The following is a 57,671-nucleotide window of genomic DNA, read 5'->3' on the forward strand; positions in this document are numbered from 1 at the left end:
AGTATCGTTTGATCATCTGCCTGGATGATTTCCCGATACTCTCTTTTTTATGTTCTCTTCTGCCTCACCCGCAGATACCCGCACAGGCAATCACAAAGATCTCTGCGCAGGATACTGCGGGGTTTTTCGTTTCAACTATCTTGCGCTCATTACTTCATGATCAGCTCTTTCAGATAGTCGGTGTTTTTCATCGGATCAGCAAACTTGCCGCCGGTTACCGGTACAAGCACTTTCTTCTCGGGTACCAGTACGCCGCCCAGGATCTCTCCCTCGGATGCGTAGCGGTAAGCAGGTACACTGCTCTCCATCTCATGGATGACCTCATCCATGGTGTCGTAAGGCATCGGCATCTCTAACAGTCTGCCAAGCTCTACAGCCACCTGCATATTGTTCATGAGCACTTCCGGTGTTGCTGCCTGTTCGGTTGCCTGGAAGCGACGCTCAGTATTGGTATAGCTGCCCTCTGCGTGGATCGGCGCTGTGCCGGGGAATACCACGTCTGCCTTCTGGGCTGCCGGTGTCATATGGGTGTCACATACAGCCAGGAACTCCAGATCGGATAACAGGGCCGGATCCGGATTCTCGCCGAATACCAGCAGGGCTTTCACGCCTGCCAGGCTCTCTGCGCCTGCTGTGATGCCCAGATCGTTGATACCCTGGGTGTTGTTCTTCGGCTTCACAAGCAGGATGCCGTCTCTCGGGCTTCCCACATGACCGGATACCACTGCCAGATCAGCCAGCAAAGTTGCACAGTCCTCGGATACCACGTTCTGCTGAAGGACAATCATGGACTTCTTCGCATCGGTATACAGCTTTGCGATCTCTGCTGCTTCCTCGCCAACCTTCACGTCAGCCAGAGAGGCGTTGAATGCATCAAAGCCTTCCACAGAAGCACCCTTGCCGCTCTCAGCCGCAGCCTTTGCCACCTGCTGTAAGAAGTCAAGAGAATCTTCTGTATAAATCTTCTTGTAAGCGAACTGCATATGATCCTGTTCCATGCCGGTCGGGTTGATAAGAACAACCTTCGCACCGTTCTTTGCAGCCTGCATCAGTTTCACACGGATCACAGCATTTGCTTTCATCTCATAGCCCACTGCCAGGATCACATCGGTGGACAGCAGCTCGTCGATGGTGTTGGGAGAAGAAGTCAGTCCCAGTACCGGCTCCAGACCGCAGGCACGGTTGTCAAAGCTCAGCACTTTCGCGCCCAAACCTTCTGCCAGCTTCTTCACCACATAAGCTTCCTCGTTGGTGTAGCGGTCAGAAATGGCCACAGCCACAGCATCTCTTCCATAGCGGTTGCCGATGGACTCTGCCTTCTTGGCAGCTACCACAAAAGCACTGTGGTAATCAGTCTCTTCCAGATCGCCGTTCCGGTTGCGGATCATCGGATTGACAAGTGCGCCATCCTTCTTCAGGGCGCTGGCAAATCCAAACTTACCGCCCATACACAGCACGCCCTTGTTCACAGCACCCTCTTTATCCGGGTTTGCTTTCAGGACAGCACTGCCGCAGCTCTCGGTTGTCAGGCTACAGCCTACGGAACAGTAACCGCAGATCATGGTCTTCTTCTCCGTCGGCAGCGGAACCGGTTTATTCATGACGCTGCGCTCTTCCAGTGCACCTACCGGGCAGACGCTGACACACTGTCCGCAGGAGATACAGCCGGCCTCATTCAGGGATTTCCCCATAGCCGGAAGCACAACGGTGTCAAAACCACGTTTTACAAATCCCAGTGCACCAACGCCCATAACCTCTTCGCAGGCACGCACGCACAGGCCGCACAGGATACATTTATTCGTGTCACGGATGATGAACGGATGATCGTTCTTGCACTCGTTCTCGTTCATCTCCCCAGCCAGACGCTCCGGTTTCACATGGTACTCGTTTGCCATGCGCACCAGTTTACACTCATAGTAATCATGGCAGCCGCATTCCAGGCAGCGGGAAGCCTCGGCAATGGCCTGCTCCTCGGTGTAGCCCTTCACGATCTCACGGAAGTTATCTTTTCTCTCCTCCGGGGACAGCTCCTCCATCTTCGGACGGCACTGATATTCCCGGTCCTCAAAGGTCTCAGCGGTTACCTTTCTGGTGGCAACGGTATACTCCGGCTCGTAAGCGATGGTCTCGCCGTTCAAATATGCATCAACGATATCGCTTCCCTTTCTGGCATCTGCAATGGCCTCAATGGCGATGGAAATCTTGTCGTTTCCGCAGTCACCGCCGGCAAATACGCCAGGGATGGATGTCATGAATGTATTCTTATCGTAAACGATACCTTTCTTTCTGGTCAGCTCCAGGCCCTCGATGCCGGTCGGATTGACAGCCTGTCCGATGGCCAGGATGACCATATCCACATCCAGCTCTTCGGTCTTGCCTTCCACCGGAACAGGGGCACGTCTGCCGGAAGCATCGGGCTCGCCCAGCTCCATTACCTGCAGGATCATCTTGTCCACTGCGCCGTCTGCGTTCTTGCAGATCTTCAACGGGTTGGTCAGGTTTTTGAAGATCACGCCCTCTTCCTGGGCCTCTTCGATCTCTACCCGGTCAGCAGGCATCTCGTCCACGGTACGGCGGTATACGTTGTATACCTTCTCTGCACCGAGGCGGACTGCGGTACGACAGGCATCCATAGCGGTATTACCGCCGCCCACGATGGCAACTCTCGCGCCGACCTTCTGCTGCTCGTTTCTTGCTGCTTTTCTCAGGAAATCAATACCGCCGACAACGCCGATGGCATCCTCGCCTTCACAGCCCACGCCGGTGGACTTCCAGGCACCGATTCCGAGACAGACAGCATCATATTTTTCACGGATGCTCTCAAAGGAAATATCCGTTCCTACTTTTACATTGGTCAGAAGGGTCACACCCATCTGGCAGATCCGGTCGATCTCCTCGTCCAGCACCTGCTTGGGCAGACGATATTCCGGAATACCGTAACGGAGCATACCACCGGCCTTGGGCATGGACTCGTAAATGGTTACCTCGTGGCCTTCCTGACGAAGGAAGTATGCCATGGACAGTCCGTAAGGGCCTGCGCCGATGATGGCAACCTTCTTGCCTGTGCTCTCTGCGATCTCCGGGATAAACGGATCGTCAGATGCTGCGTCCTGCTCTGCGGCAAACCGTTTCAGCCATGCGATGGATACCGGCTCATCCTTTAAACCTCTGCGGCAGGCAGCCTCACACGGATGCGGACATACCCGACCGATGGAGCCCGGAAGCGGGATCTTCTCGCGGATCAGCTCAATGGCCTCGCGGTAATGACCGGTAGCGATCAGTCCCACATAGCCCTGGCAGTCTGTCTGTGCCGGACACTCCTTGGCGCACGGCGGGCGGCAGTCACCCACATGGTTGGACAGAAGCAGCTCCAGGTTTGTCTTTCTGGACTCCCGTACCCGGTCTGTCTTCGTATGTACCACCATACCCGGTGCAACCTCTGTGGCACATGCCTTCAGAAGCTTCGGATTGCCCTCCACCTCCACGACACAGATGCCGCAGGCACCGTATACTTCCATCCGCTCGTCATAACAGAGGGACGGAATGTAAATATCATTCTCTCTGGCAGCCTCCAGAATGGTCTGTCCCGGAAGTGCCGTGATTTCTTTTCCGTCTATATTAATTCTGTACTGTTTTACCATCTCGCACCTCCTACTGTACTTCTACTGCATGGAACCGGCATACCTCTGCGCACTTGCCGCACTTGATGCAGACATTCGGGTCGATGGTATGCTGACTCTTCAATTCTCCGCTGATCGCGTTCACCGGACACTTCTTGGAACAAAGCGTACATCCGATACACTTGTCGGAAATGTGGTAGGAAATCAGCGCTTTACAGGATTTTGCCGTACAGCGGTGGTTGTAAATATGATCCTCATACTCGTTACGGAAATATTTCAGCGTGGTCAGTACCGGATTCGGGGCAGTCTGTCCCAGACCGCACATTGCGCCGTCCCGCACCTTGTTTGCCAGCTCTTCCAGCAGCTCGATATCGCCGTCTCTGCCCTCGCCGTTGGTGATGCGCTCCAGGATCTCCAGCATACGCTTCGTTCCGATGCGGCAGTAATTACATTTTCCGCAGGACTCTTTTCTTGTGAAATCCAGGAAGTACCGGGCCATATCCACCATACAGGTGTCCTCATCCATAACGATCATACCGCCGGAACCCACGATGGCACCGGTCTTGTTGATGGACTCGTAATCTACCGGGGTGTCAGCCAGATCAGCCGGGATACATCCACCGGACGGGCCGCCCATCTGCACTGCCTTGAACTTCTTGTCATTCTTGATACCGCCGCCGGTTCCGTAAATTACGTCCTTGATCGGCAGACCCATGGGTACCTCAACAAGGCCGCCCTTCTTGATCTTACCTGCCAGGGCGAATACCTTCGTTCCCTTACTCTTCTCTGTGCCCATGGCTGCAAAGGCTGCGCCGCCGTTGTTGATGATCCACGGCACATTGGCAAAGGACTCTACGTTGTTGATGTCTGTGGGCTTCTTCCAGTATCCCTTCTGTGCCGGGAACGGGGGTTTCAGACGCGGCATGCCGCGCTCGCCCTCCAGGGAAGCGATCAGTGCGGTCTCCTCACCACAGACGAAAGCGCCTGCACCGGCTTTGATCCGGATATCAAAGGAGAAATTCGTGCCAAACAGGTTCTTGCCAAGATAGCCTCTCTCTCTTGCCTGAGAAAGAGCGATCTCCAGACGGTCGATAGCCAGCGGGTACTCTGCACGCACGTAGATGACACCCTCGGTAGCGCCCATGGAATAGCCGCCGATGATCATGCCCTCCAGTACAGAGTGGGGGTCTCCCTCCAGAACGCTTCGATCCATGAATGCGCCCGGATCGCCCTCATCCGCATTACAGACGATATATTTCTCTTTTCCCTGGCTCTGTCTTGCCGCGTTCCATTTGAACCAGGTGGGGAATCCCGCACCGCCGCGGCCTCTTAAGCCGGAAATCTTCATTTCCTCAATGACATCTTCCTGGGACATGGTGGTCAGCACCTTCTCGGCTGCCTTGTATCCATCTTTTTCCAGGTATTCCTCGATAAACTCGGGGTTGATCAGTCCGCAGTTGCGAAGCACGACTCTCTTCTGCTTTGCCAGGATCTGTGCATCCTCCTCCGGGATCAGATGCTCCTCTGCCCGGCCGCCGCCGATGATGTGCTTTTCTACAATCTCCGGAACAACCTCCGGCTGTACCTTCACATAACGGGCTTCCAGTGCCCCGTCATCTCCATATACATCCACGATCGGCTCCAGATAGCAGGTGCCGATACATCCTGTCTTTGTGAGAGTTACCTGATCCAGGCCCTTCTCCTCCAGCAGGGCACGGAATGCATTCTCTGTCTTCTTTGCTCCGGACGCAATACCGCAGCTTCCTTCTCCGACTACGATCTTCATCCCTGCACCTCCTTTGCTGCTTTTTCACGGATCTCATCCAGGATCTTGACAACAGAATCCTTGGTCAGATTGCCGTAAGTCTCTTCGCCCTCTGTGCTCTTCACCATCATGACAGGTGCCAGGGAGCAGCAGCCAAGACAGGCTACGTTATTCAGTGTGAAAATGCCGTCCTCTGTGGTCTCTCCATCTGTGATGCCCAGATGTTCACAGACAGCTTCCTCGATCCGGTCTGCGCCGTTGACATGACAGGCGGTTCCCTTACAGAGCATGATCAGGTATTTGCCGATGGGTTTCAGACGGAACTGCGCATAAAAAGTTGCAACTCCGTAAATCTTGGCCGGCAGGATGCCTGTCCGTCTTGAAATGTACAGGATCGCCTCCTCCGAAAGGTAACCGTAGATCTGCTGCGCCTGCTGCAGAATTGTAATCAGACTACCCGGCACAGTTGCGTACTTTTCCAGCACGGGTGCCAGTTCGGTAAAGTCCGCATCCGGACAGACTGCTGTGTTTGTCTCTTTCTCTACCATCCGATTTTCCTCCTATATGGTTTGTTATTGCATTTTATTATTATACTATTTTACAGACAGCTTTTCCATATCATTCTTTGTGCTTTTTTACATACAATGCGGGAAATCGGGAAGATTTTCCTTGCAAAATGACAAGACCCCTACACTTCCGCCAGCGCCTGCCGCTCCACCTCCCGGATATCCTCCTCATTTAATTTCGGAAAAAACTCCGGGATCTCCTCCAGGGAAAGCTTGTGTTTGCGGAGCATACGGGCTGCAACCGCCAGTTCTTCCTTCCGGCCTTCTTCTTTTCCCTCTTCTCTTGCATCCTCCAGCAGTTCTTTCCAGGCTCTGCACATTTCCAGTTCTTCCATTCCGCTTCTCTCCTTCCATCGTTCCAGATCCAGCTTCAGGCCCGCCATCACGTTGATCAGATTGGCAGTGTCCACCGGCATCCGGCTGTATTCTTTATTTTCCAGCAGCTGAAACATTTCCTTTTTCTTATTCACCAGGCTCATCACCCGCAGCACACTGCGCATTTCGCTGTGGAATTTCTCAAAATCCGTAATTTCTGCAGGAATGAGCAGATTCATCCGATAATCGTTGACATACTGTAAAACCTGTGGGTCTGTCTCCAACAGCATCTCATGCAGGCTTCTCGGCGCATCCCATTCCTGCCTGCCCCAGTACAACGTCAGTGTCACTACCGGTACCAGCCGGTCTTCCTTTCGAAATCCGGACAGGAATTCCGCGCCTTTTACATCCTTTTGCTTCCGGTGTTTTCCGGCAATGGTCTGCACCTGTGCCGCATATTCGATGGCATCATACAGATAACTGCGCACCGCCATGGCGTAATGCACATCCGACTGATTTTCAATACCCAGCAGCACATACTGGCAGTGGCCGTCCGTCATCAGCACCGCCTGCTTTAAAATATCCCGGAAACGCTGCATCGGCATCTCCGTCAGATCTTTTCCATACGGAAGAACGATCTGCGCGGTGTCCTGTTCCCGTAATTGCGCCGGATCAATCCTTTGCTTCCCGTCAAACAGATAGTAATTGAAAATATCTGCAAAACGATCCGCTCTTTTTACATAGTTTTTCGTCAGTGTGTCCCTGTCTCCCAAACATTTCTCCCCTTTCTTCGACGTTTTACCGCCGGGAAGAAATACTTCTGTCTTTATTATACGCATAAAGCGATGTCTTCTCAACCGTAATCGTCCACTCTTTTTCTGCTGTTGTCTGTGTCTGTTTTCTGAAAATGCAGGTTCTGAAAAGAATCTGCGTCGATGCGGAACGCATCTGAAAATAAATAGAAAAGATAAAGGTACCATAACACGTGCACCCATAATTGTCAAACTTTGCTCACATTTTCCTCACAGCTTCCCTTTATGATGGTCTCAACAAAAGAAATAACAACCATCTCTCATATAACGAAAGGAATTACGCTTATGAAAAACAAAAAACTTTTTTCCATTCTTTGTCTCACATTAACTGCTTCTATGGTACTGTATGGCTGCTCCGGAACCAGCTCTTCCAGTTCCACCACAGAGAATTCCACCCAGGAAGCGGAGGCACAGGCCAATACTGTGACCGCACAGATCACAAAGATTGACGGTTCCACCGTGACTGCCACAGTCGGTACCTTAACCACTGCCCAGGCGCCCGATGGCAATGATGCTTCCAATAGCGAAGCTCCTTCCGATGAAGCTCCCGCAAAACCGGATGACAGCAACAGTTCTTCTGACAGCAATGGGGCTCCTGGCGGCCAGGCTCCTTCCGGTGAAGCTCCCGCGAAACCGGATGACGGCAACAGTTCCTCTGACAGCAATGAGGCTCCCGGCGGCCAGGCTCCCTCCGGTGAGGCTCCCGCGAAGCCTAATGGTGACAACGGTTCCTCTGGCAGCAATGGGGCTCCCGGCGGCCAGGCTCCTTCCGGCGAGGCTACTGCAAAGCCCGATGGTGACAATGCAAACGGCGACTCTTCCGACAACAGCGGCGCTCCCGATGGGCAGGCACCTTCCGATGGCAACGGCGGCCCTGGCGGGCAGGCACCTTCTGACGGCAACGACGGCCCTGGCGGGCAGATGCCCGGCGGCTCTTCCTTTGAAGCCAGCGATGAAACAGTGACCTTTACGGTGACAGACGACACGGCCATCACCGTAGAATTCCAGCAGGGTTCTCAGGAAGGCACTCTGGATGATCTGGCTGAGAATCAGGTCATCGAGGTGGAACTGGACGACAACAACCAGGCCGTTTCCATCACCGTGAAAAACCTGCAGGCAGGCGGTGGATTCGGCGGCAGCGGTGAGGTGACCAACGGCACCGCCGCTGCTTCCCTGGAGGACAATGCTTCTGTCTCCGGTGAAACGTACACCTCCTCCGGTGATGATGAGAACGCCCTGCGGGCAGACGGAGTGACGGCCTCTCTCAACAACGTGACTATTGAAAAGACCGGCGGCAATTCCTCTAACACGGAGGACGGCGATTTCTACGGACAGAATGCCGGTTTTCTGGCACTGAACGGTGCGAACGTGACGATCACAGGGGCCACAGTAAATACCTCCGCCATCAACGGCAACGGGGTATTCAGCTATGGAGAGGGCACCACAGTGACCATCTCTGATTCCACCATCCACACCACAGAACGCAACTCCGGCGGTATCCAGACCACCGGCGGCGGCACGACCATTGCCAGCAATCTGACTGTGGACACGGAGGGCGATTCCTCCGCGGCTATCCGCAGTGACCGGGGCGGCGGCACCGTCAATGTGGACGGCGGCACGTATACCACCAGCGGCGTGGGCAGCCCGGCTGTTTACAGTACCGCAGATATCACCGTAAAAAATGCCACTCTTACCGCCAACAACTCCGAGGGTCTGGTTATTGAAGGCAAGAACTCCATCGCTCTGGAGAACTGCGACGTTACCGGCAACATGACCACCTCCAACGGCGGCAGTGACGAAGATAACCTGCATGCTGTGATGATTTATCAGAGCATGTCCGGTGATGCAGCCATAGGTGAGGCCAGCTTCTCTTCTGACGGCGGCAGCATCACCTCTCTGTCCGGTGACCTGTTCTACGTGACCAACACCAGCTGCACCATTTCCCTGAAAGACACCAAACTGGTTACCGCCAACGACCAGCTGCTGACCATTGCCGGCAATAACAGCAGCCGAGGCTGGGGCACCAGCGGCTCCAACGGCGGAGATGTTGTGCTCACCACATCCAGCCAGACCATGGACGGCAACATCACCGTGGATGACATTTCCACACTGGACATGACCTTATCCGACGGCAGTGCATTCACAGGCACCATCAACAGCACCGGGGACGCCGGAGAAGTCAACGTAACGCTGGATAGTTCTTCCACCTGGACACTCACCGGCGACAGCTATATCACTTCCTTTGACGGCGACCTGTCCCAGATCAATGCCAACGGATACCAGTTATATGTAAACGGAAGTGCAGTTTTATGACTTTATGCCCCGCCCCGATATGAGCATAAAAGCGAAGCGTAAGCTTCGCGATATGCGAATATTGGGGTTGATTGTGGGAGTACGAAGTACGGAACAATCAACAGGTATCGTTTCTATCGTCAGGCAGAGCAGACGGATTTTCCTCCGTTTTGTCTGGCGTTTTTGATTGAAAAGTCCTCATCGAGCCGGGACTGATTCCGATTGTCTCTCCTTCTCTTTTATGCTATTCTTTTGTATATCATATGAAAAAACAACACCGGTAAATCATGGATAAAAGGAGGGCTCCCATGCATTTTTCTGATCTAAAAGAGGTAAAACGTTCCCGTCTCGTCGCCGCAGCGCTGGCTTTTCTGCTCTGCCTGTTTTGCATCGTGCGGCTGTACGCCATGACATTTCCCTATGCCAACACGGCCAAAGGCCTCCAGCAGGCCGTAGAGGATTATGTGCCTTCCCCTGATGACACCGATGCCACACAGGGCATCGCTCCGGACAGCCCTCTGCGCGTCATTGGATCTGCCGTCCAGGGTCAGTTTTTGTATGTGGCTTACGCCGCAGACAATGCCGATCATGTACACGGCATCCTCACCATGAAGCGGGGCATCAACGGAAAATACCGTCCCATGGATGCCTCGGAATCGCCCTTCCCGTACACGGCAGGTATATGGACGGGAAATCTGTGGACAAGTGGAAATGCGGACAACAAACATTTCTTTCTTGTCGGCGATAACTGTCAGGAGATCGCCTCTGTCCGCCTTGTTTTTCGGGTATGGACAAAGGAAAATGAAGAAGCGAAAACAGCAGAAAAAACATTTGCTATCACGGAGCCGGATTTTCTTTGGATTTTTGAAGGAAAAAGCTTTGCAGAAGAGCTGGGACTGTCTACCAGCGAGACAAATGGAATTTTCACCGACGCGGTGGTTTTGTTGGATAAAAATGGAAATGATGTGACAGACCAGTATCGGGATGACAATGTCAACGACAGCTGGGGGACAAGCAAAAGCACTGCGGAAAGTTTTCTCATTTATGTGTATATAGGAATTGTCGCTGTGGTGGGAATTGTTGTTGTGAAATATTTTTTAAGAAAAGAAGAAAATGCATAATAATAACCCGTTCAGCCATGCCAAAGCTCGAACCCCGGGTGCTCTGCGCACCCTCCCCGCTGCTGACGCAGCTTAAGGTTCTCGCTCATGGCCGGGCGCCATATACGCCAGGACAGATTCCGCTGCTTACAAGCAAGCTTGACGCAGCGTTCTCCGTCCCAGCGTGCATGGCTGAACGGGTTTAGAACTTCCCGCTCCTGCCGGAGCCGCCCCCGCCACTGTGGCTGGTGCCGCCTCCGCCGCTGGGCGGGTCTTTTTCAATTTTTCTGCGGGTCTGGGTTCTGTGGGTGAACTGATCCCGCTGGCCGGTGAGATGCAGTCCCTCGGGTGTCACATAGGCCCGGGCGCTGGTTCCGGGAGCCACAGATTTCATCATAAAGCACATGATGACGCACACGATGAGGGCAATGACGCAGCCGATGCCAAAGGCCAGGCCAAGGCTGCCCAGCAGACTGGGGCCGGGCTCGCTGACCGGCATGCCGTCCACGGCCTGCTGCATGTAGGATGCGCAGTTTTCGATATAATCCGTGAATCCGTTGTACCAGTCATTATCGGCAAAGTCGTCCAGAAATACCTGTTCCAACTGCTCCTGGCCATAGGAATTGAAAGCCTCATTGGCAAAGGGGCCATAAACGAACATGGCGTAATCCCGGTCTGCCATGCTCAACAGCAACAGGATACCATCCCGGTCGCTGCCTTCTCCCAGATTACAGCCGTGATAAACGGCCACTGCCGTGTCAAAGACGCCGGAATCGTCATAATTTTGATAGTCATCGACGGTCACAGCATAGACACCGCAGTTGTACTGCTCTGACACTTCCTGTGCCTTCTGCTCCAGCGTCTGGAGCTGTTCATCGCTGAGCAGGCCCGCCACGTCTGTCACATAGTTTAACAGGGCTCCGGCTTTTTGTATGCCGTTGTCTTCACAGGCCTGCTGCACAGCATCGCTCACGGCGGATACTGCCTGCTCCAGGGTTGCCTGATCGCTGGCCAGATCGCCGTCCCAGGCCCCTTCCGTCAGATAAGGCGCCACCTGCTCCGACACAGACGCTGCAATCGTCTCCATCAGCTGCTGATCTTCTCCGGCTCCATAGACAATCCAGTTTCCCTCCGGAAGCGTATAACTGTCCCCATCCGTGCCAAGCAGCAGCGTCAGGGAAATACCATCCAGCGTATCGGGATAACCGTACCCGTATTCCTCATAAATGCGCGCCGCCATTTCTTCCATGGTCTCCTTGCCGTCCGCGTAGTCCAGCACATCCACCCGAAGATCCACTCCGTAAGCACCCCCTACGGAGGGAAGGGTTACCTCACCCAACTCCTGCAGGACTTCGGTATTCATCACACCTGTTTCGTCATAAAACGAACCATAGTCTGTTCCGCCCTCCGGCACCTCTGCAGCAAAGGCAGGCATCTGACAAGCAGCAAACATCAGAAGAGCCGCCATGGCTCCTGCCATTTTCTTTTTCATATGCCCACCCCCCTCTATACAAGCATGAACAGCGTTGTGAGAACCGCCGTCACCACAGCAATGATCGCTGCTGCCGTTCCAAAACATTTTCCCCAGCTGATGGGAAGATCGCCTACCAGCCGGCCCGTCTGCCCGTTCATGGCAAACAGGAAATCTTTTCCGTCCCATTTCGTGTTGAGCATCCACACCGGAAGCAGCGCATAGTGCACTTTTCCCCGTTTCAGATGGATATTTTTCGTGATGGGCACACAGGACGTATAGCCGTGCACCGTATCCCGCAGGGAATTCTCCAGCGTCTCCCGGCAGCGGCGATCCGCACGCTCCTGGCTGTCCTCCACGGACACATCGTATTTATCCGCCAGAAATCCGGGCAGATAAGCTGTAGAAAACGGTTTCAGCTCCGAATAGTCAAAGGGTTCGATGGAATCCATATGATCATCGGGCATTTTGGACGCCGCATCCACCGGAATCCGCTCAAAGGAAAGAGAACCGGCACGATACACATGGAAATGATCGGTTTCTGTCACTTCATAATCGCCGCTTCGGTACACCCGGGTACGGGTCGCCTCGTATGTAATGTTTCCCTCCGCTTTGCCGTCAAACAGCCAGAACGGCACGTAAACGCCTTTGATCTCCTCAATATGGTTTTTCGATTTGAAAGCCTTCGGCAGGAAAGGTTTCCCGTTGTAATGGGCTTTCAGCGCCTTGATTGCATCCTCCTTGCTCAGTTTGAAGGGGATCACATAGTCGGGCTTTAACATACCGGAAAACTGCCCCGGCACGATGCTGGGATTGCCGCAGTACGGACAGGAGGTTGCCGCCGTGGTGGCGTCACAGATCAGCTCTGCGCCACAGGAGGGACAGGTGTAGGACTTCATGCCCTCGGCGTCCGCGCCCCAGCCCTGCTCCATACCGGAGGTGTCCCAGTCGCCATTGTCGGACATTTCTTCCGCCTGTTGATTCTCCGATGCAGCCTGATCTCCTGCTTGCTGACCAGCCCGTGCTGGCTGACCCTCTGCCTTCTCTCCATCCGCCATAGTCTGCTCATTTTCCGCTACACTCTCCGCATTCTCCCTGGACAGACCGACACCTACTCTCAGCTCTGACTGCTGTTTCTTCTTTTCTTCCTCTGCAGCCTTCGCCGCAGCTTCTTCTTTTTCTTTATATAGTGCTTCTATCTCCGCGACCTCGTAAGTCGATTCGCAGTAATCACATTTCAATTTTCCGATGCTTCCATCGTAATGCAGCGGCCCTGTGCAGGCCGGGCACTGGTAATTGGTCACCTGTTCTGCCATAGCTGCTTTTTACTCCTTCCCTTTGGAAAATTTATCCGATGATATCCCCATCGTCGAACGGATCTCCGCACTCCGGGCAGAATTTCGGCGGATGTGCCGGATCCTCCGGCTCCCAGCCGCATTTGTCACACCGGTACTGGGGCACGCCTGCCGGCTTGGGTTTGCCGCACTCGGAGCAGAATTTTCCCTTATTGATAGCACCACAGCTGCACACCCAGCCTGCATCTACAGGTACCGGGCGCGGCTGGCCGCAAGAAGGACAGAATTTTCCAACATTTCCGGTCTGACCGCAGGAACAGTTCCATGTATCCGCAGCTGCGCCGGATGCCTGGCCGCCATTGCCCTGCATTCCGGCACTGCCTCCCGCGGGCATCTGTCCGGCGCCTGCCATGGAGCCGGGCTGCCCTGCATTGGCAAACTGGCCGCCTGCCATCTGGGCCTGCCGGTTCTCCTGGGCCATCTGATACAGTGCCTGGGCGTTCATGCCGCCCGTCTGTCCGGCCATTCCCATTCCCATAAATGCCATAGCCGGACCTGCGCTGGTGTTGGAAGCAGCCGCTTTCATGGCCTCCGCCTGGGCTCTGGCCAGCACACCTGCCGCCCGGGCCGGATCGGTGTAAGCCACCTCCCGCTGCATTTCCTTGATGATCTGCTCATCCTCTTCGTTTGCCTTTACCGAAGATACGCCGAAAGCGACGATCTCCAGTCCCCGGACATCCCGCCATTTGGCCGACAGCTCCTCATTCAGCGCATTGGCGATCTCTGTCGTATGTCCCGGAAGAGAAGAATAGCGGATGCCCATCTCACTAATCCGGGCAAAGGCAGGCTGCAGCGCCGTCAGCAGCTCGGTTTTCAGCTGGCCGTCCAGCTGGCCGCGCTCATACGCCTCCGCCACATTGCCGCATACATTCGTATAAAACAGCAGCGGGTTCACGATGCGATAGCTGTATTCTCCGAAGCAGCGGATGGAAATATCCATGTCAATGCCCGCTCTCATGTCCAGCACCCGGAAAGGCACCGGAGACGGCGTTCCGTATTTGTTGCCGGTGATCTCTTTCGTATTGAAATAGTACACGCGCTGATCTTTGGGGGCCTCGCCGCCGAAGGTAAACCGCTTGCCGATATTTTCAAATACTTTTACAAAATTGTCTGCCAGGCCGTCTCCCACAAAAAGAGACGGCTCGCTGGAAATGTCATATGTATACTCGCCGGGCTCCGCGCACACATCTACCACCTTGCCCTGCTCCACGATCATCATGCACTGGCCTTCCGCCACAGCAATCACGGAACCGTTGGAGATAATGTTGTCGCTTCCCTTGTTTGCGGAACGTCCCCGCACTTTTTTCTGACCTTTCACCGCCAGCACCTCCGCAGGCAGCGCCTCACAGTAAAAGTATTCCTTCCACTGATCCGCCAGTACTCCTTTTGCAGCATTTTTCGCAGCTCTTATCAGTCCCATACGCTTCCATCCTCCTGTTTTTCCGGCGGGCAGCCTTGTTTGCCCGCCATTATCACATTTTATTCCTGCACTTTACATATCACGATCATTTTCTCTGGCATTCCGCCCTGGCAAATGCTTTTCCTGTGCATGACGCGCACCATTGCCTGGAAATTTACCGCTTCATCTTGGGCTGCCAGATCAGCGACGCGATATACCCAAACACCAGCGCCGCACAGATGCCGCCCGCGCTGGCCGTCAGACCACCGGTAAAGATGCCCAGCATCCCGTCCTTCTGTACTCCTTCCATCACGCCTTTCCAGAGCGTATTGCCAAAGCCCAACAGCGGCACCGTTGCCCCGGCTCCGGCAAATCTGGCAAAAGGTTCATAGATGCCAATGGCGCCCAGCACCACGCCGGTGCACACCAGCAGTACCATGATCCGCCCCGGCATCATTTTCGTCTTCTCCATCAGAATCTGCACCACCGCACAGATCAGGCCGCCAACCCAGAATGCAGTTACATAATCCATCGCTATCCCATCCTTTCCTGCTGCTGACAACAGGATTCCCCGGAATAACACTTATTATGTATATGTATTGTAAATATCACACTGCCTCACGCCTCGTTCTCCGGGTATTCCGGGATCGTATTGTAGGAAATAGGCATCCCCTGCTCCGGCATGGTCATGTACGTGATCCGGTAGTCCGGCGTCATGGTCATATAGCCATTGCCGATCTGGCTGGGATCCAGCCGCCGCTCTTCCCACGGTTCCCCATGGCCGTGTCCGGATGCACTCTCCGGTTTTCCGGTCACCGCGCAGATGGGCGGCTCCGATGCCGCCTGACGGACGGCTTCCCTTGCGGCATTGCGTTCCCCTTTTCCGGCAGTTGCCCGGGGTGTCGGCCGTTCTTTTCCCGGATAGTGGATCACATAGTTGCTGTCGTCAATGACCGCTCCCTGAAAATATCCCAACTCCTGAAAATCCCGGATCTCATGGATAACCTGGTACATGGTGCAGTTCATCTGCCTTGCAATCTCCCGGATATCCGTACACTGCTGCCGCTCCAGCAGTCTCCGGTACGTCTCCAGATCTGCCGCGCTGGCGTCCGTGCCTTTGATCTGCTGGTTCACCCGTTTTAAAATCTCCGGTTCCGGCGCCGGTTCTTTGCGCGAAGCGGTATGTCTCGTCAGCCCTTCCGCCTCCGGCATCCGCTTCGATGCCCATTCTCTGGCATTTCCAAAGGGAAAGCCGCCAAACCCGTGCTTTCTTGGCTCATTGGGGCGGGCAGAAGCATCTTTCTTCTTCCCTGTTTTATTCCGGTTCGCCACACTGATGATAATTTTTATGACAATTAACAGTATAATCAGATCAAACATCCGGCATTCCTCCTGTCACTGTTTTCTAACTTCTATCCTATCATAAATGGAGAGGAATGTCATTTTAAGATTTCCTGAATATCGAAAAGAGGCATCCACAGGGAACTCCCGGGGTGCCTCTTCTCATTATCATATGCAGTTGTATAATAACAGTTCAGGCGCGCCCATTCGCAGAACCGCGCATAACTGCGCTCTCCGCCGCTGCGCAGCTCATTTCTGCTCATCTGCGGGCGCTCACCTCATCCGATGATACAGCTGGCCTTCCGTGCAAGCACGGCACCCAGCCATATGCATCGTATGGCTGAACTGTTGTTAGATGTCATAGACCTCTCTCTTGACATAGCTGGTATGCAGGATATGATGTGCCTTCTCGCTGCCTGGCATGCCAAGGTACTCATCGTACAGCTTCTTGATGGCCGGGTTGTCATGGGACTTCCGGTAGGTCATGGAAGCGTCCAGATTATACAGGGCTTTCGCACGGGCTGCTTTCACATCCACTCTTCTGCGCACATCCGGAGACTGGATGGGCTGTCCTCCGCCATCTACGCAGCCGCCGGGGCATCCCATGATCTCGATGAACTGATAATCTGCCTCACCGTTTTTCACACGGTCCAGAAGGGTCTGGGCATTGCCAAGGCCGGAGGCAACTGCCACGCGGATCTTCATGCCTGCCACGTCGTACTCGGCTTCCTTGATGCCTGCAGTTCCGCGAACCGCTTGGAAATCCACATGCTCCAGTGTCTCGCCGGTCAGTGTCTCCACTGCGGTACGGAGAGCTGCCTCCATCACGCCGCCGGTAGCACCGAAGATGACGCCTGCGCCGGTGGACTCACCCAACGGATGATCGAAGGTACCGTCCTCCAGGTCAGGGAAGCTTAAGCAGGATTTCCTGATCATTCTTGCCAGCTCTCTTGTGGTCAGGGAAATATCCACATCCGGGTAACCGGAAGCGTTCTCGTTGTCACGGCCGATCTCGAACTTCTTGGCGGTACACGGCATGATGCTGACGCTCACAATGTTCTTCGGATCGATACCCATCTTTTCTGCATAGTAGGTCTTTAATACTGCACCAAACATCTGCTGCGGGGACTTGCAGGTGGACAGGTTCGGGATCATGTCGGGATAATAATACTCACAGTATTTTACCCAGCCCGGGGAACAGGAGGTGATCAGCGGCAGGGTTCCGCCGTTTTTCACACGGTCAAGGAACTCGTTGGCCTCCTCCATGATCGTCAGGTCTGCGGCAAAATCGGTGTCGAATACTTTGTCAAAGCCCAGTCTGCGAAGGGCGGTTACCATCTTGCCCTCTACCTGGGTGCCGATCGGGTAGCCGAACTCCTCGCCCAGTGCTGCACGCACAGACGGTGCGGTCTGTACGACCACGAATTTCTCCGGGTCTGCCAGAGCCGCAAATACCTCTGCAGTGCTGTCCTTCTCACGAAGGGCACCGGTAGGACATACGGCGATACACTGTCCGCAGGATACGCAGCTTGTCTCAGCCAGTCCCATCTCGAAGGTGGAACCGATGGCTGTCGCAAAGCCGCGGTTGTTGACACCGATAACACCGATATGCTGTACCTTTTCACAGACAGCGGTACAACGGCGGCAAAGCACACATTTACTGTTGTCGCGGATCATATGCGGTGCACTTTCATCCGGCTCGGAAGGTGTCATCTCACCGGCATATTTCTCGGTATCATCCACGCCCAGCTCCCGGCAGAGCTTCATAAGCTCACAGTTGCCGCTGCGCACGCAGGACAGGCAGTCCTTGCGGTGATTGGACAGCAGCAGCTGCAGTGTCTTCTTTCTGGAATCCATGACAGTAGGGGTGTTGGTCCACACTTCCATGCCGTCATTGACCGGGTAAACGCAGGAAGCCACCAGGCTTCTCGCACCCTTTACTTCTACAACGCACATCCGGCATGCGCCAATCTCGTTGATGTCTTTCAGATAACAGAGTGTGGGGATCTCCACCTGGAAAAGTCTTGCGGCCTCCAGAATGGTAATGCCCTCAGGGACTCTGCGCTCTATTCCGTTTAATTTAATTGTTACTTCTCCCATCGCTTGTCCCTCCTAGTCTCTGTAAATTGCGCCAAAGTGGCAGTTCTCCATGCAGGCGCCGCACTTCAGGCAGATAGACGTGTCGATCTGATGCGGTTCCTTGGGCTTGCCGGTAACCGCATGTGCCGGGCAGATTCTTGCGCAGAGCGTACAGCCCTTACACTTGGTCGGATCGATCTTGTAATCGAACAGTGCCTTACATACCTTGGCAGGACATTTGTGGTCTTTGACATGTGCTTCATACTCATCACGGAAATATCGGAGTGTGGACAGTACCGGGTTCGGTGCTGTCTGCCCCAGGCCGCAAAGTGCATTGTTCTTGATATAGTAAGCAAGCTCTTCCAGCTTATCAATATCTTCCATCGTACCCTCGCCCCGGGTGATTTTGTCCAGGATCTCGTACATTCTCTTTGTTCCCACACGGCACGGGGTACATTTACCACAGGACTCATCTACCGTGAACTGCAGGAAGAATTTGGCAATATCTACCATACAGGTATCTTCATCCATAACGATCATACCGCCGGATCCCATCATGGAGCCGATGGAGATCAGATTGTCATAATCGATGGGGATGTCCATATGCTCTGCCGGAATACATCCGCCGGACGGGCCGCCGGTCTGGGCTGCCTTGAACTTCTTGCCATTGGGGATGCCGCCGCCGATCTCCTCGATGACGGTACGCAGCGTCGTTCCCATGGGGATCTCCACCAGTCCGGTGTTGGTGATCTTGCCGCCCAGTGCAAATACCTTGGTTCCTTTGGACTTCTCCGTACCCATGGAAGCAAACCACTCGGCACCCTGGAGGATGATCCGCGGAATGTTGGCATAGGTCTCTACGTTATTTAAGATGGTCGGGCTCTCGAACAGACCCTTCACAGCCGGGAACGGCGGACGGGGACGGGGCTCACCGCGTTTTCCTTCGATGGATGTCATCAGTGCCGTCTCCTCACCACAGACGAAAGCACCGGCGCCGAGACGCAGCTCGATATCAAAGGAAAAATCCGTACCGAAAATATTCTTACCAAGCAGTCCGTACTCTCTTGCCTGCTTGATGGCCGTATTCAGGCGCTGTACTGCAATGGGGTACTCCGCGCGGACATAGATGTAACCCTGATCGGAACCGATGGCATAGCCTGCGATGGCCATAGCCTCCAGTACCACGTGGGGATCGCCCTCCAGAACCGAACGGTCCATGAATGCGCCCGGGTCACCCCTCATCCGCGTTACAACAGACGTATTTCTGCACTTTCCCGCGATTACCCGAAGCAAACTTCCATTTCAGGCCGGTGGGGAAGCCTGCACCGCCACGGCCGCGGAGACCGCTGTCCAGAATGGTCTGGATCACCTCATCCGGGGTCATCTCTGTCAGCACCTTTCCCAGTGCCTCATAGCCGTCCCGGCCTATGTACTCATCAATATTTTCCGGGTCAATGACGCCGCAGTTACGCAGCGCGATACGCGTCTGCATTTTGTAAAAATTGGTATCCTTTAATGCTTTTACATTGCCGTCAGTCAGGGACTCATCGAACAGGAGTCTCTTCACGACTCTGCCCTTCAGCAGATGCTCCTGAACGATCTCTTCCACATCCTCGGGCTGTACCATGGTATAGAAAACCTGATCCGGATAAACGACCATGTTAGGGCCAACCTTACACATACCGAAGCAGCCGGTCTTTACAATCTGAATCTCATCCTGAAGGCCTGCTTTTTTGATTTCTTCCACCATCTTCTCATAGACGGACTGGCTGTTTGAGACAGTACATGCCGTACCGCCGCAAATCAATACATGAGCACGATACATATTTCCACCTCCATTATAAGTTTGTCGAGCTTAAGGTATACTTGGAAACGACAAAGCCCTTGCACAGATGCTTGTCAACGACCTCAACGGCCTTCTCGGGATCCATTTTCACATAAGTTACCTTCTCTTTGCCCGGTTCAAACACTTCTACGATCGGTTCATACTGACACAGGCCGATGCAGCCGGTCTGCGTGACGGTCACATTGGTCAGGCCGCGTTTCTGTACCTCGGAAGCCAGGGCATTGAGCACCGGACGGGCACCGCTGGCAATGCCGCACGTAGCCATACCAACCACCACGCGGATGTTGGAACTGCCCTGATCTCTTAACTCTACCTGATTTTTCATCCGGTCACGGATTGCTTTTAATTCTTCTAAACTCTTCATGACTGCTTTCCTTCCTTTCCCGCACCCAGGTTACATTTTCTCATAGTCTCCCAGAATCCTGTCCACATCATCTGCACCCAGACGGCCGAATACCTTGTCATTGATCATCATGACAGGTGCCAGGCCGCAGGCACCGATACAGCGGCAGGAATCCAGGGAAAATTTGCCGTCCGGCGTACATCCGCCATCCTCAATCCCCAGATACTGCTGTACCCGGTCCATAATATTCCCCGCACCCTTGACATAGCATGCGGTCCCCAGACAGACGGAAATCTGATATTTACCCTTGGGATTCAGGTTAAACTGGGAGTAAAAAGTTGCCACTCCGTAAATCTTACTCATCGGGATTCCGGTCTGCTCAGCAATGATCTTCTGAACTTCGATCGGAAGATATCCGTAAATCTCCTGTGCGTGCTGCATAATCGGCATCAGCGCACCTTTCTCATCCTTAAGCTCAGAAATCACTGCCAGGAGCTTTCTCTTCTGTTCATCTGTTCCCCGAAACGGAACTGTCGTCTTTTTATTCACACAAAGCCCTCCTAACGTTTTCAAATGCTTTTTGCACAAATTTCTTATGGTTTCAATTAAACAATTTGTTAATATCGTACCACGATTTCTGGAAGAATTCAATCCGCAAACGCGCAGAAATTGACATACAGTTCACTCATACATTCCTGTGGGCAGATTTTATGCTCGCATAAAAATCTGACTGCACGAATGTATGAAGGGAGCGCCGGTTCATGAGCAAAAATGAGCTGCATCGCAGCGGAGAGCATCGCAGATGCGGTTTTGCGAATGGCGCGCGTGAACTGTAGTGTTTTGCCCGTTGCTTCCCCGGGACAAATACTATATAATAAGGACAAACTACAACAAAGGGGTACTTATTTATGCATATTGGATTTGATAATGAAAAATACCTGCAGACACAGTCCGCCCACATCCGGGAGCGGATCGCCCAGTTTGACAACAAGCTGTACCTGGAATTCGGCGGCAAGCTGTTCGACGACTACCACGCCTCCCGCGTGCTTCCCGGCTTCCATCCCGACAGTAAGCTGCAGATGCTGCTGCAATTAAAGGATCAGGCCGAAATCGTCATCGTCATCAGCGCGGCCGACATCGAGAAAAACAAGATCCGCGGAGACTTAGGGATCACCTACGACGAGGACGTGCTCCGTCTCATCGACGAATTCCATTCCAAAGGGCTTTACGTGGGCAGCATTGTCATCACCCAGTATGCCGGACAGCCTTCCGCCGACAGCTTCCGCAGCCGCCTGACCTTTCTGGGCATCCGGGTGTACACCCACTATGTGATCGCCGGATATCCGGGCAACATTCCCCTCATCGTCAGCGACGAGGGCTATGGAAAAAATGATTACATCGAGACAACCCGCCCCCTGGTTGTCATTACCGCACCGGGGCCGGGCAGCGGCAAGATGGCTACCTGCCTGTCTCAGCTCTACCATGAGCACAAACGGGGCATCAAGGCCGGTTACGCCAAGTTCGAGACCTTCCCCATATGGAATCTGCCGCTGCGCCACCCGGTGAACCTTGCCTATGAGGCTGCCACCGCTGACTTAAGCGACGTAAACATGATCGACCCGTATCACCTGGAAGCCTACGGCAAGACCACCGTCAACTACAACCGTGATGTGGAGATCTTCCCGGTGCTCAACGCCATTTTCGAGCAGATCTTCGGCGAGAGCCCGTACAAATCTCCCACAGATATGGGCGTCAACATGGCCGGCAACTGCATCATCGATGATGAGGCATGCTGCGAGGCTTCCCGCCAGGAGATCATCCGCCGGTACTATGAGGCCCAGGAAAAATATGTAGAGGGCACCGGCACGGAGAACGAGATCTACAAGATCCAGCTGCTGATGAAGCAGGCTTCCGTCACCGTCCAGGCCCGCAAGGTCGTATCCGCTGCCAATGTCCGGGCAGAGGCCACCGGCGCACCGGCTGCCGCCATCGAACTTTCCGACGGCACCATCGTCACCGGCAAGACCTCGGATCTGCTGGGCGCTTCCGCAGCCCTGATCCTCAACGCCCTGAAAGTGCTGGCCGGTCTGGACGCCGACATGCACCTGATCTCCCCGGATGCACTGGATCCCATCCGCACCCTGAAGGTCAAATATCTGGGCGGACACAACCCGCGGCTGCACACGGATGAGGTGCTCATCGCCCTGTCCTCCAGCGCTTCCAAGAACCCCAACGCGCTGCTGGCCATGGAACAGCTGCCCAAGCTGCGTGGCTGCCAGGTACACACCTCCGTGCTGCTGTCCAAGGTGGACATCAACATCTTCAAAAAACTGGGTGTAAACCTGACCAGCGAACCGAAATACGAAAAAAAGAAATTATTACATTGATTGCATAATGCACCGGCACATAACATCAACCGGTAGGCAGATGTGATAAGCCCCCTGTCAAAAGATGGTAGGCAACCATGATATCATCTTTCCTGACAGGGGTTTTATTATGCGGTTTGTCATGCAGTCTCTAATACCACCCCGTGGGCAATCCCGGGGATGGTCTGCCCTTCGTTGAAGCTCACCGTGGACAGCAGCGCCCCGGTGGGCACGAACAGCACCCGCTTCCAGCGGCCTTCCGCCAGCTGATCCAGGATATAGGCCCCCAGCGTCACCGCCGAGCAGCCGCAGCCACTTCCGCCGGAATGGGTGTCCTGGGTCTCGGCGTCATAGATCTCGATGCCACAGTCCGCGTGCTGCCTGCTGATATCCACACCCTGTTCCTTCATGAGCGTCAGCAGAATCTCCTTTCCCACCTTTCCCAGATCGCCGGTAATGATCTGGTCATAGTCCTCCGGCGTCCGCCCGAAATCCTGTAAATTCTGGGCGATGGTGTCCGCGGCTGCCGGTGCCATGCAGGCCCCCATGTTCATGGAATCCCGCAGGCCGTAATCCACAATTTTTCCGGTGGTGATGCCGGTGATCCTCACCCGGCCCGTATTTCCCACCACGAAGGCACCACAGCCCGTCACCGTCCAGGTGGCCGACAGGGGCCGCTGATTGGCGTAGGCCAGCGGATACCGGAACTGTTTTTCTGCGCTGCCGAAATGACTGGACGCCACGCACAGCACATGGGAGGCATACCCGGCATTCACCGTCATCGCCCCCAGCTGCAGCGCCTCCCCGGCGGTGGAGCACGCCCCGTACAGCCCAAACAGCGGCGCGGGCAGTTCCTTCATGCCGAAAAAGGTGGCGATGAGCTGCCCCAGCAGGTCTCCGGCAAATATATAGCGGATATCCGCAGGCTCCAGCCCCGCCTTTTTCAGCGCGATCCGAGCCGCCTCCTTCTGCATGGTGCTCTCGGCCTTTTCCCAGGAGTCCTCCCCAAACAGGGGATCCTCATCCACCAGGTCTATGAGATGGCCCAGCGGCCCGTCGCCCTCCTTTTTCCCGGCCACGGACGCACTGCTCTCGATACAGGGCGGATGCGCAAACGCAATGCTCTGTTTTCCTCTGCTCTGTTCCATCAAAATCCCTCCAAGTCCATTTTTCACATAGTTCTCACGTTGTTCTTCTTTTCAAAATGTATATAGAAAAAGGATCCTGCTTTTACAGAATCCTTTGTTGTTAGTATCTCGACTTATGCAATTTTTATCCGACCGGCGCCTTCCTGCCCGCTTCCTCTTCCCGCCGTTTTTTATACATCGTTTTCACCCGGTACATTTCCTCGTCCGCCCGGCGGTACGTAATGGGAACATCCTCCGGCGGAAATTCAAAAGCAAAATTTCCACCCGTCGCCGGAAGTGTTTTGATCCCGTTCACATGCTTACTCACATTGCTCCCATCGCCGCCATATTTTCCAGACAGAAAATCCACGTCCACATCATAATCAATGCCCTGGATGGTAACCGTCTTTATAAATGTAAAATATTTCTCCCTGTGCCTGCGATATCCGTTTTTCTCCAGCAGACGCTTGATCGTCTCATAGCTTTCTGCCCGCCGGATCTCCAGCTGATTCAGTAAAACATCCACATCTATGGAACCGATATGATCCTCATTCGGATATAAAAGCGCCGGAACCCAGCCGCCTATGATACGCATATGATCTGAAAATTCTCCCAGCAGATTTACGATCTCTCCCAGGACACAATAAGCAGCATCCTTCTGACCCTGCGAGTAATCAATCGCCTGTTTCAGATTTTCCTCTCTCTGTATTCTCATCATCCCCCTGTAGACAAAATTCCTTCTGCATCACCGCATCTGCGGCTTCCTCTCCCCGTCCGCTGCTGTTCCGAAGATCCAGCACCGTCTGCACCGGCGAAGTCACCAGATCACCATGTATCTTTCTGGCAAACATGCAGGGGGTCTCATCGTGCGGAATTATCAAAACCACATTCCCCCCTACAGATACCGGTTCCAGCTCCAGATCTTTGACAAACTCTTCCAGATCCTGTTGCTCCACGTACACATATACCTTCTGGTAACGCACCGTCGGCGCATACCGGGCAGCCGCAGAAAAAGAACCCAGTACAGCTGCCGCGCCGTGTGATGCATTCCATTTGCCGATTGCCCGTTCTACATCCGCCACGCTATCCAGGGAATAATATTCCAGGCATCTGGCATCTTTTTTCTCATAATCCTTTGCCCAGTGACAGAGCATTTCCCGGGGATTACACAGCAAAAAACCGCCATCCTGCTCCCTGATCCAGGCATGATCATACAAAAATGCTTTCACATTAGAAACCGTGCCGATGGCTTTTCCCGTCATCTGCGCCAGCTCCTTTACATGCCAGATTTTCCTGTAGTCATTTAAAATGGTGCGCATGATCTCAGATGCCGCTGAAGCACTTCTTTAAAAATAATTCTTCTTCGTCCGCACTTCCACATATTTATTCTGTTTGCCTGTCACATAAATAAAAATGTGCTTCGCCGAAATATAACAGTTACCGGACAAATCCATATAACCATATTTTTTCTCACGCAAAGCTTCGGCGGAACTTTCAGAAATATAGGGTGCCATCAGTATATAAAACGAATCATCCGCATATTGCGATGCCATGAGCATAAAGGCATTCACAAAACGCCTTTCGCCTCTCGCCTCTACTTCGATGCAGAATTTCATCGTTTCTTCACTGTCTGTGAAATGAAGAATCGCACAAAAATCCCCAAATCCCCTTTGCAGCCCTGTAGGAACAATTTCGATATCTGAAATCATAGGCACCTCTTTCACAACCTGACAAAACTGTTCCTTTGCAATCTGCACATATTGTTTCTCTGTATAATTTATTTTCACTGTATTCACCCATTTCACCGATTCGGTGAAATCATTACATTCGATGAATCACCACTTTGTCAACGTCTTTCCTTCGACAAAGCATTCTCTAACTTCATTTACCCCATCCCCAGCATTTTTCCCAGCCAGTACAAAAGCCCCGCTACCCAGCTGGTGAACACGCCGTACAGGATCACCGGCCCGGCGATGGTGAAAATCTTGCAGCCGATGCCGAACACCTGCCCTTCCTTCTGGAACTCGATGGCCGGGGCTGCCACGGAATTGGCAAACCCGGTGATGGGCACCAGCGCTCCGGCGCCGCCGAACTTGGCAATGGACGGGTAGAGATTGAACCCCGTTAAAATGATGCTCATGAGCACCAGCACAATGGATGTCCATGTCCCGGCGCTTTTTTCATCCAACCCCAAGGATTGAACGTAGCTCAAAATTCCCTGACCAATGGCACAGATGGCCCCGCCCACGAGAAATGCCCGCACCATGTTCATCCACAGGCTATGGGTGGGTGTCACCTCTTTCACATAGTCCGCATACTGCTGCTTCTCTGTCTCGTTTAACTGCTGCTTGTTGTTTTTCATAGGATCTCCTTTCCCCAGGTCCTTGTGATCGCCCGTCTTTTCCTGTTTTTACCAGCGCATGTAAAAATGAAGGATCCCCCCGATGCTTCTTCCCAGTGCCATGAGCACCACCAGGATCCCCAGTCCTCCTTTCAGCCCCAGCCGTCTGGAAAATATGGGGATCGTGTCCACGATCTCCGCCAGCGCCATGGCCCAGGCCCCCACATAGATACCGCCCACCAGCCCAAAGAGCAGCAGCCCTGCCGCCCCGCAGTACAGCGGAATCTGAAACACATTCACGATATTTCCCACAATTCCGCCCCACACGATGCAGCTCTCATACAGCATCATGTGATGGGCGGTGTGGGTAAAGCCAGCGAACCGGGGCACGATTTTCAGGCCCACGATCAGGGCAAAGATGCCGCCCGCCACCACTGTCCCGGCACTGAATCCGCTAATCGCCAGCAGAATCGTCCATCCCATGGCCCGCTCCTTTCCCCTTTCGGCTGTTTTCCTGGATGATCGCCGTGTTGACGTCCTGCTCGTACTGCTTCATCTGCACCTCCAGCGGCGTCGGATCCATAGTGATCTTTTTTCCTGCAAAATGGTTGAAAAACAGGATGATGCCCACGGAAAGGCCGAGAGAATACGAGATTTCCAGGATCGTGTACCCGTCGGACACCGCTCCTGTACACTGTTCATAAACCTGGGCAAACAGCTCCGTCACGTTGATATCGTTGTTGAACGCCATGATGGAAAAAGCGGAACCGAAAAAGATAACCGCACTGATCAGTACGGTTTTCACAAAATCCCACACCGGATGTTCCTTTCCCTGTTCCACATAGGTCACGATAAAGTCTGTCTCACCCAGATTATTTACTTCCATGTTCGGATAAAGTGCCTGCACCTTTTCGATGATATCCACAACCGTCATCGTTTTGCGGAACTTTTTCCCCGAAGGAATGCGAAACAGTTTGATGGTTTTCAGGCGGTTCAGCGCATGTTCGTCCGTGCAGGCCATTTTCGCCACGTCTGACAGCCGGACATCCCTGGTGGAAACCTCCGTATTCTGCTCCAGGAGAAGGTACAGGGTGGTGCCGGCGCTCATCCCAGGCCCCCTGTGCAGACAATGACCGGAAATACCATCATCCCCGGCTGCTCACAGTCATTGCTTACATAGGCTTCCACACAGACAACAGCTGTCCCACGTCCCGGCAGTCGCAGATTCTGCAGCTCCTGTTTCAACGGATGCCGTTGATCTTCTGTCTGCTCCACTAATGTCGCCTCCGTCTGTCCGGTATCCCCGGCCTTCTCCTTGATATAGAGAAGCATCCCCACCACCAGCAACACCAGAAGCATGCTCAGCAGCAGATTCTTCCATCTCGTTTTTCCCATTTGCATTCCTTCTTTCTTTCGTCCATCCCTCCTTTCCTATTTTCTCTACATTTTCTTATACTATACGCGCATATTACTCTTTTTCTCGATTTCTTATGTTCGATTGCCTGATTCCGTTCGGTCTATCCCTGTCTCGTCTGGTCAGCATTATTCCATTCTCCCGGATTTGTCCCACTTGTCAGATCATCACTTTCATTTCTCCCGGTCTGTCCGCGATTCAGGATTCACGCCCTTTCTTCATTTCCGTTACTTCTCCGTCCTCACCTGACGCCGGCACGCATCCGCCAGCATGGGCAGCAGCTTGGCCAGATCAAAGGGCTTGGCCAGATGTCCGTTCATTCCGGCGTTCATGCAGCTGGCGACATCCTGCTGAAAAGCATTGGCCGTCATGGCAATGATGGGAATGGTCACCGCATCCCGCCGGGTCATATGCCGGATCGTCTCTGTGGCCTGAACGCCGTCCATCACCGGCATCTGCATGTCCATGAGAATGGCATTGTACGTGCCCTCCGGCGCATGCTGAAACCGCTCCACACAGGCAGCGCCGTTTTCCGCCCGGTCGCAGGAAATCCCCTGCATCGCCAGCAGTTCCGAAGCCACCTCATAATTCAGGTCGTTATCCTCCGCCACCAGAAGATGCATTCCCTTGCAAATCTCCGCCACATCTTCCTCCTGCCCCGCACGAGCAGGCGCCTCCGCTGCGTCCACATAAGGGAAGGTGAAGGACAGCATGAACTTCGTCCCCTGCTCCGGCGCACTCTCCACCTGCACCTGTCCGCCCAGAAGATCTGTCAGCTCCTTTACCACGGAAAGGCCCAGGCCGCTTCCCCGCACCTGATTGACCCGGGTATCCACTGCCCGGCTGAATTTGGCGTACATCACATCCATATATTCTCTGGACATGCCGATGCCACTGTCCTGTACCCGGGACACCAGACGGATGCGGTTCGTCTCCGGCAGCATTTCCTCATACATTTCCAGTGTCACAGTGCCGCCGTCCGACGTGTATTTCACCGCATTGGACAGCAGATTCATATAGATCTGCCGCAGCAGCACCGGGTCTGCCACGATCCGGTCATACCAGATATCGTGCAAACATTTCTCAAAGCGCAGGCTTCTGCCGATGCAGATCCCGTCCACCAGCAGACATAACTCCGCGAAAAACGAGGTGAGCTGCATTTCCTGGTGGGCAGCCTTCATCTGTCCGCTCTCGATGTGGGTCAGATCCAGAATATTATCCGCCAGCTCCCGCAGATAATGACTGGAAATTTCGATCTTCTGGAGACATTCTTCCACTTTTTGAACATTGTTCAGACTTGCTTTTGCAATGGTGGTAAATCCCTGAATGGCGTTCATGGGTGTACGGATATCATGGGCCATCCGGGAAAGGAATTCCGTCTTGGCCATGTTCGCCCGGTTGGCTTCCTCCGCAATGGCGATCCAGCTCTGCTCCCGCCGCTTGGTGTCACTGATCACCCGGGTGACATAGAGCACATGGGTGACTTCTCCGGCGGCATTCCTGTTTTTCACGATAAACCGGGCCAGATGCCAGTCCCCGTCCTGGGTCAGATACTCCATTCCCACCGTATCCTCTTCCCCCAGCCGTCCTGCCAGCGTGGACAGATCCAGAAACTGCCGCACATTTTCCCGGTAACCGGACGCCACGAAGGCGTCACAGATCTCCTGCATCCGCGCAGATGCCCTGCCGTGTTTTCCGGTGAGACGGTGCAGCTCATCCTGACTGGAAATCTCATCATAGTAATCTTTTTCCAGATCAATCCGGAAAATCAGCACGTAAATCTTGCTGATGGCAGAAATGATCTCATTGTTCAGTGTCACTTCCTCCCGGGCCTTTTCCAGATCCCGGCGATTCTGCTGCAGAGCATCCCTGTTCTGCTTCAGCTGTCTCGCCACGCGGAAGTTCTCCCAGGCATTGCCCACATAACCGCCCACCACAGCCAGCAGATTAAGAAAATACCGGGATTTTGCAACCCGGGGATTGTCCACACCAATGAATCCCATCAGCTTGCCCCGATACCAGATGGGGAAAGAAATCTCTGAATAAATATCCTGCGCTTTCAAGATGTCATATTCCAGCGGCATGCTCTCCTTCACGGTTTCCAGATCGTCTATGATAATACTTTCTCCCCGCAGAAAAATCCGGTACCAGACGGGCATATCATCCGCTGTCAACGCCTGCAGATTATCGATCTGTGGAGTCACCCCTTCTGAACACCATTCATAAATGTTCGTAAAGATCCGTTCCTCTTCCATCATCTCGAAAATATATGTCCGCTCCGCCTGGGTATATTCTCCAATGGCCTGCAGGAGGGTATTCACCGCCAGATCCACCTCGGCGCTGTTCCTCGCCCGGTCAATGGCCACCAGCTGTGCAAATACCACTTCCAGCTCTCTCTGCTGCTCGTTTCCTTCGTTTTCTCTCTTACACATCGTAGATTCCTCTGTTCCCCGACGGGTTCCTTCTCCTGTCCGTTCCCTTCCGGGGTTCATTCGTCCTTCATTTGTTTCCTCTTTCTACTCATTTTACCTGATTTCGACATATTTGCATAGCCATTTTTACTCCCGCAGTGCCTGCGAACGCATCCGCTTCAAAATCCGTTTCTCCATCCGGGACACCTGCACCTGGGAAATGCCAAGCCGGGCCGCAATGTCTGCCTGGGTGCGCTCTTCAAAATACCGCAGCTGGATGAGCTGCCGTTCCTGGCCATCCAGATCCTCCAGCAGTTCCTCCAGCAGCAGGCGGTTCAGCACCTCCTCATGGGCATCCCGCTTCTCCTCCAGCCGGTCGATGAGGGTAATGGAGGCCCCGTCCCCCTGGTACACCGTCTTGTAAATGGATTCCACCTCTCCCGAAGAATCCAGCGCCAGCATAATATCCTCCGGCGAAAGCCCGGTTTCCGCCGACAGCTCCCCCACCGTCGGCTCCCGGTTCAGTGTCGCCTGCAGCCGCTGCCGCACGCTCTGCACCTTCCCCGCATGTTCCCGGATCGTCCGGCTTACCTTCAGCATGCCGTCATCCCGCAGAAACCGGCGGATTTCCCCGGCGATCATGGGCACCGCGTAGGTGGAAAATTTTACCTCGTAGCCGGTATCGAATTTGTCGATGGCTTTCATCAGGCCAATGCTGCCGATCTGGAACAGATCCTCCGCCTCGCAGCCCCGGTTCAGGAACCGCCGGACGATGCTCCACACCAGACCGATGTTGTTGGCCACCAGCTGATCTCTTGCTTCTTTATCTCCTTTGTGTGCCTGTTCAATCAGTACGGTTACAGCTTCCATCGCATGCTTTCCCGCTCTCTGCCCGGTCACTGCCTATTTTCTTTCTCATTCGTACCGATGTGCCCCGCCCCTGCCCGGACACCACATGCAGCTCGTCCATAAAGGCTTCCATAAAGGAAAAGCCCATGCCGGAGCGATCCAGCTGCGGTTTTGTCGTATACATGGGTTCCATGGCTTTCTCAATATCCGGGATGCCCACGCCGTCATCCTCCACCGTCACCGTCAGCCAGGCGCCGTCCAGCGCCGCTGTCAGCCGGATCGTATGTATCTCATTCTCATAGCCGTGAATGATACAGTTGGTCACCGCCTCCGACACAGCAGTCTTCACATCCTCCAGCTCCTCCACCGTGGGATTGCATTTCAGCATAAATGCCGCCACCACCATGCGGGCAAATTTTTCATTTTCTGACCGGCTCTCGAATTCCAGCCGCATCTGTTCCCCCTGCATTTCCAGTCCCTCCATTTTCATCATTCTCCCTCCCTGCTTTCCATCAGCCGGTACACGCCCGCCATGCGCAGCATCCGCTCCATCCGGGGATTCACGTGCTCCACCGCCATCGTTCCGCCCAGGAAATGGATGTTCTTGTATCGCCCCATGATGACGCCGATGCCGGAGCTGTCCATAAACTCCGTATCCTGAAAATCAAACACCAGCCGCAGGATCATAAACCGTTCCAGCATCCGGTCCGCCTGTCTGCGCACGGCCTCCGCGTTGTGGTGATCCAGCTCCCGGGGCAGCCGGACATACAGGATCGTCCGATCCACCGTGCAGCTGCCTGCGTCTATATCCGTCTGTGCCGTTTCCTTTTTTCCTTCCATATAGGATTCCCCCTTTTCTATTTTTTTATTCCTGTCCCGCCGTGAAATTGTTCAAACATGGCTGAACTGTTTACAAAAAAAGACCGCCCCCGGGTATTTCTACCCGAAGACAGCCTCTTCCTGGAGGTTTCTCCTCTGTATCTTCATATCATTTTCTCTTCTGTTTCTTACCGCTGCCCATTTATCCACAGGAATCAGCCAGCGCATCCCTTACTGTGCCTGGATCTCCTCCAGATACCGCTGGGAATCCGTTGCGTTCTTTGTTCCGCTGTAATTGTCAATGACCTTCTGGTACATCTGGGCCGCCGTGTCCGTGTCACCGCTCCTGTGCAACGCACGGGCATACAGATACAGGGCGCCGCCATTGTCATACGTGTCATCTACATCTATGATCTGTTTCAGGCTGTCCACCGCTGCCGCGTAATCGCCGCTGTCATAGGATGACTTGCCGCTGGCATACAGCTCCTTGAAGGCCTCCGTATCCACCGCAGCGGAAATGCTGTTATACAGCGCTTTTCCCTTATCAGACAGTACCGTGGCATTGATCTCTGAGAGCACCTCGCGGGCCTCCACATTCTTGCCCTCCTCCGACAGGCTCTGGGCATCCAGCAGCTTATCGTACATATCCACACCGGCATTCTGGTCTTCCGCGCTCTGCCTGGCTTCATCCAGCTGCTTCTGTGCCTCGTCCAGCTGCTTCTGCAACTGCTCCGCCTGAGCCGTCTTGGCCGAAATCTGATCTCCCATATCCACCGTTGTCTTGTTCAGTTCACTGCGGATGTTCTGGGTACGGGCCGGAATGACCAGGAACCACATGAGCGCCACTCCCACTGCCAGACCAATGAAAATATTGATCACCGTGTAGAAAGCAGAATGCTCCCGGTAACTGTCTGTGGGCTGGATGATCAGCTCGTTGCCGCTCTGGTATGTGAGATTGTCGGAACGCTTCTTGCCGCCGCCCGGGCGGTTCTTCTCAATGGAGATGATCTCCTTCATGTAGTTCAGCGTCCGCGTATTGTTCGTATCCAGCAGCTGCGCCCGGCGCAGTGCCTTCTTCGCCTTGCCGTACTCTTCCCCCTTCATGTACAGAAGGGCCATGAGCTGATGGCCTTTCACCAGCTTGGGGCTCATGGAAAGTACCTTTTTCAGCTGTATGATCGCCAGATCCTCGCTGCCCTGCTGACAGTACAGCAGCGCCTGGTTAAACTTCTTGATCGTCTGATCCACCAGATCCAGCTTCGTATTGTTCGTCTGCACCTCGTTCAGGTACGAGTTCGCGATGTTCTTCTTCGGCTGATAGTTGGTGCTGATGACCCACTGGGCCAGCGCCTGCACCGTCTCCCCGGTCTCATAGTAAATGAGTCCCAGAAGGTTCCGGGCATCGATATTCTTCTTGTTGAGCTTCAGGCTCTGCCGCAGACAGTCTGCCGCACCGGTCATATCCCTTACTCTCGCCTTATAAAGACCCGCATTATAGTAACTGTTGGAAAGGTGCAGGATTCTTTTGTATAATCGCAAGTCCGTCCCGCAGTTCATGCACACGGCATCTTCTTCTGCGATGGGCTCGTTGCACATCAAACATCTCATGTTCCTGTCCCCTTATCCTATCTGCTGCGAATGCCCATCTGTGACAAAATGTCTCTGAGCACATCAGTCAGATCTGTCAGATCCTCCTGTGCGATGGCATCTGCCATATCCTCGACCTCGAGGCTCGGCTGAAACTTCTTCAGTTCTTCTTCGTAATTAATCATAGCCCTTCCTCCTTCTGCCTGCCGTCCTGCAATGCCAGGCGTCTGATCTCGCCTGCCAGATACAGCGATCCGGCACAGAACAGCATTCCGTCGCCCTGTTTTGCCCGGGCAAGCCGAAATGCTTCCTCCACATCTTCACAGTACAGCACTTCCCGGTCTGTATACCACCCAAACACGGACGCCAGATCCTTCGCTGCCACGGCGCGGGCCCCGCCCACACGCGTCACAATCGCTGTACGAAATTGTATTCTCTCACATATGGTCTGAATCATATGTGTATAATTCTTCTCTTTTACAGCGGAAAATAACAGGGTGATGGCCCTGTCTTTCTGAAATTTCTCTGCTGTATTCGTAAATGCGGCAATGCCTGCCTCATTGTGTCCGCCGTCGATGAACACATCAGGAAGAATCTCTTCCATCCGTCCCGGCCACCGTGTCTTACGGATGCCTTCCAGCATGGCCTGTCTGTCCATCTCCATGTTCTCTGTCCGGTACAGCACTTCTGCCGCCATCACAGCCAGCGAAGCATTGAACGCCTGATATCCGGCCAGACTGCTCACCGTGATATCATTGTATAAATAATAACCAGTATCCAGCGAAAAATCAATGACTTTATCGCTATTCATAAAAATTTCATACATGCCGGCCATCAATGGAAATACCGGCGCGTGATGCTCCCGGGCCACTTCTTTTATGACCTGCAGCGCCTCTTCACACTGCCCGTCACAGATCACCGGCACGCCCTCCTTGATGATCCCCGCCTTCTCCCGGGCGATCTTTCCAATGGTGTCCCCCAGGATCTCCGTGTGATCCAGGCTGATGGAGGTAATGACCGTCAGATGCGGATGCTCCACCACATTGGTGGCATCCAGCCGCCCGCCAAGGCCTGTCTCCAGAATGCCGTAATCCACCTTTTCTTCTGCAAAAAGCACTGCCGCCATGGCAAACAGCCATTCAAAAAAGGTGGGATGACAAAAGTCCGGTTCCGCCCGCAGCAGCTCTTCCACAGCTTCCTTTACTTTCACAAAACAGCTGGCAAACCGTTCCCGTCTCACATCCTGTCCCTGGATGCGGAACCGCTCCGTCATTTCTATGAGATGCGGCGACGTAAAAAGGCCGGTGCGCTTCCCCTGGGCCCGCAGGATGCCGTCCAGAAAAGCGCAAACGGAACCTTTGCCGTTGGTGCCCGCCACATGGATCACCGCAAACTGCTCCTGGGGATTGCCCAGATGGGCAAGAAGCAGCCGGAGATTCTCCGGCCGGTTCTTGCTTGTAAATTTTGGTACCTGCAGCAGATACGCTGCCGCCTCTGTATATTCCATACAACTCTTTCTTTCTGTTACTGCATTTCCCAGGCTTTGGACTGCGCCAGCACCAGACCGTTCTTGTCCACCTGCTTCACCACCAGGACGTCTCCTTTTTTCAGTTTCATGTCCCGCAGGATCAGCGCATTTTCATTATAAAGCTGCGTTTCCTGTTCCTTGTCGTTCACATACAGCTTGCTGTATTGGGTAAAGTTCCTTCCAAAAATGTACGTATAATTTCTGGAAGTGCTCTGCACACTGGTGATCCGCACATCCTCCACGCCGATCTTCAGATCCGTAGGCACATAGGGATTCTCCCCGCCGAAAGCATACTGCTTGCCATAAAGCATATCATACTGGAGCATTTCCATGTCCTGCATGTAGTATTTTGTGCCCTGGCGCTTCTGATGATACGTCATCATGGTGCCCTCGTGGATGCCCAGACGGTTCGTCACCGCTGCCCCCATCTGGTAGGTGGCCAGATTTTTGTCCGTCTTCTCCAGCCCCATATTGTCCCAGATAAAATACTCTGTGCTGTACAGATGCCCATTCTTCATGTCCCGGGCCTCCAGTCCCATGGTGGGCAGATGATCGCCGTACATGACAAGCACGGTCTCCTCGTCCCGGTGGGACAGGGCAGTGATCAGCTCTTCCACAAACTGATCCATCTCATACAACTGGTTCACATAATATTCCCACTGGTTCCGTTTTTCCTCGGATTCGGCACCGGTGACTTTGATCACCGGATCGGTCAGCACCTGCTCCTCCGGATAAGCGCCGTGGCCCTGGACGGAAATGGTGTAAATATAATCCGGCTCCTCACCGGAATCCAGACACTCCAGAATATACCTTGTGAGAATGCTGTCATCCGCCCAGCCCGTCTCCGTCCGCTGGGTGCAGTACATAGATTCGATGGGCGTAAACGTATCAAAGCCCAGATTGGCAAACACTTCGTTGCGGCCGTAAAATTCCGCCGTGTTATCATGGACGGCATGGGCCCGGTAGCCGATCTTCTTCAGCGCATAAGCCATACTCTCACAGGTTGTCTTCTTCAGTACCGTTTTATACGGGTATTCCCCAGGCCCAAAATAGTGGAGGTTCATGCCCACAATGGTCTCGAACTCGGTGTTGGCCGTCCCGGCGCCCACCACGGGCACCTCAAAGTAACCGGAGGAATACTCCTCCATATACCGGTGAAAATTTGGGATCGGATCCTGAGACAGCCGGATACAGTTCAGAAGCGTCGGATCAAAAAACGTCTCCAGCTGTACAAAGATGATGTTGGGCCGTTTGCCGCCCTCTTCCTCCGTCAGCGTCTCCTGTGCATCCCGCTTCACGATCTTCCGGATGGTTTTCTCCGAATAATCGTGGGGCTGGCTCATCCCGGTATCAAACAAGCTGGTAGTAAAACAGTACGGAAATCCGTAATCCTGATAGGCATACGCCACATTGCTGAAAAATGTCGTCACCACCCGTTTTTCAATGGCAGCATGCGTCACGATGGAAAATCCCCATATCACCAGTGCCGTCACCACCAGCTTCCGGCCAAACCGCTGCTTCTCATCCAGCCGGGGCATCCGCCGGAACAGCACAACAAGCGCAGCCACTGCCAGTACCAGTACCAGGATCATCAGCACCATCTGAAATCCCGTCAGATAGTGGCTGGCCACCTCCAGTGCATCCTTAAAAAGCTTCAGATCCGGCCCCGTCAGCGGTGTCACCCGGTTGGCCAGGATCACCCCATTGGCAATGCCGCCTGCCAGCCAGACAAAAGAAACCAGGATGGCCGCAAAGGCCTTTCGCTTTACCAGATAGACGAGCAGATAACAAATACTGATGAGCAGCGTATTGTACAGGAAGACCAGCGGCCTTCCTGTCAGATACGTCCATGCTTCCACTGTAGAATGCCGGGAAGCCGTCTCAATGATAAAATTGATGACCGCTGCCAGGCAAAAATACCTGATCCACTTCGTATGCTCCCGCACATCCTGCTTTGTCCATGTCTTCGGATTCCATTTTTCCATGTTCCAATCCGGCTTCCAGTTCATTTTCACCATTTTGGTTGTCTTATGTCCTCCTATTTATGAAGCTGCTGCAGACGCTCGTTCACCTGCTCCATCATCTGTGTGTATTTCGCAAGCTTCTCGCGCTCCTCAGCCACCTTCTTCTCCGGTGCCTTGCTCATAAACTTCTCATTGTTCAGCATGCCGTTGACACGGGCAAGCTCTTTTTCCAGACGTTCCTTCTCCTTCTGCAGGCGCTCCAGCTCCTTGTCGATGTCCACCAGATCTGCAAACGGAATGTATACGACTGCATTGTGGATCACAGCGGAAACCGCATCGTCTGCGATACCGGTCTTGTCTTCCTGTATCATGATAGCACTTGCATAGCCCAGAGCTGCGAAGAAAGTCTTACCATTTTCGAAAATTTTTCTTATTTTTTCAGAGTCGGAAACCACATATACGGCAGCCTTTCTGCTGGGCGGCACGTTCATCTGTGTGCGCACGTTACGGATGGCACGAACGGCCTCCTTGATGGTCTCGATGGCATTTTCCTCCTCCGGGAAATCCCAGTCCGGCGTAAATTTCGGCCAGTCGGAGATCATGATGGACTCCTCGTCCTCCTGGATGGTGCAGAAGATTTCCTCTGTGATAAACGGCATGTACGGGTGCAGCAGCTTCAATGCCTGAATGAGCACGGTGCGCAGCGTCCACAGAGCCGCATCTCTCGAGGTATCCTCCTGGTTGTACAGACGGGGTTTCACCATCTCGATGTACCAGTCGCAGAACTCCTCCCAGATGAAATCATAAATCTTCTGTACGGCGATGCCCAGCTCATACTTGTCCATGTTGGAGGTAACTTCCTCTGCCAGGCGGTTGCCCTTGGACAGGATCCACTTGTCCGCATCGGTGAGAGTTGCCAGATCCACCGGCGCCATGTGGGTATCCTTCATGTTCATCATAATAAACCGGGACGCATTCCATACCTTGTTGGCAAAATTCCGGCTTGCCTCCACACGCTCCCAGTAGAAACGCATGTCGTTGCCCGGTGCATTGCCGGTGATCAGCGTCAGACGCAGGGCATCTGCGCCGTATTTGTCAATAACCTCCAGCGGGTCAATACCGTTGCCCAGAGATTTGCTCATCTTCCGTCCCTGGGAGTCACGCACCAGGCCATGGATCAGAACGGTGTGGAACGGTGCTTTTCCGGTGTGTGCGTAGCCGGAGAATACCATACGGATGACCCAGAAGAAAATGATGTCATAGCCGGTTACCAGCACATCTGTGGGATAGAAGTAGTCCAGATCCTCTGTCTTTTCCGGCCATCCCAGCGTGGAGAAAGGCCACAGCGCGGAGCTGAACCAGGTGTCCAGCGTGTCGGGATCCTGGGTAAAATGAGTGCAACCGCACTTGGGGCAAACCTTGGGCATTTCTTTTGCCACCACGGTCTCGCCGCACTGGTCGCAGTAGTATGCCGGGATCCGGTGGCCCCACCAGAGCTGTCTGGAAATACACCAGTCGCGGATATTTTCCAGCCAGTGCAGATAAATTTTGTCAAAACGCTCGGGAACAAATTTCAGCTCGCCGGTTTTCAGCGCATTGATGGCCGGTTTTGCCAGCTCCTCCATGGCAACGAACCACTGCTGTTTTGCCATGGGCTCTACCGTTGTCTTGCAGCGGTCATGGGTACCTACGTTGTGGCTGTGATCCTCTACCTTTACCAGAAGGCCCTGGGCATCCAGGTCAGCCACCATGGCTTTTCTCGCCTCGTAACGATCCATGCCTGCGTACTTGCCGCCCTTTTCGTTGATGGTGGCATCGTCGTTCAGCACGTTGATCAGCTCCAGATTGTGGCGCTTGCCCACCTCAAAGTCGTTGGGGTCATGGGCCGGGGTGATCTTTACCACGCCGGTACCGAACTCTTTGTCTACATAAGAATCGGCGATGATCGGAATCTCCCGGTTCACCAGCGGCAGGATCACCTTCTTGCCGATGAGATGCTGATACCGCTCGTCCTCCGGGTTGACAGCCAGCGCCGTATCACCCAGCAGGGTCTCCGGACGGGTCGTTGCCACAACAACCCCCTCGCCCTCAGCTCCGCCCACCAGCGGATACTTGATGTGCCAGAAATGGCCGGCCTGCTCCACATGCTCCACCTCGGCATCGGAAATGGATGTATGGCACACCGGGCACCAGTTGATGATCCGGTTTCCTTTATAAATGTAACCCTTGTTGTACAGATTCACAAACACTTCCTCTACAGCCTTTGAGCAGCCCTCATCCATGGTAAACCGCTCTCTGTCCCAGTCTGCGGAGGAACCCATCTTCTTTAACTGGCTGACGATCCGTCCGCCGTACTCTTTCTTCCAGTCCCAGGCACGCTCCAGGAACTTCTCCCGGCCCAGATCTTCCTTCTCGATGCCTTCCTTTTTCAGTGCCTCGATGATCTTCACCTCTGTGGCGATGCTGGCGTGGTCTGTGCCCGGCTGCCAGAGTGCATTGAAGCCCTGCATTCTCTTGTAACGGATGAGGATGTCCTGCATGGTATTGTCCAGGGCATGTCCCATGTGCAGCTGGCCGGTGATGTTCGGCGGCGGCATCACGATGGTAAACGGCTTCTTGCTGCGGTCTACCTCCGCGTGAAAATACTTCTTATCCAGCCATTTCTGATACAGACGGCCTTCAATCCCGTTGGGGTCATAGGTTTTTTCCAGATTCTTCTCCATGATCGTTCTCCTTTTTTTAATAAATAAAAGAGCCCCTTACAGACATGCATCTGTAAAGGGCGAATGAAACGCGGTACCACCTTTTTTCCATATCCGGCTGTCAAAACTGCCGCATATGCTCTCACGATCCGGTAACGGGGATCAGGCGGGACTGCCTACTGCTACATTCAGCAATCCAACTCCGAAGCTACCTTCTTTCCGCATTTCTTCAAGAAGCCTCACAGCCACGGACTTCTCTCTCTGGCAAGCATCGACGGAAATACTCCTCTTCTTCCATGTTTTTTTCATATCAGTACCATCTTATCTGCCGGATATTTTTTTGTCAAGAGGGATCCTGCTGTTTTTTCCCGTTCCCGTGAAAAAACTGGTAAACGCTGCGGGCGGCAGCCTCGTTCATGGAATCTACCTCCTGCAAAGCGTCCATATCCGCATCCCGGATGGCCTCCAGCGACTGAAAATGCTTCATCAGCGCCCGCCGTCTGGCAGGTCCGATGCCGGGGATGTCGTCCAGCACGGAATGTACCTGCTCCTTGCTGCGCAGGGATCGATGGTACTCGATGGCAAACCGGTGGGCCTCGTCCTGGATCCGGGTGATCAGGCGGAAGCCCTCGGAATTCCGGTCGATGGGAATCTCCACATTATTATAATACAGGCCGCGGGTACGGTGGTTGTCGTCCTTTACCATACCGCACACAGGGATAGCAAGATTCAGTTCCCGCAGCACCGACAGCGCGATATTCACCTGGCCCCGTCCGCCGTCCATCATGAGCAGATCAGGGAAACGGGTGAAGCTGCCGAACTCTGCGGATATGTTTTTCTTTTCCAGTTCTTTTTCTTCTTCCATGCCATGCGTAAACCGACGCATCAGCACTTCCCGCATGCTGGCATAATCGTCCGGCCCCTGCACGGTGCGGATCTTAAATTTCCGGTAATCGCTGCGCTTAGGTCTGCCCTTCTCGAAAACGACCATGGAGCCCACGGACTCGAAGCCGTTGGTGTTGGAAATATCGAAAGCCTCCATCCGGGTGGCGTTCTGCAATCCCAGCCATCCTGCGATCTCCTTCATGGCTCCAATGGTACGGCCCTCCTCCCGGCGGATCCGTTCCCTGTCCTGGCTGAGTACCATTTCCGCATTCTTGGCAGCCAGTTCCACCAGTTTTTCCTTGGTTCCCTTTTTGGGCACCCGCAGATGTACCTTCTGCCCCCGGCGTCCGGACAGCCACTCTTCCATGACCTCCGCATCCTCCACTTCGCACTGCAGCATGAGTTCCCTGGGGATAAACGGCGTTCCGGCATAAAACTGCTTGATAAAGCTGCCCAGGATGGCGCTCCTGCTCTCACCCTCCACATGGTTCAGATAGAAATGATCCCGGCCGATGAGCCGTCCGTCCCTGACAAAGAACACCTGCACCACGGCATCATGCTCGTCCTTGGCCAGCGCCAGCACGTCCTTGTCCTCACCGTCGCTGTTGGTGATCTTCTGCTTCTGGGCCACTGCCCGGACGCTGGAAAGCAGTTCCCGGTATTCGATGGCCTTCTCAAATTCCAGCGCATCCGACGCATCCTGCATTTTCTTCTCCAGCATTTGCAGCACCGGCTCATAGTTGCCGCTTAAGAAGCTGACCACCTGGTTCACCGACTCCCGGTATTCCTCCTTGCTCACATAGCCCTGACAGGGGGCCTGGCACTGGTGAATATGGTAATTGAGACAGGGCCGGTCCAGGCCGATATCCCGGGGCAGATTCCGGTTACACGTCCGGATCTGGTACAGCTTGTGCAGCAGCTCTATCGTCTCCTTCACCGCCCCTGCACTCGTATACGGCCCGTAATACCGGGATTTGTCCTTCTTCATCCGCCGGGCAAACAGCACCCGGGGATAGGCTTCCTCCACCGTCACTTTAATAAACGGATAACTCTTGTCGTCCTTGAGCATGGTATTGTATTTGGGACGGTGCTCTTTGATCAGGTTGCACTCCAGCACCAGCGCCTCCAGCTCGGAATCCGTGATGATATACTCAAACCGGGCAATCTGGGTCACCATCCGCTCAATCTTGGCGCCCTTGTTCCGGCTGGACTGAAAATACTGCCGCACCCGGTTTTTCAGGCTGATGGCCTTGCCCACGTAAATGATGGCATCCGATGCATCGTGCATAATATAGACGCCCGGTTTCCCGGGCAGTTTTTTTAATTCCTCTTCTATATTGAACATTATTTTTTATCCTTCCTGCATTCCGCGCCATTGTCTGTTCTTACGCATTCATTCCTTTATTTGGTATTTTTTCCAGTCAGATCTTTAACAACCTCGCCCGCAATGATCAGCCCTGCCACCGACGGCACGAAAGCGGTGCTTCCCGGAATGTCACGCCGCTCGGTGCATTTGTGTTTTGCGCCTGGCGGGCAGATACAGTTCGTTCTGCAGCTGATCCCCATGTCCTCCAGCGGCCGGGTGGGCTGTTCTTCGGAATATACCACCTTTAATTTCTTCACGCCCCGTTTTTTCAGCTCCCGGCGCATGACCTTGGCCAGCGGACACACCTTCGTCTTGTAAATATCCGCCACCCGGAAAGCGCTGGCATCCAGCTTATTGCCGGCTCCCATGCTGCTGATGATGGGCACGCCTGCCTCCTGGGCTTTCATCACAAGGGAAATCTTGGCTGTCACGGTATCCACCGCGTCCACCACATAGTCATAGTCCGCAAACGGAAAGGAATCCGCATTTTCCGGCAGGAAAAAGCACTTGTGCACCTGTACCTCCACGTCCGGGTTGATGTCCTTCATCCGCTCCATCATCACATCTGTCTTATATTTTCCAACGGTGCTGCGAGTGGCAATAATCTGCCGGTTCAGATTTGTCAGGCACACTTTGTCGTCGTCAATGAGATCAAAAGCCCCCACGCCGCTGCGCACCAGCGCCTCGCACACATAACCGCCCACACCGCCGATGCCAAACACGGCCACCCGGGAATGGGCCAGCTTCTCCATGGCCTCTTTTCCAAATAATAATTCCGTTCTCGAAAACTGCGTCAACATTTTTTCTGCTCCTTCTATGTGTCAATCATGGATTTTCCTGCTTATTCGATAGGTTTTATTATAGGAAGAAACAGGTGTTCTGTCAACCGATACGACAAAGAGCACCGCAAAATCTCTCTTTCAAGAAAATCCTGCGGTGCCCCGTTTTATCAAATTCGATAGATTTAAAATCAAATGACAGAATTACAGGAAGCTTACAGCCTCCGCCTCTTCGATCTGAATATTCGTCTCGTAGAACTTTTTCAGCCCACGGATGGCATAGTCAATATCTTTCACCCCGGCAGTCTCATAGCAGGAGTGCATGGCCAGCTGGGGCAGGCCGATATCCACGGCGTGGACGCTCACCTGGGTGTTGGAAAGATTGCCCAGGGTGGAACCGCCTGCGCTGTCACTGCGGTTGGCAAAGTTCTGCACTGGCACGTCCGCCTGCTGGCAGAGCGCCGTGAACACGGCCCGGCTGAACGCATCCGTCGTGTATTTCTGGTTGGCGCTCTCCTTGATGACGATGCCCTTGTTCATCCACGCGCAGTTCACCGCATCGGTTTTCTCCGGATGGTTCGGGTGCACCGCATGAGCATTGTCACAGCTCACCAGGAAGGAAGCCGCCACGGCCCGATAATAATCCTCCAGAGATTTCCCCAGGCCCGCATGTATCCGGTGCAGCACATCCTGTAAAAACGTGGACATGGCGCCCTGTTTCGTGTTGGATCCCACTTCCTCATTGTCGAAGCAGCAGTACACATTCACAGTTTTCTCGTTTTCTGCCTGTAAAAATGCCTCCAGGGACACGAAAGCACACTGCAGGTCATCCAGCTTGGGGCTTGAAATAAACTCGTCCCCGTAGCCCCAGATGGTGCCGGGCTGCCGGTTCACCAGGAACAGGTCTTTGCCCAGAATGTCCTCCTTCGCCACGCCCAGCTCAGACGCGATCATCTCGTCAAACGCACCTTTTTCCAGTGCGCCCGCAGAAAACAGCGGACACAGATCCACCTGCCGGTTGTACTTGTATCCGTTGTTGACCTCCCGGTTAAAATGGATGGCCACGTTGGGAATGAGCAGAAGATCCCGGTCGATATAGAGCAGACGGGACACCACCCGGCTGCCGTCTCTCACCAGCACCCGGCCCGCCACGCTCAAAGGCCGGTCAAACCAGGTGTTGTCAATCATGCCGCCATAGGCCTCCACATCCAGCCGCAGGTACTCGCCCGGCCCGTTCAGCTCCGGTACGCTTTTCACCTTATACGTAGGGGAATCACTGTGAGACGCGCACATCTGGAAATGGTAGTTAGACAGCTCCCGGCCAACGCGAAACGCGATGATACTGGAATGGTTGCGGATCGTATAATAGCATCCGCCCTTTGCAAGCTCCCAGCCGGACGCCTCCGGCAGGTATACAAACCCTGCCGCATCCAGCTTTTCTTTGATGGTTTTCACCGAGTGAAACATACTCGGGCTCTTTTCTATAAATGTCAGTAATTCTCTTGCTGTCTTCATCAGGAAGCCTTCCCTTCTCTCTTTTTAATTGCCGGTAAAATCAGGCCCAGCGCTACCAGCACCACCGGTGTGATGACATTGAGCAGCGTGGTATACAGGTCGCCCTGCTTGTACATGCCCAGCAGACAGCAGGCCGCCGTCAGGAAAAAGCACCAGATGCCAAAGCCCAGCGCCACGCCGTTGTTTTTCACAAACTTGTACTCCCGTGAAAACTTCTCGTTGTGTTTTCGCAGCATGATATAGGCAAAAAACACCCACAGATAACGCATGGGCATGGTGACGGAGTTCAGCTGGGTCAGCTGCCGCAGCACCGTATCCGCATTGGGTACCAGCACCTGCGCCAGAATGATGGAGCCGGACAGGATGACCACCATCCAGATGCCGTTCACATACGCGCCGTATTTGTTCTTTTTCAGCAGCTTCGTCGGAATAAACTGACGGGCGTCCTCATTGTCCAGCAGCATCCTAAGCGGTGCGTCGATGCTGACCACCAGCGTGGAAAACTGGCCGATGGCATTGCAGGCCGCATAAATGATCATGAGCAGATTGCCCACGCCATAGTATTCACCCAGCCGCTCAAATGCCCAGTAGGCGCCGTTGGCATTGTAAGAGTCAAAGTTGTCTGCGATCACCGCCGGATCAAACATCATCCCCATGGCAATGGTACCGAAGACCGCACATACGATCACCATCCCTGCCGCAAAAATCATACTTCTTGGGAAGCCTTTGGCCGGATCCTCCACCTGATTGACATACGGAGAAATCTTCTCACAGCCGCCCACTGCAAATACGAGAATGGACAGACTGCCGAAATATTTCCAGTCAAAGACGGGGATCAGGTTCTTCAGGCTGAAATCCACTGACAGAAAACCGCCTCCGGGATTGATCACCGGCGCAGCAAACATGAGCAGGATGTACAGGATACTCATGACAAACATACTCGTGCCCGCAATGGTCGCAAACTTTTTCAGCGGATTTAATCCCCTGCTTGCCACCCAGCAGAAAAACAGCAGTACGCCGAACGTCGCCAGCTGTACCGCCCGGGTGTGAAAGGATGCATACTTCTCCGCATTCTGAAAAATCATCCAGCTCAGCGCCTTTAAGCCGCCGGAGCCCTTGGCTGCAATATACGTCACATGGCAGGCCCAGTACGTCCAGCCCGCATAATAGGCCGCCTTCGCCCCAGTTGTTTCATGGATCCAGGAGCTCACACCGCCGCCTGAATTTTTGAACGCGGATCCCAGTTCACCTACCATCAGCGCATACGGCACAAAGTACAGCGCAAACATGAGGATCCAGGAAAAAATCACCTGTGTTCCGTTGAAGTACATAAAGCCGTTCAGCACATTTCCAAAGCTCCATAATGTGGAAAAGCACATAAACGCAAGCATGTACCACTTGATCTGATTGTTTGAATTACCCATTGAAAATTCTCTCCTTATCAAAATCTCATTCCTTTAGATAACTATAAAACAACGAAGCCCGTTAGCCCTTGTGGTTAGCGGGTTTTCGCTGTTCTGTACTTGTTGCAAAATCCGCTTCGGTCAAATCTCGGTCAAATAATTTTCTAAAGAAATGTTGCACCTTTTCTATTCTCTTTCTTATTCTTGTTCTGATTATATGATTTCCTTATACAAATTCTGTAATTTATCCATTTCCGATTTTGCTTTATCATCTGTGACGTGCGTATACAAATCCAGTGTGATTGCTATGGAATAATGTCCGAGGAATCCTTGTACTACCTTTGCGTCAATCCCGGCTTCAAAACAACGCGTTGCAAAAGTATGACGAAGTGCATGTGGATAAAAATGCGGAATCGGTATAAACACTGTCTTGTTTTTCTCTGCCTGCTTTTTTCGTTCCTTATTGATAGATTTTTCTATCCAGTCTAACGTCACTTGAAAGGTGTGTTCTGTAATCGGTTTTCCGTTCTTTCCAACAAACACAAGATTTTCAAATCCCTCTAATGGTTGCCATTCACTAGCTGACAACTGCATTTCTTTCAACTGAATCCACTGACGTTTTAAAGCCTTATACACACTGTCCTGCATGGGAATCGTCCGTATACTGTTCTTTGTCTTTGGTGTCTGGTACTTGAATACATACTTCTTTGTTTCCTTATCTTTGATATACACCAACGTTTTATTTACAGAAATTTCCCGTTTCCGAAAATCTACATCATCCCATGTAAGCCCAAGCAGTTCTCCGCCACGCATTCCCGTTCCGAGTGCTACCTGTATGAGATTCTCGTGTATTCTCTCCTTTGCGTGTTCCAATACTTCCCGTTGTTCTTTCACAGTCAGTACCCGTATCTGTTTTGTCTTTGTTTTGGGAACTTCCACTCCTGCACATGGGTTGAATGTAAGAATCCTGTTATGCACTGCATATTTGAACATAGCATTGAGAATATTATACACATCCCGTATAGTCTTTGTGCTGTAATCATCATCTGCCATATTCTGAAGCAGACGTTCCAAAATAATCGGATTAAAATCTGCCACACGTTGTTTTCCTATCTGCTTCTTTATGTAACGTCTGTAAAAATCATCATAACGTACTTGTGTACTCTCCTTGATAGTCCGCTTCTTATGGGTATTCAGCCAGATATCAAACCATGTATCCAGAGTGATATTATCGCCCTTTCCTTTCAACCCATGCTTGACTTCATAGCGTAAATCTTCCATTTCTTGAACTAACTTTTTTAAGTCCGCATTATCTTTTGTATACGTTTCTCCTTTGTAATAAAACCGCCCTCTGTAAATTCCGCTTTTTCTCTGCATAATTCCCGGCGGTAATGGATTTCCTTTTAAGTCCTTGCCCAATCTGCACGCTCCTTTCCGTGCAAGGACTATCAGAACTGGTCTGACAGTATTATATGCTTATTTGTGTTTATACTGCAATTACTTCATATTTATTTTTCAGATTATGCCCTTCGTTTTTCTTCAAAAACTGGTCTAAAACCTCAGAGCGTATAAGAATCTTATTTCCAATCCTTATGACCGGAATCTTCTGCCATGTAATCAGCTTTCGCAGATTATTTCTTCCAATTCCCGTATACTCTGACGCTTCATTCACTGTAAGGGCTTTCTTTGTCTGTATCGTTTTCTGTGTATGTTCTGTCAAAGATTCTCCTTTCTTCTTCCCTCAAAAGGAAAGATTTTTTATAGTCCTCATATATGCGTTGTTGTTCTTCGTTCATCTGCCCCCGTTCTATTAGCTGGCGGATATAATCTCTGTTATCCAGTTTTCCGATTTTATCCATTAGCTTTAAAGAGGGCGAAACTGCTACGTTCAGCCACTGCCATGTTCGTTCCAGTGTCTTTTTCTCTGGATTCATGGTCAACTTTATCTTCCCTACATCCTGCATGAGTTCTTCCCACGGGGGATAAGTAGGATAAAGCCGTTTTCTTGTAACCGTGCTGTTTTCCGGCTTCTGTAAAAACCGCACTTTCTCGTTTAATACAGACAACGCAATCCGTGCCACATCCCTGTCTTTCAGAAGTTCTTCTACTAATCTGACCGCTTTTTTGTGCCGGAATCGAAGTTCATATCTGTTCCAGTCCGGGTTGAGTTCTTTTCCGAACTTTTCTGCCTGTTCATATCCCTTTTCATAGAATGTAATCCGAAAATCACTGTGTTTACTGCCGAGATATAGTGTTTTTCCCTGCGCTTCTATTTCATCCTCTTTCAGTCTATCAGAACGATTCTCTGCTGTATCACGCAACTGACTAGATATCAGCCCCTCGTTTTTCAGACGAATCAATTCCGGGATAGACAGATAAGGCTTTGTATCGTCGATTGCCAAGTCTATCCTCGGAAAATTCACCGGGTATCTGCAAACTCTTTCCAGAAAATCAAACCATGTTTCCTTATTCATCATAAGGAAATTTTCATAATTCCTGCACCCCGAACCACTCATAAGAATCTGAAATCCCTCATACTGTGCATTTCCTGTCGGTTTCAGAATCTTGATATTGTCAAATCTTGCTATCAGTTCGTGTCCAGCAATTCCTTTTTCCTTACCATGCAGTTCCATAAAACTCAGTGGAATCCGCAAGATATCTTCTATGATTATGAACACGTCTACACCTTTGACAGTAATCTGACACCAGTCAATCAGTGCTGTCAAATCTTCTTTCTGACGAGTTACCCCCCCCTGTTAGTATAGGGGGTTCTGAAATTTTCATTACCTCTGTTATCATCATCCCTGCCTTTCGTAGTATGCCGTGGCTTTCGCCACGTTCCCGGAACTTCTCTACTCCCTTTGCTCCTTTCACGCTGTACGGAGCAGTCCGCAGAGAATTTCCGGGAACAGTCTCTACACGTTTCCTTTTCCGGTAACAACACGGATACCCTTGCAGGAGATTCTGTCCACCAATACCGGGAAGTTTCCTCTCTGCACATAAGGGGCATATACCGCTTCTTCTAGTTCTACCACTGTGTAAGGCTCTACCTTTGGAAGTTCTGTTGCTTCCAGACGGATATCTACGCTGTTTCCAAGTTTCATGCTTCCGAGGTGAAGTTTCAATGCTTCCACTTCCTCGGTTTTCTTCCGGGTTTCCTTATCATACTTGTAGCAGTAGTCTGCTCCCATGTAACGGAGTTCCCCGAACGCTTCTCTGACCTGTTCTTTTGTCAATGTAATCTGCATGCTACATTTCTCCTTTTTTGAAATCATGGTGAATGAGTGTCTGGTAAGTGTGACAAGTCCTTTTCATATCCACGTCTATATTTATTTCATTACTTTTCTCCTTACCTCTTAACCTCATCATAGACCTGTTTTTTCTTCTTGTCAACAATTATTTTACTTTTTCCCTTACTTTTTATTTTTGTATTTCAAACGCTTAACTATATCTTTTTATAACTTATTATAATTTTACCCTTACATTTATCCTTATCTTGTGTTATGATGAAAACAGAAACGAGGTGTGCATATGTTTGTGAATAAAGAAGCAGTAGGAAAACGAATTTTACAGATACGCAAGAAATACGGTTACAGTATGCAGAAGTTTGGGGAAATCATAGATAATGCCCCGAAAGGCTCTGTAAACAGTTGGGAAAAGGGTGTGAATCTTCCCAATGAGAAACGCTTGAAGCAGATTGCCACGTTGGGCAATATGACGCTGAATGAACTTCTGTATGGTTCATTTAAAGAATATGTAGATATGCTTATCACAGAAAAACTGGGGATTGAACTGCCGGAAGAATTTACCAGAACTTTCTATTCTCTTTTAGAGCAGAACGGATTTACCTACGGGGATGATATCGAGATTGTCCGGCTTGTAAACGGCTTTCTGACTTATCATAACCTTACAACAAAAGAAACCGCCATTTTCTATCAGCCAACTGCATACTCCGGCGATTATTTTGACGGTATCATACAAAAAGCGGATTCTTCCGTTCTGGTCTGCCGGGCATATGCAGATAAGGCAAACAACACCTTACATATCATTCCGGCTTTTGAGAATGGACAGACTGAGGAAGTAGCAGACTTCTTTCATGCACTGAAAAGCATAACCGCTCCACACAACAACAATTATTTCACTTCCGGCTTTCTGACACTCGGACTGGCATTGAGAGATTCCAAAGTAATTATCTATGGAATTGATGAAAAACAGGGAACAGCACAGGTAATCCCTTACGAATATGATTGCGAATCAGACGCTTATATCCAGAATGAACATCTGTCATATACCAGACAGGATAGCTTTTTCCGAGAAGCCACGAAAGAAGCGGTCTATTGGAAAATGCAATCCGACAGAAGTAACCCATAAGATAAACAAGAGGACTTGCAAGGTTTGTGACCTTTCAAGTCCTCTTATGTATCATGATGGTATTGGCTGTGTCCGTTCCGTAAAGGACTGCCCTACGGCGTCTCGGCTTCGCCTTGTTCCTTTACCTCACTAATAATAATGTTCTGATAGCAGAACTCTTACTTATACTTTTATCTTACTATTCTTTCAATTTTTACCGTTTCACCATCAATATTATACTTAAAAAAATAAAATTTAATAACATTTCCTTCTGATACTTGTTCTAGATCACCTTTACACTTAGTACAATCTAAACTAACTTTTGTCGTATCAAAAAATAGACTACTTTCTTCCTTCTCATTTAGTTCTATTAAAAGTGTATCAAAAGTTTTCTCTACAACAACCCCACTCAAATGAAACCAATGAGAATTATCATCTCCACTAGAACGCAACTCCATATTTTGACGATTCTCCTTAAAAACATTTCCTTTTACGCCAAGCACAATTAATACTATTGCAAGCAAAAGTATGATTAACAAAATCAATCGTTTCTTATCCATTAAATGTAGTCCCCGATATGTCTGTCCAACTATCAAAATCAAAATTCAAATAACGTACTGTATCCCCCCATCCATCAAATACCATCAATGTATGTACTGTATTTCCAGAATTATATGCTCGCAAAGTTGCATATCCCTCTGCTGCCATTGAATGCCCCGCACGTTCTCCAGTATCACTGCTAATTATACCACAATGGACAACTGCTATATCTCCTCTATCAATGCAATTAGTGAAAAAATTATAATTGGGACTATAGTCAGTATTTTGTGTTACAGAAACATTCTTTCCAGCACAAAAGTCCACAAATCCAGGTCCAATATTGCCAATAGTTGTTGAACCATATGTTATTCCTCCACTCTCCGATGAAACTGTCGTTCCTGTTGAATCCCAAATATCCATATAATCACCTGCAATATCTGTATAATCAACAGCATTATAATATGCACCACATGCTAATAATGCACTAACTGCACATGCATAATGTCCTGTTACACTTTCTATATACGGCTCATTAAAGGAAATAAATTCTTGAAGATGATTTGTTGAAACAAGCGTGTAGTTTTCATAAACTTCATCAATATCTAGCAAAACCTCATCCCAAGTAGCTGGGTCTTTTCCCCTACTCTCATTCAAGGACAGTACTGTTTTTTCTAATGTTTCACCATAATTCGTTCTAATCTTTCCCAAATTATCAACAATACCATATTCAAACGGAGCTATTTTATATATTTCAGAGGTATTTGCTTTTTCACTAAATACATTTGCTTCACTTTGATAAATCACCTCATATGGATTTGCTGAATTATTACCAAATGAGTATTCTGATATCAAAGATTCACACGTAGTATCAAAAACTACATATCCATATGGTTTGTTTTCTAAATTGTAATTTACAATATATCCAATAGCTTGACCTGTTGTATCATAAAATTTTCTCGGATTATTAGCAACAATATTGCTATTTTCTCCTATTCCCTTTGCAAAACGTTCTGCCATCTGTATCGCCAAATCATCCGTAACATTTACAACAGAAGTATTCTCCGATGCATGGACAGGAACTATTGACATAATAGTCAATATAAAGATTGTCAAAAGTGAAGCAAATCGTTTAAAAATTTTTCTCATAAATATCCTTCCTCCTTAGATTATATATTTACTTTAATATTATATCTTATTCCCTATTTTGTCTATATTTTTTTATGTTTATTTCAAATATTTCATTCTATTTTATTTTTATCAAACTATTTTCAAACAAATCCAAACAAAGAATCTCGGGGCAAATTTCGGTCAAATCAGGATAAATAAATATAACACTTTATATGTAAGTCAATTTTAAAAAAGCCTGTAATTCCGGGCTTTACAACACTTTGTAACACAATATAAACCAGTTCGATAATCCCTCCCTACCCAGCTATCTTCTCATAATGTTAAAGTTTTGTCAAACCAGTTCAGCACTACTTTACAGCGGGGAAGCTTTTATGCTGGCATAAAAAGCTGACCGATGGAAAGTAGTAGTTGAGCGCCATGTCATGAGCAAAAATGAGCTGCGTCAGCAGCGGAAAGCCCGGCCACGGGCGATTTTGCGAATGGCGCGGCTGAACTGGATGACAGCCATATCACCACATCTGACCAAAATGAGCTGCGTCAGCAGCGGAAAGCCCGGCCACGGGCGATTTTGCGAATGGCGCGGCTGAACTGGAATTAATTGGCGCGGCTGAACTGGAATTAATTGCCTCGCCTTGTCATGAAACCTCGAAATCTGTCTACAAGAATATCCTTCCAAAGCACCGGGGAAACGTTGCAAATCCCCCTGCCGTACAGTATAATTAAGAAATACATTAACTGTAAAAAATCTCCAGAGAGGAATCCCCATATATGTCCATCACCAAAGACAATTTTCGCATCAGCAGAAAAAATACCACCCTTTTATATCTCATCATGGCCGCCATTTTGCTCGGTTTTCTCATGACACAGTTCCTTGTGCCCAGCGAACGGGGCATCACCGATGACGAGACACACATCACCTATCCGGGGATTTTTTACTGGGAAAAGGAGGACGGCAGCCGGGAGAAGATCGCCGTGCCAGGCCGCTACGACGTGGCAGCCAAAGAGACCATGGTCATCAGCACTGTTTTACCCGCCGATTTTGACAAAACCGCTCTCGCCATCCGCGGCTCCCTGCAGGATGTGACCTTCTACGTGGGCGACGAGCTTCGGGAAGTCTATGACACCTCCGACACCCGTCTGTTCGGCAAGAATTCCGCCAGCCGCTATGTGTTCTGCCCGACCTCTGCCGCCGACGCCGGAAAGGAAGTCCGTATTCTGCTGCGCACCAATACCTCGCAGTATGCCGGGGTGGTAAATGCGGTCTACTGGGGAGACAAGGTGGATATCTGGCAGTACCTTTTCCGGTGCCACGCCTCTGAGACGATCATCGCCGCCTTCATTCTGTTTGCAGGCGTGGTGACGATCCTGTTCAGCATTGCCCTGGGCGTTGCATACAAGACCAAATTCGACATGGAATATCTGGGCTGGTGTATGATCATGGGCGCCATCTGGATGCTGGGGGAATCCAAGCTGCGGCAGCTGTTTCTGCCCAACGCTTCCGCCATAGCATCCTTATGCTTTGTCATGATCCTGTTCTGCCCGGTGCCCATCCTTTTTTATGTGGATACGATCCTGTGCGGCAGATATCACCGACTTTATCAGATCATTGGCTATATTGCCACCGGCAATCTTTTTGTCTGTTCTTTTTTACATATATTCGGCATTCTGGATTACATCCAGACGCTTCCTCTGGGACATTTGATGCTGGTCGCCACCCTGGCAGTCGTTCTCATCACCACCATCCGGACGCTGCGGCACAGCACCGATAAAGCAGATCGGCTTGTGCTGGCCGGACTGATCGTCATTTTTATCACGGTAGTCATCGAAACGATCGCTACCTATTATATGGTGACCATTTCCGGCATTTTCCTCGGCATCGGTCTGCTGATCCTGCTGTTTATCAATATCCTGCGCACCATCGCCCGGATCCGGAATCTGGAGCTGGAGCGCCGGCAGAAAGAAATGCACCGCCGCCGGGAACAGATGGAAAAATTATCCCTCCAGGTTCTGCGTACCCTGTCCACCACCATTGAGACGAAGGACGAATACACCCGCGGCCATTCCCACCGGGTGGGCGAATATGCTGCCCTCATCGCCCGGGAGCTGGGCTGGAGCCAGGAGGAGATCATCAACCTGAAAAATACCGCCGACCTGCACGACATCGGCAAAATCGGCGTGCCCGATACGATTTTGAACAAACCGACCAAATTAACGGAGGACGAATATATCATCATCAAGGATCACACTGTCATCGGCGCGGAAATCCTGAAAAACATCACCCTCATTCCCCATGCGGCGGAGGTGGCCAGAAGCCATCACGAGCGCTACGACGGCACTGGCTATCCTGACGGCCTGAAGGGAGAGGATATTCCCCTCTATGCCCGGGTGATCGCCGTAGCTGACAGCTACGATGCCATGAGCTCCCGCCGGATTTACCGCAGCGCTCTCTCCCGCCAGGAAATCTGCGAGGAGATCCGCAGCAATCAGGGCAAACAGTTTGACCCCGTCATCGCAGAGGTGTTCCTGCGGCTTCTCACCGAAGACCGGCTGCAGGTGCAGGAGGCAGACAGCACCACCCCGGAAAATGCCGATCAGCCCAATATGGAATTTGAGATTGGAAAATTTGTCTCCGATATTATGCAAACGATGAAAGCCCAGGAAGACAGTGAGAATTTTGACTTTCTCACCGGCCTCCCCATGCGCAACGCCGGGGAAAAGCTGGCGGCTCGGCTCATGGAGGAGCACGACGGCTGCCTGATCTTCATGGATATGGATAATCTGAAACAGATCAATGACATTTACGGCCACAAAGCCGGTGACCGTGCGTTAAAAGTATTCGGCAGCATTCTGGCTTCGCAGAAAGCAGATGCCGCAGCCTGCCGTCTGGGCGGCGATGAGTTCCTGCTCTTCGTTCCCGATATTTCCAGAGACGCCAGCGCCCAGCTGGTAAAAAATATTTTTGCCCAGTTCCAGGCTGCCAAGGAGTCCGATCTGGAGATCCGCGGCGCTGCCATGTCCGCCGGCCTGTGCGACCCACCGGGGCCAGGCCTTCGCCGACTGCTATGTGAAAGCCGACAAGGCGCTCTATTACGTGAAGCAAAACGGCAAAGAAAACTTTTTCTTCTATCAGCAAATGGAGCAGGAAAACCTGGCCCAGGGCGGCACCAGCAAGGATCTGGCGACTGTGGCAAAGGCGCTGCAGGAAAGTGGCACCTACAGCGGCGCCCTGGATCTGGATTACCGGGATTTTGCCAAGCTGTACGCCTACATGAACCAGCTCAGCCAGCGCTATGCGTACCACTGCTATCTGGTGATGGTCACCATGAGCACCACGCCGGATGCGGTCATGTATATCGAAAACATTGAGCAGGCACTTTCCTGCATGGAACAGGCCATCCGCCGGAAGATCCGGGCTGTGGATATCTGCACCCGGAACAGCTCCATGCAGTACCTGATCATCTTATTTGAATCTGAGGAAAAACAGATTCCGCCCATCATGGAGCGGATCTTTGCCCAGTATTACCGGCTGTACGGTAAGGGGAATTTCTACCCAAAATACGAATATCTGCCCATGATGCCGCCTGACGGGACTGACCAGCCATAAGCGCTCAGCTTTTCACAAATTGCCCCAGGCAGGTTTTCAGGTCATCCTCCGGGTTGCTGATGAGCCGCAGGTCGAAGGTATCCACCAGATACTGCAGCACATTGGGACTTAAAAATGCCGGCAGCGTAGGGCCCAGATAAATCCCTCTGATGCCCAGGTGCAGCAGCGCCAGCAGCACTGCCACTGCCTTCTGTTCATACCAGGACAGGATAAACGACAGCGGCAGCGCATTCACATCCGTTTCAAAGGCATCTGCCAGTGCGGTGGCGATCCGGACCGCGGAATATGCGTCATTGCACTGGCCCACATCCAGCAGTCTCGGCAGTCCGGCCACTTCCCCGAATTCCATCTTGTTAAACCGGTATTTTCCACAGGCCAGCGTCAGGATCATACAATCCTCCGGCACCATCCGGGCAAATTCTGTATAATAGTTCCGTCCGGGTCTGGCGCCGTCGCAGCCGCCGATGAGAAAAAAGTGCCGCAGTTTTCCGTTTTTCACCGCTTCCACGATCTGTCCCGTATACCCCAGCGCTGCCTCGTGTCCAAATCCCACCAGAATCTCTTTGGGCGCCTGATCCTCGGTGTATCCGCCGAGCGCCCGGGCCTGGGCGATGATCTCGCTGAAATCCTTTTCTCCGTTTTCTTTTTTCCCGATGTGCTTGACCCCATCCCAGCCCACCACATTGGTGCTGTAAATCCGATCCCTGTAGCTCTCCCGGGGCCGCATGAGACAGTTGGTTGTCATCAGGATACAGCCCGGCAGATCGTCAAATTCCTTCTGCTGGTTCTGCCAGGCGCCGCCGAAATTGCCCACCAGATGCGGATATTTTTTCAGTCCCTCATAGCCGTGGCCCGGCAGCAGCTCGCCGTGGGTGTACACGTTCACGCCCGTTCCTTCGGTCTGCTGCAGCAGCATTTCCAGATCTTTCAGGTCATGGCCGGATACAACGATAAACGGTCCCTTTCTCCGGTGCACCTCCACCCGGTGCGGCGACGGGTTGCCGTAACAGGCCGTGTTGGCTTCATCCAGCGTTTTCATGATGGCCAGCGCCATTTCCCCGGTGCGCATCACCAGCCGGATCAGCTCCTCCACCGTTTTTTCATCATCTGTCAGCGCCGCCAGCGCTTCTATATAAAAAGCATCCACAGCTTCATCCCGATACCCCAGTTCCCGGGCCTGATGGCCGTAGGCGCTGATGCCCTTCAGTCCGTACAGCACCGTCTGCCGCAGCGAGCGGATATCCTCATCCAGCAGCCGGTCATACATGATGCCCGCCAGCGGCGCATCCTTCCACATATCCGTTTCCGTCTCCGGGAGCGTGTAGGTCGTCTGGGGCACCGGTTTTTTTGCCTCTCCCGCCTGTTCCCGCAGCTTTTCCTTGATCCTCTGGGATTCCCGCAGCAGCTCCACATGTACCTTTTCATCAAAATTCACATTCGTCAGTGTTGTAAACAGCCCGTTTTCGATGAAACGGATCACCGGCTCCTCCACCGCCTGGTGGGCGTCCAGTAATTGCTTTCCATAGACGCTGATCCCCTTTAGCTGAAACAGCAGAAGATCCTGCAAACCGGCAATCTGCGGTGTTTTTCCGCAGACGCCCTGCCTTGTACAGCCCTTGCCATTGGCCGTCTGCTCACATTGATAGCAAAACATTTCATAATCCAGATCCATATGATTTCCCATGACGCATCCATCCTTTTTCTGTATTCTGACAATCAGCCACAGAGGCTCCTTGTCCGCCTGCATTTGTTGTCTGATCATCATTTTGCAATATAGTTTCTGACAATGTCCGGAAAATATACGCACAGAAAAATGGCAGAGCCCGCAATTCTCGGCTCTGCCTATCGTCTGTTCTTCATATGGCTCACTTTCTGCTAATTATACAAAGATCTCCACTCCAGATCCCCATTGTCCAGGGCTTTGATCAACAATTCTGCCGTCGCCAGGTTGGTTGCTATCGGAATATTGTACTGATCACAAAGCGCCAGGATGTTGTTGACGCTGGGATCATTCCGATCCACCAGTTCCGTATTTTTGAAATAAATGACCATGTCCAGCTGATTCTGCTCGATGAGCGCCTCCAGCTGCTTCACACCACCCAGACTTCCAGCGATGCATTTGTGAATCTTCAGATTCGTAACCGACTCGATCAGATTACCTGTCGTGTTCGTTGCATACAGTTCATGTTTACTAAGAATACCCCTGTATGCAATGCAGAAATTCTGAATCAGCATACGTTTGGAAGTGCTGGAAATGAATCCTATTTTCATAGAATTTTCTCCCTTCCCACACTTTATGTGCATTATTAACATTTTTCAATTCATTATATCACAGTTTATTATTAAATGTCACTAGTAAATTCTCCTTTTTAGAAAAGTTTTACAGAAATACAAAGCCACAGTACTGGCATGGTTATTTTGAAATAAACTGGACATTTTCAAAGTGCCATTTTTTATTTATCATACTAGCATACAACGATATGGATGACAGCACCTACTTCTGGTTCTTCATCTGCTTTTACCCAAACAGGAACAGACGCTGCCTTTTGGCATCGGAATCTCACTGTTTTATATGCGTATAAATAAATATAAACAGAAAGGATGAATGATTTTATGTATACACTCATGACCCCCGGCCCCACCATGGTGCGGGAAAATGTGCGCCAGGCCCGCAGCCTGGTTGTGGGCA

At 52.0% G+C, this 57,671-nt stretch carries 48 protein-coding genes, 1 pseudogene and 1 other annotated feature (1 of these 50 only partly in view); of the genes and pseudogenes, 7 read left to right on the top strand and 42 right to left on the bottom strand.

Features of this window, described 5'->3' with window-relative positions; translation table 11 throughout:
• Positions 1-149 precede the first annotated feature (149 nt).
• From RJD28_16210 to RJD28_16225, 4 genes are all read right to left on the bottom strand, one after another.
• Complete coding sequence (locus RJD28_16210; GenBank protein WNV57712.1) at positions 150-3,641, bottom strand: FAD-dependent oxidoreductase; 3,492 nt, start codon at positions 3,639-3,641, stop codon at positions 150-152.
• 10 nt (positions 3,642-3,651) lie between these two features.
• Positions 3,652-5,406: an NADH-quinone oxidoreductase subunit NuoF gene (locus RJD28_16215; protein ID WNV57713.1), complete on the bottom strand. Its 1,755-nt coding sequence runs from the start codon at positions 5,404-5,406 to the stop codon at positions 3,652-3,654.
• On the bottom strand, positions 5,403-5,933 hold the full coding sequence (gene nuoE, locus RJD28_16220) for an NADH-quinone oxidoreductase subunit NuoE (GenBank protein ID WNV57714.1): 531 nt from the start codon (positions 5,931-5,933) through the stop codon (positions 5,403-5,405). Before nuoE ends, RJD28_16215 begins: the two co-directional genes overlap by 4 nt.
• 140 nt (positions 5,934-6,073) lie before the next feature.
• Positions 6,074-7,039 (bottom strand): Rpn family recombination-promoting nuclease/putative transposase, encoded by a 966-nt coding sequence (locus RJD28_16225; GenBank protein WNV57715.1) that lies wholly within the window; start codon positions 7,037-7,039, stop codon positions 6,074-6,076.
• A 324-nt stretch (positions 7,040-7,363) separates the two neighbouring features.
• Between RJD28_16225 and RJD28_16230 the strand changes: the two genes are divergently transcribed.
• Both RJD28_16230 and RJD28_16235 read left to right on the top strand, forming a co-directional pair.
• Positions 7,364-9,391 carry a hypothetical protein gene (locus tag RJD28_16230; GenBank protein ID WNV57716.1) on the top strand — a complete coding sequence of 676 codons (2,028 nt, stop codon included), beginning with the start codon at positions 7,364-7,366 and terminating at the stop codon, positions 9,389-9,391.
• A 287-nt stretch (positions 9,392-9,678) separates the two neighbouring features.
• On the top strand, positions 9,679-10,491 hold the full coding sequence (locus tag RJD28_16235; GenBank protein ID WNV57717.1) for a hypothetical protein: 813 nt from the start codon (positions 9,679-9,681) through the stop codon (positions 10,489-10,491).
• A gap of 181 nt (positions 10,492-10,672) precedes the next feature.
• Here RJD28_16235 and RJD28_16240 read toward each other — a convergent pair whose 3' ends face one another.
• The 9 genes and pseudogenes from RJD28_16240 to RJD28_16280 form a co-directional block, all read right to left on the bottom strand.
• Positions 10,673-11,962 (bottom strand): TPM domain-containing protein, encoded by a 1,290-nt coding sequence (locus RJD28_16240; GenBank protein WNV57718.1) that lies wholly within the window; start codon positions 11,960-11,962, stop codon positions 10,673-10,675.
• 14 nt (positions 11,963-11,976) lie between these two features.
• Positions 11,977-13,257: a hypothetical protein gene (locus RJD28_16245; GenBank protein WNV57719.1), complete on the bottom strand. Its 1,281-nt coding sequence runs from the start codon at positions 13,255-13,257 to the stop codon at positions 11,977-11,979.
• Positions 13,258-13,288: 31 nt separating this feature from the next.
• The gene (locus RJD28_16250) at positions 13,289-14,716 is read right to left on the bottom strand and encodes an SPFH domain-containing protein (protein WNV57720.1); all 1,428 of its coding nucleotides are present in this window, start codon (positions 14,714-14,716) and stop codon (positions 13,289-13,291) included.
• A gap of 154 nt (positions 14,717-14,870) precedes the next feature.
• A complete protein-coding gene (spoVAE, locus tag RJD28_16255; GenBank protein WNV57721.1) occupies positions 14,871-15,227 on the bottom strand; it encodes a stage V sporulation protein AE in 357 nt (118 codons plus the stop codon).
• 86 nt (positions 15,228-15,313) lie between these two features.
• Entirely contained in the window at positions 15,314-16,075 is a 762-nt protein-coding gene (locus RJD28_16260) for a hypothetical protein (GenBank protein WNV57722.1), read from the bottom strand.
• A 312-nt stretch (positions 16,076-16,387) separates the two neighbouring features.
• Positions 16,388-18,136 carry an NADH-dependent [FeFe] hydrogenase, group A6 gene (locus RJD28_16265; protein WNV57723.1) on the bottom strand — a complete coding sequence of 583 codons (1,749 nt, stop codon included), beginning with the start codon at positions 18,134-18,136 and terminating at the stop codon, positions 16,388-16,390.
• A gap of 12 nt (positions 18,137-18,148) precedes the next feature.
• Positions 18,149-19,940: pseudogene (nuoF, locus tag RJD28_16270) on the bottom strand (NADH-quinone oxidoreductase subunit NuoF).
• Positions 19,941-19,953: 13 nt separating this feature from the next.
• Complete coding sequence (locus RJD28_16275) at positions 19,954-20,325, bottom strand: (2Fe-2S) ferredoxin domain-containing protein (protein ID WNV57724.1); 372 nt, start codon at positions 20,323-20,325, stop codon at positions 19,954-19,956.
• Positions 20,326-20,355: 30 nt separating this feature from the next.
• Positions 20,356-20,853: an NAD(P)H-dependent oxidoreductase subunit E gene (locus tag RJD28_16280; GenBank protein WNV57725.1), complete on the bottom strand. Its 498-nt coding sequence runs from the start codon at positions 20,851-20,853 to the stop codon at positions 20,356-20,358.
• 359 nt (positions 20,854-21,212) lie between these two features.
• Between RJD28_16280 and RJD28_16285 the strand changes: the two genes are divergently transcribed.
• On the top strand, positions 21,213-22,691 hold the full coding sequence (locus tag RJD28_16285) for a DUF1846 domain-containing protein (GenBank protein WNV57726.1): 1,479 nt from the start codon (positions 21,213-21,215) through the stop codon (positions 22,689-22,691).
• 119 nt (positions 22,692-22,810) lie between these two features.
• Here RJD28_16285 and spoVAD read toward each other — a convergent pair whose 3' ends face one another.
• The 25 genes from spoVAD to RJD28_16410 all read right to left on the bottom strand — a co-directional run bounded on the left by spoVAD (position 22,811) and on the right by RJD28_16410 (position 48,608).
• Positions 22,811-23,818: a stage V sporulation protein AD gene (gene spoVAD, locus RJD28_16290; GenBank protein ID WNV57727.1), complete on the bottom strand. Its 1,008-nt coding sequence runs from the start codon at positions 23,816-23,818 to the stop codon at positions 22,811-22,813.
• Positions 23,819-23,942: 124 nt separating this feature from the next.
• Positions 23,943-24,515, bottom strand: a complete 573-nt coding sequence (locus RJD28_16295; GenBank protein ID WNV57728.1) for a hypothetical protein — start codon at positions 24,513-24,515, stop codon at positions 23,943-23,945.
• Positions 24,472-25,116, bottom strand: a complete 645-nt coding sequence (locus RJD28_16300) for a type IV toxin-antitoxin system AbiEi family antitoxin (GenBank protein ID WNV57729.1) — start codon at positions 25,114-25,116, stop codon at positions 24,472-24,474. Before RJD28_16300 ends, RJD28_16295 begins: the two co-directional genes overlap by 44 nt.
• Before the next feature lie 27 nt (positions 25,117-25,143).
• A complete protein-coding gene (locus tag RJD28_16305; protein WNV57730.1) occupies positions 25,144-25,506 on the bottom strand; it encodes a hypothetical protein in 363 nt (120 codons plus the stop codon).
• 176 nt (positions 25,507-25,682) lie between these two features.
• Entirely contained in the window at positions 25,683-26,159 is a 477-nt protein-coding gene (locus RJD28_16310; GenBank protein WNV57731.1) for a SpoVA/SpoVAEb family sporulation membrane protein, read from the bottom strand.
• Between the two features lie 48 nt (positions 26,160-26,207).
• A complete protein-coding gene (locus RJD28_16315; GenBank protein WNV57732.1) occupies positions 26,208-26,621 on the bottom strand; it encodes a stage V sporulation protein AB in 414 nt (137 codons plus the stop codon).
• On the bottom strand, positions 26,593-27,246 hold the full coding sequence (locus RJD28_16320; GenBank protein WNV57733.1) for a stage V sporulation protein AA: 654 nt from the start codon (positions 27,244-27,246) through the stop codon (positions 26,593-26,595). Before RJD28_16320 ends, RJD28_16315 begins: the two co-directional genes overlap by 29 nt.
• Complete coding sequence (locus RJD28_16325; GenBank protein WNV57734.1) at positions 27,243-27,533, bottom strand: hypothetical protein; 291 nt, start codon at positions 27,531-27,533, stop codon at positions 27,243-27,245. The genes RJD28_16320 and RJD28_16325 overlap by 4 nt, the downstream gene beginning before the upstream one ends.
• 246 nt (positions 27,534-27,779) lie before the next feature.
• Positions 27,780-29,984, bottom strand: a complete 2,205-nt coding sequence (locus tag RJD28_16330) for an ATP-binding protein (protein WNV57735.1) — start codon at positions 29,982-29,984, stop codon at positions 27,780-27,782.
• 126 nt (positions 29,985-30,110) lie between these two features.
• The gene (sigF, locus tag RJD28_16335; protein WNV57736.1) at positions 30,111-30,833 is read right to left on the bottom strand and encodes an RNA polymerase sporulation sigma factor SigF; all 723 of its coding nucleotides are present in this window, start codon (positions 30,831-30,833) and stop codon (positions 30,111-30,113) included.
• Positions 30,808-31,302: an anti-sigma F factor gene (spoIIAB, locus tag RJD28_16340; GenBank protein ID WNV59659.1), complete on the bottom strand. Its 495-nt coding sequence runs from the start codon at positions 31,300-31,302 to the stop codon at positions 30,808-30,810. The genes sigF and spoIIAB overlap by 26 nt, the downstream gene beginning before the upstream one ends.
• Positions 31,302-31,652: an anti-sigma factor antagonist gene (locus RJD28_16345; protein ID WNV57737.1), complete on the bottom strand. Its 351-nt coding sequence runs from the start codon at positions 31,650-31,652 to the stop codon at positions 31,302-31,304. Before RJD28_16345 ends, spoIIAB begins: the two co-directional genes overlap by 1 nt.
• Positions 31,653-31,862: 210 nt before the next feature.
• The gene (locus RJD28_16350; protein WNV57738.1) at positions 31,863-33,239 is read right to left on the bottom strand and encodes a tetratricopeptide repeat protein; all 1,377 of its coding nucleotides are present in this window, start codon (positions 33,237-33,239) and stop codon (positions 31,863-31,865) included.
• A 17-nt stretch (positions 33,240-33,256) separates the two neighbouring features.
• Positions 33,257-33,403, bottom strand: a complete 147-nt coding sequence (locus tag RJD28_16355) for a hypothetical protein (protein WNV57739.1) — start codon at positions 33,401-33,403, stop codon at positions 33,257-33,259.
• Positions 33,400-34,725 (bottom strand): folylpolyglutamate synthase/dihydrofolate synthase family protein, encoded by a 1,326-nt coding sequence (locus RJD28_16360; GenBank protein ID WNV57740.1) that lies wholly within the window; start codon positions 34,723-34,725, stop codon positions 33,400-33,402. The genes RJD28_16355 and RJD28_16360 overlap by 4 nt, the downstream gene beginning before the upstream one ends.
• Positions 34,726-34,742: 17 nt before the next feature.
• A complete protein-coding gene (locus RJD28_16365) occupies positions 34,743-36,731 on the bottom strand; it encodes an LTA synthase family protein (GenBank protein ID WNV57741.1) in 1,989 nt (662 codons plus the stop codon).
• A 53-nt stretch (positions 36,732-36,784) separates the two neighbouring features.
• Positions 36,785-39,433 (bottom strand): valine--tRNA ligase, encoded by a 2,649-nt coding sequence (locus RJD28_16370; GenBank protein ID WNV57742.1) that lies wholly within the window; start codon positions 39,431-39,433, stop codon positions 36,785-36,787.
• Between the two features lie 52 nt (positions 39,434-39,485).
• Positions 39,486-39,718, bottom strand: a binding site (T-box leader).
• Between the two features lie 37 nt (positions 39,719-39,755).
• Positions 39,756-41,642 (bottom strand): excinuclease ABC subunit UvrC, encoded by a 1,887-nt coding sequence (gene uvrC / locus RJD28_16375; GenBank protein WNV57743.1) that lies wholly within the window; start codon positions 41,640-41,642, stop codon positions 39,756-39,758.
• Between the two features lie 56 nt (positions 41,643-41,698).
• Positions 41,699-42,463, bottom strand: coding sequence for a tRNA threonylcarbamoyladenosine dehydratase (locus RJD28_16380; protein WNV57744.1), 765 nt, complete (start codon positions 42,461-42,463; stop codon positions 41,699-41,701).
• Between the two features lie 183 nt (positions 42,464-42,646).
• Positions 42,647-43,957: a M18 family aminopeptidase gene (locus RJD28_16385; GenBank protein ID WNV57745.1), complete on the bottom strand. Its 1,311-nt coding sequence runs from the start codon at positions 43,955-43,957 to the stop codon at positions 42,647-42,649.
• Positions 43,957-45,381, bottom strand: coding sequence for an amino acid permease (locus RJD28_16390; GenBank protein WNV57746.1), 1,425 nt, complete (start codon positions 45,379-45,381; stop codon positions 43,957-43,959). Before RJD28_16390 ends, RJD28_16385 begins: the two co-directional genes overlap by 1 nt.
• Positions 45,382-45,573: 192 nt before the next feature.
• Entirely contained in the window at positions 45,574-46,779 is a 1,206-nt protein-coding gene (locus tag RJD28_16395) for a tyrosine-type recombinase/integrase (GenBank protein ID WNV57747.1), read from the bottom strand.
• Between the two features lie 67 nt (positions 46,780-46,846).
• Positions 46,847-47,056 carry a helix-turn-helix domain-containing protein gene (locus RJD28_16400; protein WNV59660.1) on the bottom strand — a complete coding sequence of 70 codons (210 nt, stop codon included), beginning with the start codon at positions 47,054-47,056 and terminating at the stop codon, positions 46,847-46,849.
• Positions 47,025-48,086 carry a replication initiation factor domain-containing protein gene (locus RJD28_16405; protein ID WNV57748.1) on the bottom strand — a complete coding sequence of 354 codons (1,062 nt, stop codon included), beginning with the start codon at positions 48,084-48,086 and terminating at the stop codon, positions 47,025-47,027. Before RJD28_16405 ends, RJD28_16400 begins: the two co-directional genes overlap by 32 nt.
• Before the next feature lie 189 nt (positions 48,087-48,275).
• A complete protein-coding gene (locus tag RJD28_16410; protein ID WNV57749.1) occupies positions 48,276-48,608 on the bottom strand; it encodes a hypothetical protein in 333 nt (110 codons plus the stop codon).
• 283 nt (positions 48,609-48,891) lie between these two features.
• Between RJD28_16410 and RJD28_16415 the strand changes: the two genes are divergently transcribed.
• Positions 48,892-49,731: a helix-turn-helix transcriptional regulator gene (locus RJD28_16415; GenBank protein WNV57750.1), complete on the top strand. Its 840-nt coding sequence runs from the start codon at positions 48,892-48,894 to the stop codon at positions 49,729-49,731.
• A 170-nt stretch (positions 49,732-49,901) separates the two neighbouring features.
• Here the strand turns inward: RJD28_16415 and RJD28_16420 are convergent, their stop codons facing one another.
• Both RJD28_16420 and RJD28_16425 read right to left on the bottom strand, forming a co-directional pair.
• On the bottom strand, positions 49,902-50,270 hold the full coding sequence (locus RJD28_16420; GenBank protein WNV57751.1) for a hypothetical protein: 369 nt from the start codon (positions 50,268-50,270) through the stop codon (positions 49,902-49,904).
• The gene (locus tag RJD28_16425; GenBank protein ID WNV57752.1) at positions 50,263-51,396 is read right to left on the bottom strand and encodes a hypothetical protein; all 1,134 of its coding nucleotides are present in this window, start codon (positions 51,394-51,396) and stop codon (positions 50,263-50,265) included. The genes RJD28_16420 and RJD28_16425 overlap by 8 nt, the downstream gene beginning before the upstream one ends.
• Before the next feature lie 750 nt (positions 51,397-52,146).
• Between RJD28_16425 and RJD28_16430 the strand changes: the two genes are divergently transcribed.
• Both RJD28_16430 and RJD28_16435 read left to right on the top strand, forming a co-directional pair.
• Positions 52,147-54,744 carry an HD domain-containing protein gene (locus RJD28_16430; protein WNV57753.1) on the top strand — a complete coding sequence of 866 codons (2,598 nt, stop codon included), beginning with the start codon at positions 52,147-52,149 and terminating at the stop codon, positions 54,742-54,744.
• The gene (locus RJD28_16435; protein WNV57754.1) at positions 54,647-54,982 is read left to right on the top strand and encodes a hypothetical protein; all 336 of its coding nucleotides are present in this window, start codon (positions 54,647-54,649) and stop codon (positions 54,980-54,982) included. Before RJD28_16430 ends, RJD28_16435 begins: the two co-directional genes overlap by 98 nt.
• A gap of 4 nt (positions 54,983-54,986) precedes the next feature.
• On the opposite strand, the gene hcp is transcribed toward RJD28_16435, so the two are convergent.
• Both hcp and RJD28_16445 read right to left on the bottom strand, forming a co-directional pair.
• Positions 54,987-56,666 (bottom strand): hydroxylamine reductase, encoded by a 1,680-nt coding sequence (hcp, locus tag RJD28_16440; protein WNV57755.1) that lies wholly within the window; start codon positions 56,664-56,666, stop codon positions 54,987-54,989.
• A 191-nt stretch (positions 56,667-56,857) separates the two neighbouring features.
• Entirely contained in the window at positions 56,858-57,253 is a 396-nt protein-coding gene (locus RJD28_16445; GenBank protein ID WNV57756.1) for a methylglyoxal synthase, read from the bottom strand.
• A 342-nt stretch (positions 57,254-57,595) separates the two neighbouring features.
• Here RJD28_16445 and RJD28_16450 point away from each other — a divergent pair, with 342 nt between their 5' ends.
• On the top strand, positions 57,596-57,671 hold the start of the coding sequence (locus RJD28_16450; protein ID WNV57757.1) for an alanine--glyoxylate aminotransferase family protein. The gene runs 1,052 nt beyond the window's last position; the window shows 76 of its 1,128 coding nt (coding positions 1-76); it begins with the start codon at positions 57,596-57,598; its stop codon lies beyond the right edge, outside the window.

It is taken from the genome of Oscillospiraceae bacterium NTUH-002-81, assembly GCA_032620915.1.
Taxonomy (GTDB): domain Bacteria; phylum Bacillota; class Clostridia; order Lachnospirales; family Lachnospiraceae; genus JAGTTR01.

Excerpts from the sequence above, each read along its gene's own strand:
- RJD28_16260 (WNV57722.1), bottom strand. The coding sequence starts at position 16,075 with ATGTTTGATCTGATTATACTGTTAATTGTCATAAAAATTATCATCAGT.
- RJD28_16370 (WNV57742.1), bottom strand. The coding sequence starts at position 39,433 with ATGGAGAAGAATCTGGAAAAAACCTATGACCCCAACGGGATTGAAGGC.
- RJD28_16425 (WNV57752.1), bottom strand. The coding sequence starts at position 51,396 with ATGAGAAAAATTTTTAAACGATTTGCTTCACTTTTGACAATCTTTATA.
- RJD28_16330 (WNV57735.1), bottom strand. The coding sequence starts at position 29,984 with ATGTGTAAGAGAGAAAACGAAGGAAACGAGCAGCAGAGAGAGCTGGAA.
- RJD28_16385 (WNV57745.1), bottom strand. The coding sequence starts at position 43,957 with ATGAAGACAGCAAGAGAATTACTGACATTTATAGAAAAGAGCCCGAGT.
- RJD28_16250 (WNV57720.1), bottom strand. The coding sequence starts at position 14,716 with ATGGGACTGATAAGAGCTGCGAAAAATGCTGCAAAAGGAGTACTGGCG.
- RJD28_16390 (WNV57746.1), bottom strand. The coding sequence starts at position 45,381 with ATGGGTAATTCAAACAATCAGATCAAGTGGTACATGCTTGCGTTTATG.
- RJD28_16275 (WNV57724.1), bottom strand. The coding sequence starts at position 20,325 with ATGAAGAGTTTAGAAGAATTAAAAGCAATCCGTGACCGGATGAAAAAT.
- uvrC (WNV57743.1), bottom strand. The coding sequence starts at position 41,642 with ATGTTCAATATAGAAGAGGAATTAAAAAAACTGCCCGGGAAACCGGGC.
- RJD28_16305 (WNV57730.1), bottom strand. The coding sequence starts at position 25,506 with ATGATTTCAGATATCGAAATTGTTCCTACAGGGCTGCAAAGGGGATTT.
- RJD28_16435 (WNV57754.1), top strand. The coding sequence starts at position 54,647 with ATGAACCAGCTCAGCCAGCGCTATGCGTACCACTGCTATCTGGTGATG.
- RJD28_16355 (WNV57739.1), bottom strand. The coding sequence starts at position 33,403 with ATGATTAATTACGAAGAAGAACTGAAGAAGTTTCAGCCGAGCCTCGAG.
- RJD28_16230 (WNV57716.1), top strand. The coding sequence starts at position 7,364 with ATGAAAAACAAAAAACTTTTTTCCATTCTTTGTCTCACATTAACTGCT.
- RJD28_16345 (WNV57737.1), bottom strand. The coding sequence starts at position 31,652 with ATGGAAGGAAAAAAGGAAACGGCACAGACGGATATAGACGCAGGCAGC.
- RJD28_16360 (WNV57740.1), bottom strand. The coding sequence starts at position 34,725 with ATGGAATATACAGAGGCGGCAGCGTATCTGCTGCAGGTACCAAAATTT.
- RJD28_16310 (WNV57731.1), bottom strand. The coding sequence starts at position 26,159 with ATGAAAAACAACAAGCAGCAGTTAAACGAGACAGAGAAGCAGCAGTAT.
- hcp (WNV57755.1), bottom strand. The coding sequence starts at position 56,666 with ATGGGAAATCATATGGATCTGGATTATGAAATGTTTTGCTATCAATGT.
- RJD28_16285 (WNV57726.1), top strand. The coding sequence starts at position 21,213 with ATGCATATTGGATTTGATAATGAAAAATACCTGCAGACACAGTCCGCC.
- RJD28_16295 (WNV57728.1), bottom strand. The coding sequence starts at position 24,515 with ATGATGAGAATACAGAGAGAGGAAAATCTGAAACAGGCGATTGATTAC.
- RJD28_16415 (WNV57750.1), top strand. The coding sequence starts at position 48,892 with ATGTTTGTGAATAAAGAAGCAGTAGGAAAACGAATTTTACAGATACGC.
- RJD28_16210 (WNV57712.1), bottom strand. The coding sequence starts at position 3,641 with ATGGTAAAACAGTACAGAATTAATATAGACGGAAAAGAAATCACGGCA.
- nuoE (WNV57714.1), bottom strand. The coding sequence starts at position 5,933 with ATGGTAGAGAAAGAGACAAACACAGCAGTCTGTCCGGATGCGGACTTT.
- spoVAE (WNV57721.1), bottom strand. The coding sequence starts at position 15,227 with ATGGATTATGTAACTGCATTCTGGGTTGGCGGCCTGATCTGTGCGGTG.
- spoIIAB (WNV59659.1), bottom strand. The coding sequence starts at position 31,302 with ATGAAAATGGAGGGACTGGAAATGCAGGGGGAACAGATGCGGCTGGAA.
- RJD28_16300 (WNV57729.1), bottom strand. The coding sequence starts at position 25,116 with ATGCGCACCATTTTAAATGACTACAGGAAAATCTGGCATGTAAAGGAG.
- RJD28_16215 (WNV57713.1), bottom strand. The coding sequence starts at position 5,406 with ATGAAGATCGTAGTCGGAGAAGGAAGCTGCGGTATTGCGTCCGGAGCA.
- RJD28_16410 (WNV57749.1), bottom strand. The coding sequence starts at position 48,608 with ATGCAGATTACATTGACAAAAGAACAGGTCAGAGAAGCGTTCGGGGAA.
- spoVAD (WNV57727.1), bottom strand. The coding sequence starts at position 23,818 with ATGGAACAGAGCAGAGGAAAACAGAGCATTGCGTTTGCGCATCCGCCC.
- RJD28_16265 (WNV57723.1), bottom strand. The coding sequence starts at position 18,136 with ATGGGAGAAGTAACAATTAAATTAAACGGAATAGAGCGCAGAGTCCCT.
- RJD28_16245 (WNV57719.1), bottom strand. The coding sequence starts at position 13,257 with ATGGCAGAACAGGTGACCAATTACCAGTGCCCGGCCTGCACAGGGCCG.
- RJD28_16445 (WNV57756.1), bottom strand. The coding sequence starts at position 57,253 with ATGAAAATAGGATTCATTTCCAGCACTTCCAAACGTATGCTGATTCAG.
- RJD28_16365 (WNV57741.1), bottom strand. The coding sequence starts at position 36,731 with ATGGAAAAATGGAATCCGAAGACATGGACAAAGCAGGATGTGCGGGAG.
- RJD28_16420 (WNV57751.1), bottom strand. The coding sequence starts at position 50,270 with ATGGATAAGAAACGATTGATTTTGTTAATCATACTTTTGCTTGCAATA.
- RJD28_16380 (WNV57744.1), bottom strand. The coding sequence starts at position 42,463 with ATGTTGACGCAGTTTTCGAGAACGGAATTATTATTTGGAAAAGAGGCC.
- RJD28_16235 (WNV57717.1), top strand. The coding sequence starts at position 9,679 with ATGCATTTTTCTGATCTAAAAGAGGTAAAACGTTCCCGTCTCGTCGCC.
- sigF (WNV57736.1), bottom strand. The coding sequence starts at position 30,833 with ATGGAAGCTGTAACCGTACTGATTGAACAGGCACACAAAGGAGATAAA.
- RJD28_16315 (WNV57732.1), bottom strand. The coding sequence starts at position 26,621 with ATGGGATGGACGATTCTGCTGGCGATTAGCGGATTCAGTGCCGGGACA.
- RJD28_16350 (WNV57738.1), bottom strand. The coding sequence starts at position 33,239 with ATGAGATGTTTGATGTGCAACGAGCCCATCGCAGAAGAAGATGCCGTG.
- RJD28_16320 (WNV57733.1), bottom strand. The coding sequence starts at position 27,246 with ATGAGCGCCGGCACCACCCTGTACCTTCTCCTGGAGCAGAATACGGAG.
- RJD28_16325 (WNV57734.1), bottom strand. The coding sequence starts at position 27,533 with ATGGGAAAAACGAGATGGAAGAATCTGCTGCTGAGCATGCTTCTGGTG.
- RJD28_16240 (WNV57718.1), bottom strand. The coding sequence starts at position 11,962 with ATGAAAAAGAAAATGGCAGGAGCCATGGCGGCTCTTCTGATGTTTGCT.
- RJD28_16430 (WNV57753.1), top strand. The coding sequence starts at position 52,147 with ATGTCCATCACCAAAGACAATTTTCGCATCAGCAGAAAAAATACCACC.